Here is a 57671-nt window from a genome sequence, read left to right on the forward strand (position 1 = left end):
TAACACTGGGTCAACCTGCAACAACTCTTTCTGGTGGGGAAGCGCAACGAATGAAATTAGCTAGTGAATTGCATAAAAAATCAAATGGTAAAAGTTTTTATATTTTAGATGAACCAACAACAGGATTGCATACAGATGATATCGCGCGTCTTTTAGTCGTCTTGAACCGCTTAGTTGAATCAGGTAATACGGTGCTTGTAATCGAACACAACTTAGATGTTATTAAAACAGCAGATTACTTGATTGATTTAGGCCCAGAAGGCGGTGCGGGTGGCGGCACACTAGTAGCCAAGGGAACTCCTGAAGAGGTCATTAAAGTAAAAGAAAGTTATACTGGAAAATATTTGGCAGCAATTCTAGAGCGAGACAAGGCTCGTATGAAAAATTAATCAAGAGACTTCTTTAAAGCTTTTGTAGCTTTAAGGAAGTTTTTTCGTTGTATTAAGAGTATTCGCAAATACACAGCCCTTTCATTTATAAACCGATTTTTTTATTTTTCATCGTTAAAATGGTAAACTAATTAGTGTAGAAAAGGTTAATTAATAGAAGTTCAGACTATATGTTGAATGATAAATCGTTCTTAAGTCCTATGACAATTTACCAAAAGAAAGGCATAATATGAGTATAGCAAGACAAATGAATCTTGCATCAGTATTTCAATCGTCCGCAAATGATAAATAGATAGGAAAGAATGAAGGAGGAAATCAACATGAAAGAAAGAGAAAGAATTTTAGAATTAGTGAAACAAGGAATCATTTCAACTGAAGAAGCATTAGTCTTATTGGAAAGTGCAGCTAAAAAAGAAGGCAAAGAAGCGGTGAAAAAAGATCAGTCAAATGTTCAAAAACCAATTCCACCAACTGAACCAGAAGCAGAAATAGAAAACCCTGAACCAGTTTTATCGGATGCAGCTGAATCAGTAGAAGAAGGGCGTGCACGTTTAGAAAAAGAACAAAAGGAAGATCACGACCGCTTAGAAGCAATTCTCGAAGAGTTGGCAAATGAAGCCTCTGGATATTCAGTAGAGTTAGATCAAACCAATCAATCAATTAAAGAATTAACCGATCAAATTAAATTGAAAAAAGAAGAAATGATGGTTATAGAAACAAAAGAAGAACTTGAAACATTAACTGAAGAGGATCAAGCAAGAACAACGATTCTTGAAGATGAAATTACAGCATTAGAAGAAGAAGTAACTTCATTAGAAGAAGAAAAAACGATTCTTGAAGATAAACTTAAAAATATTAAAAGAAAACAGTGGGGAACACATAAAAAAACAATTACTGACAAATTTGAATTGCCAGATGATTGGAAAGAATCCGCTACTGAAACAATGAATCAAGTAGGTGAAAAAGTAACCGAAGCGAGCACACAATTTGGTAAATTTATGAAAGACACCTTTAATACCGTGATGGAAAATATTGACTGGAAAGACGTGAATATTCGCGTACCAGGAATCGCAGCTACGAAGTTCGATCATGAATTTAACTATCCAGAAAGTGCTGCTTCTATCATTGATGTGAAAGTAGCCAATGGCGATGTAGTCTTTAAAAATTGGGACAGTCAAGACATCAAGGTTGAAGCGTCTATTAAAATTTATGGAAAAATGGATGTTGAAAATCCCTTTGAAGCTTTCTTAGAAAGAAGCACAATTGAAGTCAATGATGAAAGTTTGCTCTTCCATGTACCTAACAAACGCATTCGTTGTGATTTAGTTTTCTATCTACCAGAAAGAACCTACGATCATACAGCATTGAAATTATTAAATGGAAATGTGAAGTTTGAAGAATTTGAAGGAAAAGATATCTACGTAAAATGCACAAATGGAAATATAACTTTTGATCGTTTAACTGCAACTATGCTTGAAACAGATGGTGTGAATGGCAATGTTTCAGTAATTGAGAGCACTGTGCGAGATCTTTTGGTTCACAGTATCAATGGAGAAATTGTTGCTCGCGGAGATGTGAAAAGTGGTAATTTATCAACGGTCAATGGTGCTATTAAGGTAACCTTATCTGGAGATGACTTGAAACGTCTTGAAGCAAGTTCTGTAAATGGAACAGTCAAAGTTGCGTTACCACGAGCAATCAGTATTGAAGGAAATGCAAAGAGTAATTTAGGCTCAATTCAAAGCCGTTTAGAAAATATTGAAGTAGTTAAAGAGAAAAAAGATCGTACAAATCAATTATTAGAGTTTAGACGTGTGGCAAATGAAGATACATTGGTTGTAAAATTATCAACAACAACGGGAAGTATCTTAATTAAAGACACGGATCAGTAAGAAAATTGGGGGAGCTTTTTCCCCCAGTCTTTATATCAAAATTTAAAGAGGGTGGCACAAATGAAAAAATTAACAAAATCAAGAAAAGATAGAGTTTTAAGTGGGGTATTAGGTGGGATTGCTGAGTACTTTGGAATTGACGCAACAATCTTAAGAATTATTTTTGTTGTTGCTGCATTCTTTAGCTTTGGTTCACCAGTTATTCTATACATCATTTTAGCAATCTGTATCCCTGAACCAAAACGCGATACAACAGATTCTAATTATGGAAATCGTTACTATTCAACGAATTATGAAGACTATCATGGCAAAAAAAAAGTGAAACAAGAAAAACGCAAAGAAGCAGAGAAAGTTGAAGATGATGACTGGAGTGATTTCTAATGAAATTTTGGCAGGGTGTTTTGGTTAATGCTTTGTTGTTCTTAGCATTATCAGGTTTTTTCAGAGCAACATTTTATGTTGAGAGTATTTGGATAGCGTTAGCAGCTAGTTTAGTTTTAGCTGTTTTAAATATGTCGATCAAACCGATCTTAAGCATTTTATCCTTGCCAATTACTTTTTTAACATTAGGATTCTTTAGTATTGTGATCAATGCGTTTATGTTGAAGTTAACAGCTGCAATTGTAGGTAGCGGATTTCATTTTGCTACATTTGGCACAGCAATGTGGGTGGCGATTTTATTATCACTTGCAAATTTATTTATCTCAAGTCGAGTTTCAACCGAATAGGGGTATCAATTTAAAGCATCGATGGATTTCGATGCTTTTTTTGTTTGTATAATAAGAAAATTTTAAGTGTTCATTAAATCAGTATTGATAAACCTTTAAAGAAATTCAATATAATGTTAAAATGGAAGATAGACAGAAACAAGCTTATTTGCGAAGAGGAGAAAAAACGATGACTAGTAGTGTAACGGTAAGAGAATTAGTGGATACGCTTCGTTTAGATGTACATAACGGAGAAGAACATCTAGATCGTTTGATTACGACTAGCGATGTTTCACGACCAGGATTAGAGTTAACAGGTTATTTTAATTATTATCCACAAGAACGAGTTCAGTTATTTGGAAAAACTGAAACGTCTTTTTCAGAAAGAATGACCAGTGAAGAGCGTCTTATTGTCATGAGAAGAATGTGTCAGCCCAATACGCCTGCGTTTATTTTATCAAGAGACTTAGTTCCGCCAAAGGAATTGGTTCAAGCGACTACAGAAGCTGGAATTCCTTTGATTTTGTCACGATTAACGACCACAAGGTTATCAAGTAATGTAACAAATTTCTTAGAAGGTAAACTAGCAGAACGGATTTCCATGCATGGAGTTTTAATTGATGTTTATGGACTAGGAGTCTTAATTACAGGGGATAGCGGTGTTGGGAAAAGTGAAACTGCTCTTGAATTAATTCAACGTGGACATCGTCTGGTAGCAGATGATCGTGTTGAAATTCATCAACAAGATGAACAGACAGTTGTTGGAGAATCACCTGATATTCTACGCCATCTTATTGAAATTCGAGGCATCGGTATTATTGATGTGATGAATTTATTTGGGGCGGGAGCTGTTCGTAGTAGTAAAACGATTCAAGTAATCGTGAATTTAGAAACGTGGACAAAAGAGAAGAAATTTGATCGTCTTGGTGGCGGAGAAGAAATCACACGTATTTTTGACGTAGACGTTCCTAAAATATCGATTCCAGTTAAAACCGGTCGTAACTTAGCGATTATTATTGAAGTAGCAGCAATGAATTTTAGAGCGAAGAGTATGGGCTATGATGCTACGAAAACCTTTGAAAAAAATCTAGAAATTTTGATTGAGAAAAACTCTCAGGACAAATAAGAATGGAGAATATAGCATGAATCTATTATTAGGTGCAATCAATCCAATCGCCTTTTCACTAGGCGGGTTAGAAGTTCATTGGTATGGTGTTATTATTGCATCGGCTGTCTTATTGGCTATTTTTATGAGCACTCATGAGTCGGAAAAATTAGGGATTAAGGGCGACGACTTGATTGATATGATGTTGTGGGCATTGCCAATTTCGATTATAGGGGCTAGAATCTATTATGTTGCGTTTGAATGGCGTTACTACGTTGCACATCCTTCAGAAATTATTGCGATTTGGAATGGTGGCATTGCCATTTATGGAGGTTTGATTGCTGGAGGGTTGACGGTTTACTGGTTTACTAAAAAAAGAGGCTTGCCATTTTGGCTAGTATTAGATATTGCAGCACCTAGTGTTTTAATTGCACAAGCAATTGGACGTTGGGGAAACTTTATTAATCAAGAAGCCCATGGAGAAGAAACATCAAGAGCTTTTTTAGAAAATTTACATTTGCCTTCGTTTATTATCAACAATATGAAAATTGACGGAATCTATTATCAACCGACCTTTTTTTATGAATCTTTATGGAATGTGATTGGATTTGTGCTATTAGTGATTCTTAGAAAGAAATTCCATTTATTAAAACGTGGAGAAGTTGCTTTAAGCTATGTCATATGGTACTCATTCGGTCGTTTCTTTATTGAAGGTTTGAGGACAGATAGTTTGATGTTGCTACAGACGATTCGTGTCTCACAATTATTGTCAGTTGTTTTATTTGTAGGTGCAATTGTGTTATGGTATTACCGCAGAAAAAAATATCCAGAAAACCCTTATTATTTAGATGGCGTTACTTCTATTTAAGTTAAGGCAAGAAAGTAGGGTTACAAGTGTCAATTGAAACAGTGTTATTTGATTTTGATGGTACGTTAGCAGATACGAATGCATTGATTAGTCAGTCACACTTAGCCGTTTTGGAAGAGTATTTTCCAGGAGAGTATGATTTAGAAAGTGTTCGAGCCTTTAATGGACCTACTTTAGAGATGGTCTACGGTAAGTTGAATCCGTTGGAAAAAGAAACGATGATTGCTAAATATAGACACTTTAATGAAACACATCATGATGAGATGGTAACGATTTTTGAAGGTGTTGCTGAAAATTTAGATCGGTTAAAGTCTGCAGGTATTCGATTAGCAGTTGTTTCAAGCAAACGAAATGACGTGTTGCTAAGGGGGTTGGATCTTTTAAATTTAAAAGAGTACTTTGAAGTGATTGTAGGTGGCTTAGACTATAAAAAAGCAAAACCAGATCCTGAGCCTATCTATGTGGCTCTTGAGCAGTTAAAGGTCGATTTCGAAACAGCAATTATGGTGGGGGACAATTCTCATGATATTGAATCTGCCAACAATGCTGGGATTGTATCAGTTTTTGTAGAATGGTCAGAAAAAACACTAGCAGAAATTAAACCGTACCACCCAGATGTAACCGTCACGTCTATGACGGATTTAGCTGATTATGTAATTAGAAATAAAGCAAGAATTAAAGGAGATTGAATATGTCGAAGAAAATCGCTGTACTTGGTGCAGGATCATGGGGTACGGCCCTTGCAATGGTACTAGATGAAAATGGTCATGACGTTCGTTTGTGGGGAAATAATGTCGAACAAATGAGTGCAATTAATAACGATCATTGTAATGCCCGTTATTTACCGGAAATTCAATTATCAAAAAGCATCAAAGGGTTTACAGATTTACAATTAGCCGTTGAAGGTGTTGATGTTGTGCTTTTGGTTGTTCCAACAAAAGCTATGCGTTCAGTTGCAAGTCAGCTAGCAGATGTATTAACTTCGCCTGTTATAATTGCTCATGCTAGTAAAGGTCTAGAACAAGAAACACATAAACGAATTTCGGAAGTACTAGAAGAGGAAATTCCATCTGAATTGAGAACGGCCGTTGTTGTTTTGTCTGGTCCTAGTCACGCGGAAGAAGTAGCAGTTAAGGACATTACGACGATAACGTCAGCTTCTACTAATCCGGCAGGAGCAGCATTCATTCAGTCCTTATTTATGAATCGCTATTTCCGTGTATACACCAATGAAGATATTATTGGTGTTGAAATGGGAGCAGCTTTGAAAAATATTATCGCTGTTGGAGCTGGAGCGCTTCATGGATTAGGGTACGGAGATAATGCAAAAGCAGCTTTAATGACTCGAGGACTTGCTGAAATTAGTCGCTTAGGTGTTGCTTTTGGAGCGCAACCTCTGACCTTTATTGGATTAAGTGGTGTGGGGGATTTGATTGTGACTTGTACGAGCGTACACTCAAGAAACTGGCGGGCAGGCGATTTACTTGGAAAAGGTCATAACCTACAAGAAGTATTAGATAACATGGGGATGATTGTTGAGGGAGTTTCCACAACGAAAGCAGCATATGAGTTAGCAAAACAAAAAAATATTGAAATGCCAATTACAGAAGCAATCTATGATGTTTTATACAATAAGACAGATGTCAAAGAAGTTGTTTCTAATTTAATGACAAGAGATGGAAAAGCAGAAGGCTAAATTGATACAAAACTATTATTAGGAGGAAATAAAATGCAAAAAGTAAGAAAAGCAGTTATTCCAGCTGCTGGATTAGGAACACGATTTTTACCCGCAACAAAAGCAATGGCAAAGGAAATGTTGCCAATTGTAGATAAACCAACCATTCAATTTATTGTAGAAGAAGCGATTAATTCAGGAATTGAAGATATTCTAATTGTGACAGGGAAAAGCAAGCGTCCAATTGAAGATCATTTTGACTCAAATCCAGAATTAGAAGCAAATTTAAAAGAAAAAGATAAACTTGAACTATTAAAATTAGTTGAAGAAACAACAGGATTGAATCTTTACTTTGTTCGTCAATCTTATCCCAAAGGATTAGGTCATGCTGTTTTACAAGCGAAGGCATTTGTTGGCAATGAGCCTTTTGTCGTAATGCTAGGTGATGACTTGATGGAGGATACTGTCCCATTAACGAAACAATTAATGGATGGTTACGAAAAAACACATGCTTCAAATATTGCTGTGATGAAAGTTCCTCATGAGGATACTTCAAAATACGGCATTATTGATCCTGAAATGGAAGTAGAAAAAGGATTATTCCATGTACGTAAATTTGTTGAAAAACCAGATCCAAAAGATGCACCAAGTGATTTAGCTATTATTGGTCGTTATTTATTAACACCAGAAATTTTTGAAATCTTAGAAAATCAAGCTCCTGGAGCAGGAAATGAAATTCAATTGACGGATGCCATTGACACATTAAATAAAACACAACGCGTTTTTGCACATGAATTTAAAGGCACAAGATATGACGTTGGCGATAAATTTGGTTTCTTAAAAACAAGCATCCAATATGGTCTGAAACATCCTGAAGTGAAAAATTCATTACGTGAATACATTATTCAATTAGGCAGCGAATTAGCTAATGAAGACGCTAAAGAAGCTGAAAAAGTAGATAAAGCTCCGAAGAAAAAATAATAAACGAAGTTAACTAAAAAAGGACTGGCTAATTTAATCAATTAGCCAGTCCTTTTTTTAATCAGATAATTTAAACTTACTTTTCCAAACATCTGATTTCCAACGATAAAGCATCAATAAACTTCGCAAAATTTCATCGATTGCATAGGCTAACCAAACGCCAACTAAACCAAGTCCAAATTTGATGGCTAGTAAATAAGAGAAGGGTAAACTAATAATCCAGAGGACAATAATACTACAAATCAACGGATATTTCACGTCGCCACTCGCATTTAAAGCGCCAACCAAAATCATATTGACAGCTCGCCCGGCTTCTAAAAAGATATCGACTAAGAAAACCTGTTTCGCAATCACTAGAACGGTCAGACTGGAAGTGAAAACGCCCATAATCGGTGTAATAAATAACCAAATTAAAAAGGTAATAACAACAGATAGAACAACGCCTATTTTCACACTACGAATGCCTCGGCGGTAGGCACGATCAATTTCGCCAGCACCAACATGCCGACCAATCATAATTTGTGTTCCTTGACTTAGCGAAGCTGCAGCAAGTGAGACGAATTGAGTAATTGCGTTAACGTAAGATTTGGCTACTAATGCATCTTGTCCTAAGGTTGCAACAATCGTTGTGACAACAACTTGCGCTGCTTGATAGGAAAGAGCTTCTCCTGAAGAAGGGAGCCCGTAACTTAAAACCGATTTTAAATTTTTAAAAGAAAAATCTTTAAAATTTGTAAATGAAATGCGATAACGAACATGGCGGTGGAGCAAATAAATTGCGATAACTAAACCTACAGAATTCCCAACAATACTTGAAACAGCCATGCCTGGAACACCGAAAATAGGTAAGCCAAAGGGGCCATACAAAGCAAAGAAATTTCCAATAACTGCAATAATACTTGCAAATAGAGGAACAAGTAAAGCAGGTTTTGTAAAACCATGACTACGCATAATCGCAATCATAGTAGTTGTCAGAGAAGTTAAAAACATTCCGCCACCAAATATTTTCAAATAGCCAGCCCCTATTTCAACTAATTCAGGACTTAGTTGCATCCATTGGAGGAAATAAGTTGAAAAGAAGATAAAAATGGTACTGATTAAAAAACCAAGAACTAAAGCCGCAGTTAAAGACGTAGTAATCACCGATTGGATTCGTTCTCTTCTTTTTGCACCAATTAATTGGGCAATGATAATTTGAGTTCCGACACTTACAAATCCAAAAATAAATACGGTTAGATTCAAGATTTGATTGGATGCACCAATAGCAGCCACAGCACTTTCTGAATATTTTGAAATCATTAGTACATTAATATTTCCAATAATAACCCTTAAAAAAAGTTCCACAAAAATTGGCCAACTTAAACTAATGAGCTCATTATCTGAATGAAGACGCTTCTTTTTGACCATAGGGACCTCCTTTATGATTTTAATTGACTTGCAGATATAATAGCTGAATTTAAGTAAAATTACGAGTAGAATTACTTTAAAAACAATATTTTTTAAGTGTATGTTAAATGCGAAAAAGAAACAATGGACATTTTTCTTTTTTTCGCAAAATAATTTTCTCCATCATGAATACAGGAATCCAAAATAGGTGCTATCCCACCTGAAATGTCTGTGTTATACTTAAAGACAAAGTTCAAAAAAGGAGGCGAAAAGATGTCTGATTCTGAAAATAAGCGAGCACCGATTATTGAGTTTTTCCCATCAAGTGAATATTACTTTAGTTTAGGGATTGCGGCGTTTCAAAAAAACGATATCCTCAAGGCTAAAAAATATTTAAATCGTGCAGCGACACTTTGTAAAACAGAGGAAGAAAAAATTTTTGCTCTTTGCCAACTAGCCATTTGCCATCAGCACGCCGGTGAATTTAATGAATCCATTGCTATTTTAGATACATTGATTGAAGAAAGTGGCGACATTTTTAGTGAAGCTTATTATTTTCAAGCAAACAATTATGCTTTTTTAGAGGACTTAGAGGAAGCATTGGAATTAGTAAAAATGTATTTAAAAGAAGATCCTGCCGGTGATTTTATTGAAGAAGCAACTGAATTAAAGCAAACTTTAGAAATGGAATTGAAAGGGTACTAATTTTTTGTAAGCAAATTAGTAGACGAATGCTTCCATTCATATTAAAGTAGATGAATAGCAGTAAGAATCGAGAAGTAAAGGGAGCGAAAACATGGAATCAAATGAAAAAATTTATGATGTGGTCATTATTGGATCAGGTCCAGCAGGAATGACAGCAGCGCTATATGCATCAAGATCAAACTTATCAACCTTGATGCTTGAAAGAGGCGTTCCAGGTGGTCAAATGATTAATACAGCTGAGATTGAAAATTATCCAGGGTTTTTAAGTATTTTAGGACCTGAATTATCGGATAAAATGTTTGAAGGATCAAAACAATTTGGTGCTGAATACGCCTATGGAGACGTTCAAGAAATACAAGATGGAAAAGAATATAAAACCATTACAGCAGGCGGAAAAGAATATAAAACACGTGCAATTATTATCGCTACTGGAGCAGAACATCGTAAACTAGGAGTTGCTGGCGAAAATGAATACAACGGACGCGGTGTGTCTTATTGTGCAGTATGTGATGGTGCCTTCTTTAGAAATAAAGAATTGATTGTAATTGGTGGCGGAGATTCGGCGGTTGAAGAAGGAACGTATTTAACTCAATTTGCTAGTAAAGTAACGATTGTTCATCGTCGCGGTGAGTTACGTGCTCAAAAAATATTACAAGACCGTGCATTTAAAAATGAAAAAGTTGACTTTATATGGAACGCAACAGTATCCGAAATTCATGGAGATGACATGAAAGTAACGGGAGCGACTTTAGTTGATACAAAAGATGGTTCAACGAAAGAAATTACCGCTGATGGAGCGTTTATCTATGTAGGTATTTTACCTCAAACAAATTCTTTTAAAAACTTAGGAATTACAGATGAAGAAGGCTGGATTATTACGAATGATGAGATGGAAACAGCAATTCCAGGTATTTTTGCTGTTGGCGATGTTCGTCAAAAAACATTACGTCAAGTTACTACCGCTGTTGGCGATGGCGGTCAAGCAGGACAAGCTGTCTTTAAATACGTAGAAGAATTAAAAGAAAGTTTAGAAAAATAAAAATGCGGACACAAAGAATCTTTAGTTCTCTAAAGGTTCTTTTTTTGTAACTAAAACATAAGATTTTTGAAATTTCTCCAAAATGAGTGAAAGCCTATGCAAGAAGTGATATAATCTAAATGATTAACTGTTATTGAAGGAAGTAACTAGAAAATACTAAAAAAGGATGATTTCAGAAATGACTTGGAAGAATACTTATAAAACTTGGAAAAACTATGAAGCATTAGAAGATAAGTTAAAAGCAGAATTAATAGAATTAGAGAACAATGATACAGTTTTGGAAGATGCTTTTTACGCACCATTAGAATTTGGAACAGCAGGCATGCGAGGTGTTTTAGGAGTAGGAATTAATCGGATGAACATCTACACCATTCGTCAAGCAACGGAAGGTTTGGCTTCATTTATGGACAGCTTAGGTGAGGAGACGAAAAAAAGAGGAGTAGCTATTGCTTATGACTCACGTCATCAATCACCTGAATTTGCAATGGAGGCAGCTAAAACATTAGGCAAACATGGCATTCCAGCGTTTGTATTTGAAAGCTTACGTCCAACGCCAGAACTTTCTTTTGCCGTTCGTGAATTGAAAACCTATGCAGGAATCATGATTACAGCAAGTCACAATCCTGCTGAATACAATGGGTACAAAGTTTACGGTGAAGACGGGGGGCAAATGCCACCTAAAGAAGCGGATGCTTTAACAACATTTGTTCGTGAAATTGACAATAGCTTAGAAATTGAGGTGTTAAGTGAAACAGAGTTGAAAAATTCTGGTTTATTAACCATACTTGGTGAAGACATTGATGCACCTTATCTTGAATTAGTGAAAACAGTGACAGTGAATCCTGAATTAGTAAAAGAAATGAGCAAAGAAATGAAGCTTGTCTTTACTCCTCTTCATGGAACGGGTCAAATGCTAGGAGAACGTGCACTAAAAAATGCTGGATTTGAAGGCATTACGGTAGTTCCAGAACAAGCGATTCCTGATCCTAGTTTTCCGACCATCAAATCACCAAATCCAGAGGAGCATAGTGCCTTTGAATATGCGATTCGCTTAGGTGAAAAAGAAGGAGCAGATGTTTTAGTTGCAACAGATCCAGACGCAGACCGTCTAGGGATTGCAGTGAAAATGCCTGCTGGAAATTATGAAGTGTTATCAGGAAATCAAATTGCGTCATTAATGTTGCACTATTTATTAACAGCTCAAAAAGAAGCCGGAACATTGCCTGCTAATGGTGCTGTATTAAAGTCAATCGTTTCAAGCGAGTTAGCAACGAAAATTGCAGAAAGCTTTGAAATTAAAATGATCGATGTTTTAACAGGGTTTAAATTTATTGCAGAAAAAATCAAACAATATGAAGAAGATCATAGTCAAACCTTTTTATTTGGATTTGAAGAAAGCTATGGTTATCTAGTAAAACCATTTGTTCGCGATAAAGATGCCATTCAAGCTTTAGTATTGGTAGCAGAAGTTGCTGCGTTCTATAAAAAACAAGGAAAAACAATGTATGATGGCTTACAAGAAATTTATCAAACATACGGCTATTTTGAAGAAAAAACAATCTCAGTTACAATGGCAGGAATTGAAGGAACAGCTAAAATTCAAGCTTTGATGGCAAAATGTCGTGCAGAAGCACCAAAAGAATTTGCAGGTATTGCTGTTGTAAGTTCTGAGGACTTTGGCAATCAAACGAGAACATTCCAAGACGGAAAAGTAGAGCCGATTGACATGCCGACATCTAACGTTTTAAAATATCAATTAGAAGATGGCAGTTGGATTGCGATTCGTCCATCTGGAACAGAACCGAAAATTAAGTTTTATATTGGTGCAGTAGCAGATACAGCTGAAAAAGTAGCGAATAAAGTAGCAGATTTTGAAGCAAGCATTCAAGCGATTATTGCGTAATAAAGAAGGGGATTAAGAAGCGTAGTCTTTTAAAGACTACGCTTCTTTTAACGAAATGAAAAAAAACTTCTTAAGTATACGTGATACACCCGGTATGTTATAATAGAAATTAAAGAATAAACGAGTAATCGTTTTGAAAAGGAGTGACTGATGATGGTAGATAGTCTTCAATTAGTAATTATTACAGGAATGAGCGGCGCAGGTAAAACTGTGGCAATGCAGAGTTTTGAAGATATGGGGTATTTTTGTGTTGATAATATGCCACCCAGTTTATTGCCTAAATTTTGGGAATTAGTAAAAGAATCAGGAAAATTAACAAAAATTGCTTTAGTAATTGACCTTCGTTCAAGAGCTTTTTTTGATGAAATTTTAACTGCAATTGGAAGTATGGACAATACGTCCTTTATTACAACGAAAATTTTGTTTTTAGAGGCAGAGGATGCAGTTTTAGTTTCAAGATATAAAGAAACAAGACGTGCTCATCCGTTGGCACGGGATGGTCGAGTGATGGATGGCATTCGTAGTGAACGTGAGTTGCTTAATGAAATTAAAGGAAGAGCGCAGCTAGTGATTGATACTTCACACTTAACGCCACGTCAATTAAGAGAAGAAATTATTTCAAATTTTAAAACAGAAGACACCAACTTATTTAGAGTTGAGGTCATTTCATTTGGTTTTAAATATGGGTTACCGATTGACGCCGATGTTGTAATGGATGTCCGTTTCTTACCAAATCCTCACTATATCGATACGCTACGTCCTTTAACTGGTTTAGATAAACCAGTATATGATTACGTGATGCAGCAACCAGAAACAGAACAATTTTATCGTAAATTTATTGATTTATTGTTATATGTTTTGCCTGGGTATAAAAAAGAAGGTAAAAATAATGTAACGATAGCGATTGGCTGTACAGGAGGGCAACACCGTTCCGTTGCTTTAACTGAACGAGTGGGACGTCAACTGATTGCCGATGACTATAAAGTCAATATTACACACCGAGATAAAGATAAACGTAAGGAAAGTGTCAATCGTTCATGATGGTTCCTAAACGCAATCGAAGACCTAAAATTGTTGTACTAGGAGGCGGGACGGGCCTACCTGTTATTTTAAAAAATTTAAAAGCACAGTCTGCAGATATTACAGCAATCGTAACGGTTGCTGATGATGGAGGCAGCAGTGGGACGATTAGAGATTATGTGAATGTAGTCCCACCAGGGGATATTCGAAATGTTCTCGTTTCATTATCTGATTTACCTAAACTGCAAGAAGAAATTTTCCAATATCGTTTTGATAGTGACGATCACTTTTTAGCGGGACATGCGATTGGAAATTTGATTATTGCAGCAATTACAGAGATGAAAGGGAATGTCTTTGAAGCGATTCAACTATTAGCTGAAATGATGCGTGTTGATGGTCAAGTGTACCCAGCTTCAGAAGAGCCGTTGATTTTACATGCGGAGTTTGAAGATGGAACTAGGGTTTCTGGAGAATCTAAAATTGCCCACGACCGTAAAACCATTAATCGGGTATATGTAACACCAACTGAAACGAACCACGATTCTAAAGCTGCTAGACAAGTAATTGATGCAATTTTAGAAGCGGATATGGTGGTATTAGGTCCAGGTAGTTTATTTACGAGTATTTTACCCAATTTAATGATTCAAGATTTAGGGGAAGCGGTTGTAAATACAAAAGCAGAAGTTGTCTACATCTGTAACATTATGACGCAATTAGGAGAAACAGAAAATTTTTCCGATGCAGATCACATCAAGGTATTGCACAAACATTTAGGCAATCAATTTATTGATACAATTTTAGTGAATACCGAACATGTTCCAGAAGATTACATGGACAAAGAGCGCTATGACGAATACCTCGTTCAAGTCACACATGATTTTGAAGGCTTGCGAAATGAAAATTGTCGCGTAATTTCGGCTGACTTCTTGAAACTCAGAGATCAAGGGGTCTTTCATGATGGAGAAAAAGTTGTAGAAGAATTACTGCGTCTTGTATTTGGTGCGAAAAATTAAAAAGGTCGTTTAAAGAAAGGAGGCTGTCTAATATGTCCTATGCCTCAGATGTCAAAAAAGAACTAACGACATTAGAAGTTCATAAAGAGCATGCAAAAGCTGAATTGGCAGCATTGATTCGCATGAATGGTGCGGTTAGTTTAGTGAATCAAAAGTTTATTTTAAATGTTCAAACTGAAAATGCAGCGATTGCCAGACGAATTTATGTCTTACTAAAAGATCATTTTGAAGTGGAAAGTGAACTGTTGGTTCGTCGTAAAATGAAATTAAAAAAAAATAATGTCTATATTGTACGTTTAAAACAAGGAACAAAAGAAGTTTTATCCGACTTAAATATTATGGATGGTCTACTTTTTCATGCTCATATTGCAGATGAGATTATTACAAACCCTCAAAAAATTCGTTCTTATTTAAGGGGGGCATTTCTGGCAGGTGGTTCGGTTAATAACCCTGAAACAAGCCGTTATCATTTAGAAATCTATTCCATCTATGAAGAACACAACAATGATATTTGCCAAATGATGAACTATTTTGAGTTAAATGCACGAACGTTAGAACGCCGAAATGGGTATATCACGTATTTAAAAGAAGCTGAAAAAATAGCAGATTTTCTTGCGTTGATTGGTGCAACTACAGGTATGTTGAAGTTTGAAGACGTACGAATCGTTCGAGATATGCGGAATTCTGTCAATCGTTTAGTGAATTGCGAAAATGCAAATTTAAATAAAACAATTGATGCAGCAGGAAAGCAGATTGAAAGTATACGGTTTATTGATGAGATGATGGGATTAGATAAACTTCCAGAAAAATTAAGAGAAATTGCTTTGGTTCGTTTAGAGTATCCAGAAGTAACCTTAAAGGAATTGGGAGAAATGATTCCAAGTGGTGCCATCAGCAAATCGGGTATCAACCATCGATTGCGTAAGTTAAATGAAGTAGCAGAAAATTTAAAAGCAAAAAGCACAGTTAGCAAAGGATAAAAGAAAGGTGGAAATCAAGTATGAAGTCACAATTATTAGCGCCCTATACAATAAAATCAGTAGAATTTAAAAACCGAGTAATGATGTCACCGATGTGTATGTATTCTGTTTTTGAACAAGATGGAAAAGTGACTGATTTTCACTTAACTCACTATGGAACAAGAGCTCTTGGTCAAGTAGGATTAATTATGGTTGAATCTACAGCAGTATTGCCAAATGGTCGAATTTCACAGGAGGATTTAGGCATTTGGTCAGATGATCATATTGCAGGTTTAACAAAATTAGTTGATCATGTTCATGAAATGGGTGCAAAAATAGGGATTCAATTAAATCATGCAGGACGAAAAGCAGATGTGCCTGATTCAATTGTAGCACCATCAAGTATTGCCTATAGTGAAGCCTATCAAGAACCAGAATCATTATCTGAAAATGAAATTACGGAGATTGTAAAAGCTTTTAAAGATGCCGTTATCCGGTGTCAAAAAGCAGGATTTGACGTGATTGAACTTCATGGAGCACATGGTTATTTGATTAATCAATTTTTATCCCCGTTGACGAACAAGCGAACAGATCAGTATGGTGGACCGATTGGCAACCGTTATCGTTTTTTAAGTCAAATCATTGCTGAAGTTCGAGAGTTATGGGAGAAACCTTTATTTGTTCGAATTTCTGCAGAAGATTACCAAGCAGATGGCGCTCACCTTGAAGATTATTTAATGATTGGAAAATGGATGAGAGATGCAGGTATTGATTTGATTGATGTCTCTACAGGAGGCTTAGTAAATGTTCAACCGACAAAAATATTTCCTGGCTATCAAGTGCATTATGCCGAAGAAATTCGTAAAGTAGTTGGCATTGCGACAGGAGCAGTAGGATTAATTACAAATGGAGCACAAGCAGAAGAAGTAATTGGAAATGGTCGAGCAGATTTGGTGGTTATTGGGCGAGAATTGTTACGTAATCCTTTTTGGGTTCGAGAGGTTGCCATTGAATTGAATGCAAAAGATCAACTGAAAACACCCGTTCAATATTTACGTGGTTGGAGATAAAAAAGAAACAAGCGATTGAGTAATCGCTTGTTTCTTTTTATTTTGTAAGTTCTTTTTCAATTAAAGTGGTTAACTCATCTGGTGTGATATGTTCATCAAAAATATGATCCCCCACAATAACCGTTGGAACAAAGAAGATATTTGCTGCTTCAGCTTCAGCAATAATTCCGTTGATTTGAGCTTCATTAGGTTGATTTTTAAGACCTAATTTCTCTTCAACATAAGTTGCGACTTCTTCATTGGTTAGGTCACCCCATTGGTGTTGATGTTCAAAAAGGAAGTCAATATCTTTTAGCGCTTTTTCAGGATTTTGATAGTCTAAATGATGATGACAAACATTTCCTTTTTGTAAAGAGGGTTTTTCTTTATCAAAATGTTTAATAATTCGTTGAACTTTTCCTTCTTCAACAAATTTTGTTAACACAGCTTTTGATTCTTCATGCCATTTCTTGCAATAAGGACAACGAATATTGATAAATTCGATTACTTTAACAGGAGCGTCTTTTGCACCAATTTTAAACCCAAATTCGGTTCCAACTTCGCTTGCTTTAATTTTACTGATATCCATAAATCAATTCCTCCTTCAATAGTTCCATAATTTAATTATACCGCGGATAGACATACAAGGGTAGCAAAAAAGCCTGTAAAACAAAATCGTTTTACAAGCTTTACTAAAAAATTATTTTAATGAAGAGCTGTTAACCATAATTTCATCGATTAAACCATAAGCTTTTGCTTCTTCAGCACTCATAAAGTTATCACGGTCTGTATCGCGTTCGATAACTTCAATTGGTTGACCAGTTTGATCTGCCAAGATTTTATTTAAACGTTCACGAGTTTTTAATATGTGACGCGCAGCAATTTCAATTTCAGTTGCTTGACCTTGAGCACCACCTAATGGCTGATGAATCATAATTTCTGCATTTGGCAATGCATAACGTTTGCCTTTTGCACCAGCTGTTAACAAGAAGCTTCCCATTGAAGCCGCCATTCCCATTGCGATTGTTTGAACATCAGCTTTGATGAAGTTCATAGTATCGTAAATTGCTAGCCCAGCAGTAACGCTACCACCTGGTGAGTTGACGTAAATGTAAATATCTTTTTCAGAATCTTGTGCATCTAAGAATAACAATTGTGCGATAACTGCATTTGCTACGTTATCATCAATTTGTCCGCTTAACATAATGATTCGGTCTTTTAATAGACGAGAATAAATATCATATGCGCGTTCTCCTCTAGATGATTGTTCAATGACTGTAGGTACTAAATTCATATTGTATTTCCTCCTTTAAAGGTTTAAATTCATGGTAATTGTAACATAAAAAGCAAAACCGTTACTAATTGTATTTTACTCTAATGGTCAACTAAGGTCAAATGTTTTGTTTGATTAACCATTAGTTGCAAAAATGAGGTAGAAATCAATTCATTAAAGAAGCTAGGTAGTGTTTTAATTCGGTTGGATGATGAAAGGTTAAAATTTTTTCTTTAGGAATATGGGCTAATTGTTTTAGTGTTTCTTTTCGTCTTGTAGGATAATTCCATGCAAATCTTAAAAAGTCTAAATTAAAACGTTCAGGACAACCATCTGCCATATCTGGTCTTACTTTTCCGTGATAGATAAAAGAGCGCTTTAAAATTCGGCGAATGTAAACAAATCTTGAGAAATCTAGAAAAATAATAGTATCACTATTGTTGAAACGGATAGGCCAAGTGATTGAATAGTTGCCTTCAATAATCCAATGTTGAGTTGAATGAATAAGAGGGGTTACCTTTTCTAGAAGAGCAGTTTTGCCAATTTCTTGCCAGTTTGGATTAAAATAAAGTGAATCTAAATGAATGACAGGAACCTCATAAAAATCCCCTAGTTGTTTAGCTAAGGTTGATTTCCCCGACCCTGAAGGACCAATAATCGTAATTTTTGTCATAAAACTAGCCTCCTTTACTAAGTAAAATAGCTTATTTAAAGAAAATCCTTTAAATAAGCTATTTATAAAACCTTTAAATTATTGAATAAAAATATTTCCATTTGCATCTTCTGGTTTGAAAGCGGCAAAGATACCTTCAAAAAAAGCAATTATAGCAGGGATACCAGTCCAACAGAAAATTAAAAATGTCATTCCAGCACCAGATTTTCCAGCATAAAACTTATGAACACCAAATCCACCAAGGAAGATAGCTAAAAGCACATAAATCCATTTATTGCCCCATTTCCCAACTTGGCTATATTGTGGAGTTTGTTGAACTTGACCCTGTTCTTGAGCTTGCGCTTGAGAAGTTTCATTCACACTGTTGATATTAATACGGTCTTGAAGGGTTTCTTTTTTTGGTTCAGGCCTATGTAGAATGACATTTGGACCATCATAATAAATTTCAACTAAGTCCCCAACATCTGCGTCAAAATCGATTGTTTCTAATGGAACACGAATGGTAGTGCCATCTTCTTTTGCAACGACTAAATAATCAGCTTCTAACTTGATAATTTTATTCATTTTAAAATTTCTTTTTGTTAAATAGTGACTGACACAAAAAAGAACAGGAATCTGTTCTCTGTTTTGTATGTCTCCTGGGGGAATCGAACCCTCATTTCAAGAACCGGAATCTTACGTGATATCCATTACACTAAGGAGACTAAATCAACTACTATAGTTTAGCTGAATTTAGTTGAAAAGACAAGATTTAATTATAAGCTGCACATAAAAAGATGAATTCCTTTTCAATTTCAAAATATGGTATGATAGCAGTGAAGATTTTGAAAGGACATGAAGGAGGAATGATTGTGAATTTTGAACAAAAGTTTAGCCAACAACAAAGACAAGTCCAAAAAATGGCGATGACACAACAATTACAGCAATCCATTCAAATGCTACAATACAATACAGAAGAACTAGCCAGCTTTTTAGAGCAAAAGGCGCTAGAAAATCCTTTAATCGAAGTAACCGTTGAAAGGGATTATGATGCTGAGGCAGCTATTCAACCCGTAAAAAGTACAATGAACTATCAACATAACGAAGAGTTTAATTATTTGAATCAAGTACCAGATACTAGCATTTCCTTATTTGAATTTTTATTGGAACAAATCCATTTAACAATGAGAGACACTTATTTAAGAGAATTGGTTTTCTTTTTAACTGAAAATATCGATGATAATGGCTATTTAAAAATAGAATTATCAGAGGCTGCAAAAACAACAGGGGCGCAAGAAATCCAAATATTAGATGCCTTAACCTTGCTGCAACAATTAGATCCTGCAGGAGTAGGCGCGAGAAACTTACAAGAATGTTTGATGTTACAAATTGAACGAGACGACTTTGCCCCCAATATGGCCTATGTGATAGTAGAGGAAGAATTTGAAAATTTTGCAAATCGTAAATGGAAAGAAATTACGAAAAAGTTCGATATTAGTTTGGCTGAAATTCAAGAAATTTCAGATTATATTCAGACCTTGAATCCACGCCCAGGCGCTTTATATGACGGTACAAAAGAACAATACATCCGTCCTGACTTAGTTATTCGTGTCACAAAAGAGAATGAAATCAAAGTATTATCAGCTAAAACAGGCTTACCAGTCGTTCATTTTCAAAAAGACTATTATCAAGAAATGTCTCGATTTGAAGACAAAGATGTCCGACGATTTATGAAGGATAAATTTAATGAGTATGAATGGATTCAAAAAAGCTTGCAACAAAGAGGGGAAACCATTGTTCGAGTAGGGACAGCGATTGTTGAGCGTCAAAAAGAATTCTTCTTGAACCCTGAACATCCAATCAAATCGTTAACTTTAAAAGAGATATCCGAAAAACTTGATATTCATGAGTCAACAGTAAGTCGCTCTGTTAATGGCAAATATTTAGAGACTAGTTTTGGCATTTTCGAATTAAAAAGTTTCTTCACAAATTCATTGAAAGCGCAACAATCAAAAACACAAAATTCTACAGACGAATCAGAAATTTCAGGAGATTCCGTTCGAAAAAGAGTCGCCTCATGTGTAGAAAATGAAGATAAACGCAAACCCTTATCCGATCAAAAAATAGTAGAACAATTAAAAGAGGAAGGGATTGAGGTCTCTAGAAGAACGATTGCGAAATATCGGGATATCCTAGGCATTCCATCTTCCTCTAAGCGAAAACGATTTGACTAATAAAAAAACCTGTTGATTTCTTATTCTATTTATAAGAAAGAACAGGTTTTAATTTTAAGTTTAGTTACAAAATAAGAAATAGTTTACAAAGAAACAAAATAATTTAGTCACAAGCTAGACACAAATATTAATTTTTTTTTTAGGAATAAAAAAATAAGCACTTTATAGTTGAAAGATAGCGTGTAAGCTGTTAAAATGATTAGTGTAAGAGATGGAAGCGGTAGGCGAAATACTGCGACAAATGACAACAAACCTACAGACAGTCAAATGAATGTTTTTGTTTCATTAAGGATCTCTTCATTTTTTTAAGCACTCAGGGTCGCAAAACGACTTACATGGTCGCTAAACGACCAAGGAAGAAAGAGGCACTCTTATGCAGCAAGATGTATTATCTATTATTGAAAAAGTAGCACCTGATATCATGGAGACTCTTCGAGAACGTTATCAGATTCTGCGCAATATCTATTTATTGGGACCAGTCGGTAGACGTGTTTTAGCTGGGAAAATGAATGTAACAGAACGTGTTCTACGTACTGAAACAGATTTTTTAAAAAAGCAAAACATTATAAAAACTTCAAAAGTAGGAATGGAATTAACAACTACTGGTGAAGAAATCTACCACGAATTAGATCAAATGATGGGACAATTGTTAGGGATGCGAGAAAAAGAAAAAGAATTAGCGACTTATTTTCAGATAGAACATTGTATAATTGTCTCAGGCGATAGTGAAGAACAAAGGAAAGTCATGGAAGAATTAGGGCATGCAACCTCAGAATCATTGGATTTCTTACTGCCAAGTGGCGACAATATTATTGCCGTTATGGGTGGAACAACAATGGCGAAAGTTGCAGACCAAATGACAAAAGCTTTATCTAACGATCGACATCTGATCTTTGTCCCTGCAAGAGGAGGCATTGGAGAAGCGGTGAATATTCAAGCGAATACCATCAGCTCCCAAATGGCTGAAAACACAGGTGGCGAAAATCGAGTTTTATACGTTCCAGAACAAGTCAGTGAAGAAACGTATAAACCACTACTCCAAGAACCAGCTGTCTTTAACACTTTGAAGATGGTCACTAAGGCTAAATGTGTGTTACACAGTATTGGAGATGCCAAATTAATGGCAGAACGCAGAGGAATGAGTGAAGAAGCTCTCACTCTGATTAAAGAACAAGCAGCAGTTGGTGAAGCTTTCGGGTATTTCTTTAATCAATCAGGTGAAGTGGTCTATAAAATCCCACGCATCGGGTTACAATTAAAAGATTTAGCCAAAATTCCTTGTGTACTAGCAATCGCTGGTGGGAAATCAAAAGCAACAGCAATTGAAGCTTATATGAAAAATGCACCCAGTCAAACATGGTTGATTACAGATGAAGGTGCAGCTAATCAGATTTTAAAAGGGGTAACCCTTTAAAATAAATAATAAATCAAGAATTCCTAAAGGAGGAAATCTAGTTATGACAGTAAAAGTAGGTATTAATGGTTTTGGACGTATTGGACGTTTAGCTTTCCGTCGCATCCAAGCAGTAGAAGGTATTGAAGTTGTTGCAATCAATGACTTAACAGACGCAAAAATGTTGGCTCATTTATTAAAATATGATACAACTCAAGGACGTTTCGACGGTGACGTTGAAGTTCATGATGGTTATTTCAATGTTAACGGTAAAGAAGTAAAAGTTCTTGCTAACCGTAACCCTGAAGAACTTCCATGGGGCGAACTTGGTGTTGAGATCGTTCTTGAATGTACTGGTTTCTTTACAACTCAAGAAAAAGCTGAATTACACTTAAAAGCTGGCGCTAAACGTGTTGTTATTTCTGCTCCTGCATCAGGCGACATGAAAACAATCGTTTACAACGTAAACCACGAAATCTTAGATGGTTCTGAAACAGTTATTTCAGGTGCTTCATGTACTACTAACTGTCTAGCTCCAATGGCACAAGTATTAGAAGAAAAATTTGGTGTTATTGAAGGTCTTATGACTACAATCCACGCTTACACAGGTGACCAAATGACTCTTGATGGCCCTCACCCAGGTGGAGACTTCCGTCGTGCACGTGCTGCTGCAGAAAACATCGTTCCTAATACAACTGGCGCTGCTAAAGCAATCGGTTTAGTATTACCTTCATTACAAGGTAAATTAGACGGAGCTGCTCAACGTGTTCCTGTTGCTACTGGTTCATTAACTGAATTAGTAACTGTATTAGACAAAAAAGTTACAGTTGAAGAAGTAAATGCTGCAATGAAAGCTGCTGCAAACGAATCATTCGGTTACAACACTGATGCAATCGTTTCTTCTGATATCGTTGGTATGACTTTCGGTTCATTATTTGACGAAACTCAAACTAAAGTTATGACTGTTGGAGATCACCAATTAGTTAAAACTGTTGCTTGGTATGACAACGAAATGTCATACACTGCACAACTTATCCGTACTTTAGAATACTTTGCAAAATTAGGTTAATTATTTCTTAATTTTAAAATGTGCATATTCTGACATTTTTGAAAAGCGGGGAGCTTCGCGCTTCCCGCTTTTCTTTATGTCTTTAATAAACAATAGGAGGCTTCTCTCATGGCTAAAAAAGTTGTTACTGATTTAGATTTAAAAGATAAAAAAGTGCTAGTTCGTGCTGATTTTAACGTACCGATGAAAGATGGCGTTATTACTAACGACAACCGCATCGTTGCTGCACTTCCAACACTTGAATACATTCTTGAACAAGATGGTAAAGTCATTGTTTTCTCTCATTTAGGTAAAGTTAAAACAGAAGAAGACAAAGCAGACAAAACATTGCGTCCAGTTGCAGAACGTTTAAGCGAATTATTAGGCAAACCTGTGACATTCGTTCCTGAAACTCGTGGAGCTGAATTAGAAAAAGCTATTGCTGATATGAAAGATGGCGAAGTGGTTATGTTTGAAAACACTCGCTTTGAAGACATTGATGGCAAGAAAGAAAGTAAAAATGATCCAGAATTAGGAAAATATTGGGCTTCACTAGGCGACGTTTTTGTAAATGACGCCTTTGGTACAGCTCACCGCGCTCATGCTTCTAACGTTGGAATTGCTTCTAACTTAGAATCAGCAGCTGGTTTCCTAATGGAAAAAGAAATCAAATTTATCGGTGGCGTTGTTGAAAACCCAGATCGTCCTTTAGTGGCAATTCTTGGTGGTGCAAAAGTTTCTGATAAAATTGGCGTTATCGAAAATCTATTAAAGGTTGCTGACAAAGTTCTTGTTGGTGGAGGAATGACTTATACATTCTACGCTGCTCAAGGAAAAGAAATTGGTAAATCATTAGTAGAAACAGATAAAATCGACTTAGCAAAATCATTATTAGAATCTGCTAACGGCAAATTGATTTTACCAGTTGACTCTGTATGTGCGACAGAATTCAGTAATGACGTTCCAACTGAAATCCACGAAGCAATTCCTGCTAACATGATGGGACTTGACGTAGGACCAAAAACAGTTGAATTATTTACAAAAGAATTACAAGGCGCTAAAACAGTTGTATGGAACGGACCAATGGGCGTATTTGAAATGAGCAACTTTGCTAAAGGTACCATCGGCGTATGTGAAGCAATTGCAAAATTAAAAGACGCAACAACAATCATTGGTGGTGGAGATTCAGCAGCAGCAGCTATGCAATTAGGCTTTGCGGATGACTTTACACACATTTCAACAGGTGGCGGAGCTTCTCTAGAATACCTAGAAGGCAAAGTATTACCTGGCGTTGATTCTATTTCTGATAAATAATCATGATTCTTGGCGCTTTAGCGCCTTAGAAGCATGATTCACATTCGTTCCGAAAGAACGAACTGTGGCTTCCGAAAAGAAGTTTTGATTCTTGGCGCCTCAGCGCTTTAGAAGCATGATTCACATTCGGTCAGAAAGAAAACCTATTGTTGATTTTAAATTAAAATTAAAGGGGCAAACACATTATGCGTAAACCAATTATCGCTGGTAACTGGAAAATGAACAAAACAGCATCAGAAGCGTTAGCTTTTGCAGAAGCTGTTAAAACTAAAATCCCTGCAAATTCAGCTGTTGATTCAGTAATTGGATCACCAACATTGTTTTTACAAGAATTAGTAACTGCAGCAAAAGGAACAGATTTAAAAATTTCAGCACAAAACTGTTATTTTGAAGAATCAGGTGCCTTTACTGGCGAAACAAGTCCAGCTGCATTAAATGACTTAGGTGTTGACTATGTAATCATTGGTCACTCTGAACGTCGTGAGTATTTCCACGAAACAGATGAAGACATCAACAAAAAAGCTCATGCTATTTTCAAAAACGGTATGACACCAATTATTTGTTGTGGCGAAACGTTAGAACAACGTGAAGCTGGCGAAACAAATGCATGGGTTGCTGGACAAATTGAAGGAGCTTTAAAAGGCTTATCGGCTGAACAAGTTTCAGTTTCTGTACTTGCTTACGAACCAATCTGGGCAATCGGAACGGGTAAATCTTCAACTTCAACAGATGCTAACGACACATGTGCAGTGGTTCGTCAAACAGTTGAAAAATTATACTCAAAAGAAGTAGCTGAAGCTGTTCGTATTCAATACGGTGGTTCTGTTAAACCAGAAAACATTGCAGAATACATGGCACAGTCTGATATTGATGGTGCTTTAGTAGGAGGAGCAAGCTTAGAAGCAGAATCTTTCTTAGCATTATTGGAGGCCGTTAAATAATGAGTAAATCACCTGTTGCAATCATTATCCTTGATGGATTTGGATTGCGTAACGAAACTGTGGGAAATGCCGTTGCTTTAGCGAATAAACCGAACTTTGATCGTTATTGGGAAACGTATCCTCATGGTCAACTTAAGGCTGCTGGTCTTGATGTTGGATTACCAGAAGGACAAATGGGAAACTCAGAAGTTGGGCATACCAATATTGGTGCTGGACGTATCGTATATCAAAGTTTAACACGTATTGATAAAGCGATTGTTGACGGTGAATTCCAAGAAAATAAAGCCATTAACAGTGCCTTTGATCATACAAAAGAACATAACTCTAGCTTACACTTATTCGGTCTTTTATCTGACGGTGGGGTTCATAGCCACATCAATCATTTAATTTCTTTAATCGAAACAGCTAAAGAAAAAGGTGTTAAAAATGTGTACGTTCATGCTTTCTTAGATGGTCGTGACGTCGCACCAGATTCAGCAAAAGGTTATATTCAAACATTACAACATGCAATGAATGACTTAAACTATGGCGAAATCGCTACAGTATCTGGTCGTTTTTATGCAATGGATCGTGACAAACGTTGGGAACGTGTGGAGCAAGCGTATAATGCAATTGCACACGGAACTGGTAAAATGTTCGATTCAGCAGAAGCAGTCATTGAAGACTCTTATGCAGCAGGCAAAATGGATGAATTCGTTGTTCCAGCAATTATTGGAAATGACGGACAACCGGTTGGGAAAATTGAAGACAACGATGCTGTTGTATTCTTTAACTTCCGTCCAGACCGTGCCATTCAATTGTCAAATGCGTTTACCGATCAAGAATGGACATTCTTTGAACGTGGCGCTCGTGCGGAAAACGTTAAATTTGTAACGATGACTTTATACAATCCAAGTATTGTTGCAGACGTAGCATTTCCTCCAATCGAAATGAAAAATGTGATTGGCGAAGTCCTTTCAAACGAAGGTCTTTCTCAATTACGTATCGCTGAAACTGAAAAATATCCACATGTAACGTTCTTTATGAACGGTGGACGTAATGAAGAGTTTCCAGGAGAAAATCGTATTTTAATCAACTCACCTAAAGTTGAAACCTACGATTTACAACCTGAAATGAGTGCTTATGAAGTAACCGATGCTTTAGTAGCTGATATTGAAGCAGATAAGCATGATGCGATTATTTTAAACTTTGCTAACCCAGACATGGTAGGACATTCTGGTATGGTAGAGCCAACGATTAAAGCGATTGAAGCCGTTGATGAAAACTTAGGACGCGTAGTGGATGCAATTACTGCTAAAGGCGGTTATGCAATCATTTTTGCCGATCATGGAAATTCAGAAACAATGACAACGCCAGAAGGCAAACCACATACAGCTCACACAACTGTACCGGTTCCTGTAATCGTTACTAAAAAAGGAGCTACTTTACGTGAAGGCGGCCGCTTAGCAGACGTAGCACCAACAATGTTAGACTTATTAGGCGTTAAAAAACCAGCAGAAATGACTGGCGAAAGCTTAATTCAAAAATAATTGATAAGATTGCCTTGAATTTGACGAAATTCATTGCAACTATTGATAAAATTGACTAAAATGTAGCTAAGGACGAATGCGCCTTGGCACTAAAAAATTATTGAAACTCAAAGGAGAGAAATAAAATGCCATTTATTACAGATATTTTAGCTCGTGAAGTCTTAGACTCACGCGGAAACCCAACAATCGAAGTTGAAGTTTACACAGAAAGCGGTGCTTTTGGACGCGGTATGGTTCCATCAGGTGCTTCTACTGGTGAACACGAAGCGGTTGAATTACGTGACGGAGACAAATCTCGTTACCTAGGCAAAGGTGTTCTTAAAGCAGTTGAAAATGTAAACACAGTTATCTCTGAAGCAATCTTAGGCTTTGACGTTCGCGACCAAATGGCGATTGACAAAACTATGATCGAATTAGATGGTACTCCTAACAAAGGGAAATTAGGCGCAAACGCTATTCTTGGTGTTTCAATCGCTGTAGCTCGTGCTGCTGCTGATTACCTAGATGTTCCTTTATATCAATATTTAGGCGGATTCAATACTAAAGTATTGCCAACTCCAATGATGAACATCATCAACGGTGGATCACATGCTGACAACAAAGTGGATTTCCAAGAATTCATGATTATGCCAGTTGGAGCTCCATCATTTAAAGAAGCTATCCGTATGGGTGCAGAAGTATTCCACAGCTTAGCAGCAGTATTAAAATCAAAAGGTTTAAACACAGCTGTAGGTGACGAAGGTGGTTTCGCTCCTGATTTATCATCAAACGAAGAAGCAATCGTTGTTATCATCGAAGCTATCGAAAAAGCTGGCTACAAAGCTGGTTCTGACGTTAAAATCGCAATGGACGTTGCATCATCAGAATTCTACGACAAAGAAACGGGTCTTTATGACTTAGCTTCTGAAGGACGTAAATTAGATGCTGAAGGTATGGTTAAACTTTATGAAGATTTAGTTTCTAAATACCCAATCATCTCAATCGAAGATGGACTTGACGAAAACGACTGGGAAGGTTTCAAACACTTAACAGAAGTCTTAGGCGAAAAAGTTCAATTAGTTGGTGACGATCTATTCGTTACAAACACTGAAAAACTTGCTCGTGGTATCGAAAACGGTATTGCAAACTCAATCTTAATCAAAGTTAACCAAATTGGTACATTAACAGAAACATTTGATGCTATCGAAATGGCTAAACGTGCTGGTTATACAGCAGTAGTTTCTCACCGTTCTGGTGAAACTGAAGATGCAACAATTGCAGATATCGCTGTTGCAACAAATGCTGGACAAATCAAAACTGGTTCAATGAGCCGTACAGACCGTATTGCTAAATACAACCAATTATTAAGAATTGAAGACCAATTAGGCGACTTAGCTGTTTATCAAGGTTTAGATTCTTTCTACAACTTAAAAAATAAATAATTTTTATTCATTGTAATGAAGATTCATTGCAATTTGAAAACATCCACTTTGTTTAAGCAAAGTGGATGTTTTTTTTTGTTAGATAATGAGGTATTCAAGGATTATATTTGATAAGTTAAAAATATTTTTTTTTGATATGTGAGGAAGACAAAATAAATTGAAGATTAACTATTTATACCAATACGGTATTTGCAAATAGATTTTATTGATAAGATATTTAAGAGGCTAACAGTCTATCAGAATTTAACGAATGTTGCTAAATACAGAGTAAAATAGTTAGGTGATTACAGAATTGCATGCCTATTATTAAAAAAATTATTTTATACGTTTTAATTGTAGCTGATGTTTGCGACGCAATTGGGATGACATTAGTGAATGAAGATAAAGTTCAAATTATATCTGTAATTAAAGAAAAAGTAAAAAATAAAAATTAAATTCAATGTGTTATAATTTTCTTTACGAAATGAATTTGTAGATAATAAATGTCTGTAAAAATCAATTAAATAAAGGAGAATATAATTTTATGAAAAAACAATATTTGGGTAGTATCGTTTTATTTAGTGGCTTGTTGATAGGATTAAATATACCTAACCAAGTAGATGCTGAAGGAGAAATTAATTCAAGTGAGAACTCATACGCACCATTTTGGGGTAGTGGACAAGATACTTATGGTGAATGGATTTTTACTACTACAGATGGGCACTATATAGGTTACAAAAATATGTTTATAGCTGATTTAAGTAATTCAATTCAATTTGATTATATTGGTGAAAACACTGGTAAAATGGAGTATAGAATTTTGGCTGAAGATGAAGTTACAGTATTGGCTTCTGGAGCGTACACAAATAATGCTGTGATTGATTTATCTAGCTATAAAGATGGTGTTTATTATGTTGAAGTGAATAAATATAAAGCACCAGGATCAATTATTGGACCAAATACCAATTTTGTTCAAGTCAACAAAGAATCTATCGACATTAATTTAACTATTAATGGGAATTATGGAAAGTACAACCCAACCTCAGTTAATCATTCCTCAGCGAAAGAGGGAGCCACTATTGGATGGGTGATTAAAGGTGAGAATGGCTTTATTCTAGAAGGAACGGGTAACGTAACGCCTGAACAGATGCAAACTTTAGGGGATGGCAAGTATACGATTGAAACAACGGTTACAGGTAAAACCATGCATGGCAATCCTTTAACAAATAAAACCAATGACAATTTTGAGATTCGTCATCCCGAATCAACGACGCTTGTGGATCGACCAATTAATCCAGAATCATTAACCGGAACAAAAAAAATAGAAGATTCAGAGTTAACTTGGACGATTTACGACAAAAACAACCAGCCGATAGCGACAGGTTCAGGTAATGAAGTGCCATTAGCTGAAATTAATGCTTTGGCAGATGGGGAGTATACAGTTAAATTCACTGAAATGAGCCCAGAAGCAATAGCAGATACCTCTTCTGGTGAATTTAAAATTCGTCGTCCAGAATCAACTACAACGGTTGATAAGCCAATTAATCCAGAATCCCTAACCGGAACTCAAAAGCTACCAGATTCAAGTTTAGGTTGGGTCATTTATGATAAGGACGGTAAGCCGGTAGCTTCAGGATTAGGAAGCGAAGTCCCATCATCAGAAGTGAAAGATTTAGAAAATGGTGAGTATAAAATTGAGTTTACCGAAACAAGTACAGAAGGTAGTACTCATAGTTCAGATGGTACCTTTAAAATTCGTCGACCAGAAACAACAACAACAGTTGACAAACCAGTAAACCCATCATCCGTAACGGGAACACAAAAATTACCAGAATCAAGTCTTGAGTGGGTCATTTATGATAGTGCCGGTAAGAAAGTAGCCTCTGGAGTGGGAAATGAAGTTCCATTATCAGAAATGGAAGGGTTAAAAGATGGCGATTATAAAGTTGAATTTACTGAAACAAGCCCAGAAGGCTTAACACATTCCTCATCAGATAAATTTAAACTCCGTCATCCAGAAACAACAACGACTGTTGATAAACCGGTGAATCCAGAGTCCATAACAGGAACTCAAAAACATCCAGAATCAAATTTAGGTTGGGTGATTTATGACAAAGAAGGCAAACCAGTAGTTTCAGGAACAGGGAACAAAGTCCCATTATCAGAAATGGAAGGGTTAAAAGATGGCGACTATAAAGTTGAATTTACTGAAACAAGCCCAGAAGGCTTAACACATTCTTCATCAGATGAATTTAAACTGCGCCATCCAGAAACAACAACGACTGTTGATAAACCAGTGAATCCAGAATCTGTAACGGGAACACAAAAACATCCAGAATCAAGCTTAGGTTGGGTGATTTACGATAAAGAAGGCAAACCAGTAGCGTCAGGAAAAGGTGGGAAAGTTCCCCAATCAGAAATGGATGCCTTAGCCGATGGTGACTATACGGTTGCGTTTACAGAGACTACTCCAGAAGGCTTAACGGATACTTCCAAAGGTAAATTTTCAATAAATAAAAAAGCAGAGCCTAAACCAGAAGAGCCAACGCAACCAGTGGCACCGATTAATCCAACAAAACCAGCGGATCAAGGAACGCCGATAGCAAATCAAAAACCAAATGTTCTTCCAGAGGCAACAACTTCTAAAACAGAAACGTTCCCTCAAACAGGAGAAACTAAGAGTAAGTCTAGTTTTTGGTTGGCAATTAGTTCATTCATTGGGATGATTGGACTAGTAGGAGTGAAAAAGCGTTCATAATAAAAAGAAATAGAAAGACATTGGTGCAAAAGCTGTTTTTCTATTTTTATTCATTATGAATACTAACTTATAATTAAATGTTATAATCGAGATTCCATTTAAATAAAAAAATCCACTATTTTTTTTATTATTTTACAAAAAGTAGTTAAAATCGCTTGTATTATAAATAAATCCATGCTATACTTACTTTAGTGTTTTTGTTAGGTAAAGAAAAGAATTGTTTCAGAACATTCCGATTCATACCGTTAAGCAAGAATAAATTAAGTGCCTATACGGCGCATGAGGAGGAATTTTATTATGGAACAAGGTACAGTAAAATGGTTTAACGCAGAAAAAGGTTTTGGTTTTATCGAACGCGAAAATGGTGACGATGTATTCGTACATTTCTCAGCTATCGGTGGAGACGGATTCAAAACTTTAGAAGAAGGACAAGCAGTTTCTTTCGAAGTTGAAGAAGGTAACCGTGGACCTCAAGCAGCTAACGTTGAAAAAGCGTAAGCTTTAAAACTTAATTGTTCAAAGAGCTTAGTAATTTATTACTAAGCTCTTTTTTTGTACAATTTTTTAAATAACATTAAAAGCTTGCTCATTTATTAAAATTCATCTAAAATAATAACTAGAACAATTGAATGTAGGGGCTGGTGATGAAATGAAACGTAAGGATCGTATTTATCAGTATGTAAAAGATAACACTGAACACCTCAGTCAAGAAGAGCTTGAATTTGGGGGTGGCTTAACAACTAGTGAGATATCAGAAGCATTAGAAATTGTTCGGACGAATGTTAGTAAAGAGCTTAATTTACTTGTTCGTGAAGGACACATTATCAAGCTAGAGGGGCGACCGGTTCGCTATGTTGATAAAGGAACACAACAATGGAAGCCCTTAACTAAGAAAGTGGTATCCTATAAAGAAACCAATTTGCTTTCTAAAAACAAAGAAAAACAAATTTCAACATCAAAATCGTCTAATGATAAAGATCTATTTGACTATATGATTGGCTCTAAGGGTAGTTTAAAAAATCAAGTGGAGCAAGCAAAAGCGGCATTATTTTATCCTCCTAAAGGATTAAATAGTCTAATCATTGGACCAACGGGGTCTGGGAAAACTTTTTTTGCCAATGCTATGTATCAATACTCACAAAATAAGAAAATTATTGAAGAAAATCAAGCTATGATTGTCTTTAACTGTGCAGACTATTCACAAAATCCACAATTGCTCATGTCGCATTTATTTGGTCATGTCAAAGGTGCATTTACAGGTGCAAGTGAAGCTAAAGACGGTCTATTGATGAAAGCCAATAACAACATGCTCTTTCTTGATGAAATCCATCGCTTACCACCAGAAGGTCAAGAAATGCTGTTTTATTTTATGGATAATGGCACTTTTCAAAAAATGGGAGATACTGGGGAAAAAGTATCTTCAAATGTGCGAATCGTTTGCGCAACCACAGAAAATCCTGAATCAGCATTGTTAGCCACCTTTGTTAGACGAATTCCAATTACGATTCAATTGCCTGCTTTTAGTGAACGTCCGGCTAAAGAAAAAATCCAGCTATTAAAGCTCTTGCTTTCAATTGAAGCAAAACGGATTAATAAAGAAATTATTATTGATGAAGATGCAGTAAAATCCCTTTTAGGTAGTGTCACTTATGGAAATATTGGGCAATTAAAATCAAATATTCAACTGGCTTGCGCGAAAGGTTTTTTAAATAGCATGGATAATAGTAATGAGATTCATATTACTATGGAAGCTTTGACGGCTAGTATAAAAGAAGGCCTTGTTCATTTAGCTAAAAATCGTACCGAATTAAATGAAATTTCAAAATACCTTGAACCACGTATTAAAATTTTGCCAAAGGATTCGATCTTTGTGAATCATGAAGATGCTTATGAATTGCCTTATAACCTCTATGAAATTATTGGCGATAAAGCGGCCCTGTTGAAGGCTGAAGGCTTAGACAAAGAGCATATTAATAATTTTATTACGACAGATATCAATTTACATTTAAAATCATTCTATAAACAAAATCAAATGTCTTATAATAAAGAAAGCAATTTGACGGATATTGTGGATGATGAAGTGATTACCTTAACAAAAGAAATTCGAAAATTAGCCGAAAAAAAATTAAATTACCAATTTCAAGATAATTTTCTTTATGCTATGAGTCTTCACTTAAGTTCGTTTATTAAACGTGCAAAAGAAGGGGATCTACCTATTAGCAAAAACGATAATTTGGAAGAGCTAATTGTCGAGTATCAAGATGAATATCAAGTGGCATTGATGATTAAAGAACACATTTATCAAAAATATCAAATGGACGTACCCGAGGTAGAGTGTTGGTATTTGACAATGTTATTGGCCTCTTTAAAACAAGAGAATACAGCTGGTCGAGTTGGAATTGTCGTTGCTGCTCATGGAAAAAGCACCGCTTTAAGTATGGTACAGGTCGTCTCAAAATTATTAAGTGCAAATAATATCCATTCGGTAGATATGCCCCTTGAAATGAATCCTCATACAGCTTTTGATTTAGTGAAGGATCAAGTAATAGCCGTTGATGAAGGAAATGGCGTGATGTTATTAGTCGATATGGGCTCACTTAGCACATTTGGTCCAAGGATTACAGAAGAAACGGGCATTCAAGTGCGAACGATTGATATGGTGACTACTCCTGTTGTACTAGAGGCGGCTAGAAAAACATCGTTAATTGATAACGATTTGATCAGTATTTTTGACTCATTGAAACAATTTAGAGGATATAGTACGTTTTTAGATTTTGATCCAGAAGAGCTTCCAGAAAAAGACTTATTGGAATTTAACAAGCCTAAAGCCATTATTACGATTTGTTCAACAGGCGAGGGAACGGCTAAGCAAATTAAAGAAATTATCGAAGCGGCGCTAGAGAGTTTGATGGATGATTCGATTACAGTGATTCCGCTATCGCTAATTGATGTCGATCAGACAATTCAAAACTTAGCCCAAGAATATCAAATTATCGCTACTACTGGCGTGGTGAAACCAGCTCTGGACGTTCCCTTTATCCCGTTGGATGAATTGATTCAAGGAAGCGGTGCAGATCGAATTCAGGATTTGGTGGGAGCTAACCTAGCTTTAGAATCTACACAGGTGGTACCGATATTAACGAAAGAGCTTTGCGAAGATTATATGAAAGGCTACTTCACTTTTATTAATCCCCATAAAGTGATTGATGTACTATGGGATTATTGCCAAATTGTAGCAGAGGAAAAAAATCAGACTTTTAGTAATAGCTTTATTATTGGATTGGTCATGCACATTGCGGGTGCAATTGAGCGAACACTTTTAAATGATACAATGGCGGTGGTTGACGAGATGGACAATCAAGCTTCTGATTATTATGATGCTGTCATAAAAGCCAATCAATCGATTAAAACCAAGTTGAATATTGACATTCCAGAAGCCGAAAATTATTATATTTTACAAATATTTGAAACTGAAAAACAAAAATAAGCAGACTGCTAAATCAAAGGAACCATTTTTTGATTTAGTAGTTTTTTTGATTAAATGAGAAAAAGCATCGTTTTATCATTCGTGTATTTCGTGTTATAGACACCTTTTTTGTTTTTTAAAACCGTATAAGTTATTAAAATGTGGAATTAATTATCATTTTATTGTTTTTTATTCGTCTTTTTCTGATATAATGAGAAATACATTCTTTTTGATTAGAGAATAATGAGGATGTAAAAAGGGATAAAGGGGAAGATAAGATGAAGAAAGTGTACAATTTTTCTGCAGGACCGGCTGTTTTACCAAGTTCTGTGTTAAAAAAAGTTCAAGACGAAATGTTGGATTATGCAGGTAGTGGCATGTCCGTGATGGAATTGAGTCATAGATCCTCCCTTTTTCAAGCAATTATTGATGATGCTGAATGTCTTTTACGTGAATTAATGTCAATACCTGATCAATACAGTGTGCTCTTTTTACAAGGTGGAGCCAGCTTGCAGTTTTCAATGATACCAATGAATCTTGCGCAAAATAAAAAAGTAGCGTACGTAAATAGCGGTTCTTGGTCTGAAAAAGCGATCGAAGAAGCACTTAAAATTCCTGATTTAACAGTAGATGTGATTGCAAGCTCACAACAAGATCAATTTAAAAAAGTTCCAACTATTCCAGCAGTAACAGCTGATTATGATTATTTACACATTACAACAAACAATACAATAGAAGGAACGACTTATTTTAAAGTTCCAACAGGGATAGAAATTCCCGTTATTGCGGATATGTCATCCAATATTCTTTCAAGTGAATATGAGGTTTCTGATTTTGGCCTTATTTATGCAGGAGCTCAAAAAAATATTGGACCTGCTGGTTTAACAGTGGTAATTATTCGAAAGGATTTGATTCGTTTCGTTGACAATCTGCCGGCGATGTTAGATTATTCTGTTCAAGAAAAAAATAATTCAATGTACAATACCCCTCCAACTTTTGCGATCTATGTGGCAAAATTAGTGTTCGAATGGCTAAAAGAACTGGGTGGAGTAAAAGCAATTGAAGCTATCAACCGAAAAAAAGCGCAGCTTCTTTATGATTACTTAGACCAATCGTCTTTGTTTTCATCACCAGTAGAGCAGGGATCTCGGTCGTTGACAAATATTCCCTTTGTAACAGGAGATGCTGCCATTGATAAGCAATTTGTTGAAGAAGCAGAAAAAGCAGGTTTTGTGAACTTAAAAGGTCATCGCTCAGTCGGTGGAATGCGAGCAAGTTTATACAATGCCTTCCCAATTGAAGGCGTCGAGGCGTTAATTGAATTTATGGATACATTTACTAAAAAAACAGAGGAGGCGCCGCTACATGTTTCAAATTAAAACCTATAATGCGATTGCTAAAGCCGGTTTAAAAAAATTTAATGAGGAGCATTACCAATTAAATCAAAGTGAAACACCAGATGCCTTATTAATTCGTAGTCATAAAATTACGGAAGAAGAGTTGCCAAATAGCGTTCTTGCAATAGGTAGAGCAGGAGCGGGAGTCAATAATGTTCCCGTTGAGGCATGTACTGAAAAAGGAATAGTGGTCTTTAATACGCCAGGAGCGAATGCAAATGCCGTGAAAGAACTGGTTTTAGCTAATTTATTATTAGCTGCTAGACCGATTTTAGAAGGGGCCAATTGGGTGAAAACCGTAACGGGCAGCAATATTGAGGAAATTGTTGAAGGCGAGAAAAAACGATTTGCTGGAACTGAATTGCAAGATAAAAAATTAGGGGTCATTGGTTTAGGTGCGATTGGAGCAATGGTTGCCAATGATGCTTACCGAATTGGAATGAATGTGGTAGGATATGATCCTTATGTTTCAGTGGATACAGCATGGACAATTTCAAGTCGAGTGAAGCGTGCTCTAACCATTGAGGAAGTATTAAGAACCTGTGATTATATTACCATTCATGTTCCATTGTTGCCTCAAACAAAACAGTTGATTAATCATGAGAAGTTAGCTTTAATGAAAAAAGAGGCTGTTTTGTTGAATTTTTCTCGGGGTGAATTAGTAGACAATAAAGCAGTAGCGACGGCATTAGTTGATGGTCATTTGAAGCAATATATTACAGATTTTGCTGACGAGCAGTTTATCGGCAATGAGAAGGTTCTAGTCTTGCCTCATTTGGGAGCATCTACCATTGAAGCTGAAGTGAATTGTGCGAAAATGGCTGCTAGAACGTTGAAGTACTTCTTAGAAACTGGAAATATTAAACGTTCAGTCAATTTCCCAACAGTTGAGATGGATTTTCAAGCACCGATTCGGTTAGCCTTGATTCATTTAAATGTACCCAGTATGGTAGGAACGATGACGATTGAACTGGCTAATCATGGAATTAATATTGTAAATATGATTAATCGAAGCAAGGGAGATCATGCATACACTTTGATTGATTTAGAAGGTACATCAGCGGATCAATTAGAAAAAATTGTCGCTAAACTGAAAACCGTTGAAAATATTATTAAAATTAGAGTATTAGAAAATCAGCAACCCACTTTTTGAAAGTAGGAGGAAATTATGGTTAAAATTAAACCGTTTAAAGGGATTCGTCCGAATCCTGATTACGCCAAACAAATCGCTTCGTTGCCTTATGATGTGTTAAACACAGAAGAGGCAAGAGCACTGGCTAGCGAAAATCCCTATTCTTTTTTACACATAGATAAAGCCGAAGTAGATTTGGCAAAAGAAAGCTCTCCCTATGTCGAAGTCGTCTATCAAAAAGCAGCAGCAAATTTAAAAGAATTTATTTTAAAGCAGTGGCTGACACAAGACTCGCAGGAACACTATTACTTGTACCGCCTAACCATGAACGGGCGTAGTCAAACTGGATTAGTGGTGTGTACGTCTATCGATGACTATATTGCTGGGAAAATAAAAAAACATGAATTTACTAGAGAAGAAAAGGAATTAGATCGTATTCGACACGTTGATGCGTGTGATGCCAATACCAGTCCTATTTTTTTAACGTATCGTGAAAATGAAACGGTAAATGATTTGATTGCTGATTGGCAGCAAAAACAGAATCCCATCTATAAATTTGAAAGCTTTCATCAGGTAACTCATGAGGTCTGGGTTATCAACGAAGAACCCATGATTACTCGTTTGACAACACTATTTGCTACTGACATCGATGCTTTGTATATTGCTGATGGTCATCATCGTACGGAATCTGCAGTGAAAGTAGGAATCAACCGTCGTGAAGCCTTTCCAAATGCAAAAGACGATGCAGAATTTAATTCTTTTTTATCTGTTTTATTTCCGAAGGAGCAATTAGCAATTTTAGATTATAATCGAGTGATAAATGTTCCAATAAAAACTGATTTTATAGAGGAATTGAAAAAATCATTTATCGTGAGTCGAGTTGGTACGGAAGTTTTTAAACCAGCTAAAGAAAAAACAATAGGCATGTATTTGGCAGGGGCTTGGTATCAACTCACTGTGAAGCCTGAAGCAATTCCAACGGATGAGGTGGATCGTCTTGATGTGTCGATTTTACAAAACGAAGTGTTGACGCCGTTATTTGGAATTGAAGATATCCGAACAGATAAGCGGATTGATTTTGTTGGTGGAATCCGGGGCTTAGAGGAGTTAGAACGCTTAGTTGACGCTGGTACTTTTACAGTTGCCTTTGCTATGTTTCCAACGACAATGGAGCAATTGCTTCAAGTTGCAGATAGTGGGAAAATTATGCCACCTAAATCAACTTGGTTTGAACCCAAATTGTTAAGTGGATTATTCATCCATGATTTAGCTAGTCATTAAAAAGATAGGACTTAGATTTTCCCATCTAAGTCCTATTTTTTTTCGAGTAAAAAAAGTTGTTCAAAAAAATAAAGTGGCGTACACTGAGTAATGAAGAATTTTATTGAAAGAAAAGAGGCGTTGTCAGATGAAAAAAGCGTTGATTATTGGTGGAACAGGAACAATCGGTACCGCAGTAGCTAAGAAATTAGAAAAACATTATGAAGTGTTAATTGCTAGCCGTCATTCGAAAGAATACCCAGTAGATATCAGTTCAGTAGACAGTATTCAGTCGTTGTTTGAAAAAACTGGCCAGATAGATGCTGTGATTGTGACTGCAGGAGCTGCTCATTTTGGACCCTTAAAAGAAATGACAGTTGAAGACAATTTAATAAGTGTGACAAATAAACTGTTAGGACAAGTGAATATTGTTTTATTAGGAACGGATTTTGTTAAGGATAAAGGCAGTTTTACATTAGTTACTGGAATTATGATGGATGATCCTATTTATCAAGGGGCATCCGCTGCATTAGCCAATGGGGGTGTCAGAGCCTTTGCCAAATCAGCAGCCCTTGAATTGCCAAGAGGCATTCGCATCAATACGGTTAGCCCAAATGTTTTGAAAGAATCCTGGGATAAATACCAAGATTTCTTTGTAGGATTCAATCCAGTGAGTGCTGAAAAGGTAGCCAATGCATTTGTTAAAAGTGTACGAGGTTTGCAAACTGGTGAAAGCTACGAAGTTTATTAAGGAAAATTAAAAGAAACTGGCATTCATTTGATGACGTGTTAGTTTCTTTTTTTAAGAATAAAAAAATAGTTGTAATTAAATAGCGGTTTTGTTAAAATTAGAATTAGATTAAAATAAGATTAAAAAAGAGGTGCTTGGATGAACGTTAAAAAACTGGGAATGGTGTCAAGTACAGTGTTAGTAATGACGATTTTAGTAGCTTGTGGTGGGAACCAAAAAGAAGAGGTCAGCAATCAGTCAACAAAACAAGTGAAAAAGGAAACACTAGCAAAAAAACAGGAGTTAACCATTATTGAAACAGCAGAAATTCCTTCGATGGATACCGCTCTAAATGTTGATGGAGTGAGCTCCATTGTAATGAACAATGTTTTTGAAGGGCTTTATCGAGCAACTAAAGATGGAGAAGTCGAATTAGGAATGGCTTCAGAAGAGCCAACAATTAGCAAGGACGGGTTAACCTATACATTCAAACTAAAAAAAGAGGCAACATGGTCTAATGGCGATCCAGTTACGGCCAATGATTTTGTTTATGCTTGGAAAAAAACAGTTGATCCAGCTTCAGGAGCGGCATTTGCTTACTTATTTGAGGGCGTTTTAGCAAATGCAACCGAAATTCAAAAAGGCGAAAAATCGATTGAGGAACTCGGTGTTAAAGCGTTAGATGATCAAACATTAGAAATCCAGTTAGTTGCAAATGTTCCTTATTTTAAAGGATTATTAACAACACCAACTTTTTTTCCACAAAATCAAAAATACGTCGTTGAAAAAGGAGCTCAGTATTCAACAACAAGTGAATCTATGATTTATAATGGTCCTTTTACTTTGACAAAATGGGACGGAACGGGTTTAACGTGGGTCTATCAAAAAAATCAAATGTATTGGGATAAGGAGACTGTTAAATTAGATACAATTAATGTCGATGTTGTCAAAGAAAATTCAGCTCGGATTAATTTATTTGATAGTGATGCTACAGATATCACTACGATTGATGGAGACTATTTAGCTAATTATCAGGAAGATCCTAATCTAAAATCTATTCCAGAATCTTCTGTTTTTTATTTTCAATTCAATCAAGAAAAAGCCGGAATTAAAACACCATTAGCCAATCAAAATATCCGAAAAGCCTTGGCTTTGTCATACGATAAAAAAGCCTATGTGGATACCGTTTTACAAAATGGTTCTATTGTAGCGAATGGATTAATACCAGCCGGTTTAGTAAAGTCCCCAGATGGGAAAATTGATTTTAGAAAAGCCAGTGGCGATCTTCAAACATTTAATAAAAAAGAAGCACAAGCGGCTTGGAAAAAAGGCTTAAAAGAACTAGGAGTAGAGACGTTAACAATAGAGTTGCTTTCTGGTGATACAGACAGCGCTAAAAAATCTTCTGAATTTATGCAAGGTCAATGGCAAACAAATTTAACTGGACTTAAAGTGAACTTGAAAAATGTTCCATTTAAAGTTCGATTAGAACTAGATTCAAAACAAGACTACGACATTCAATTATCTGGTTGGAGTGCGGATTATAGTGATCCAATGGCGTATTTAGATATTTTCCAAACAGGTAAAAGTTATAATACAACAAGTTATTCTAACAAGGAGTATGATGCGTTAGTTGATGCAATTGGATCAACTGATTTAGCTCAGCTAGACAAAAGATGGAGTGATATGAAAGAAGCAGAAAAAATTCTGTTAGCTGACTATAATATTGCGCCAATTTACCAACGTTCTCGAGCTGTTTTAGAAAAACCATACGTGAAAGGAATCGCCAGTCACCTTGTGGGAGCGAACTATTCCTATAAATGGGCCTATGTGACGGAGAAATAATAACAGGGTGTAAAAAAATAGCGAACTTTACTAGTAATATTCCAAAAACTATGCTAAAGTTAGGGTATATGAAATGTTTAGAACAGACGGGAGGGCAATAAATTTGTATAATGCACTTTTAATTGCTATGTTAGTAGTTTCAGTTTTGTTAATTATTGTCGTTACAATGCAACCAACTAAAACAAACAGCGCGTCCAGTGCTTTAACTGGTGGAGCTGAACAATTATTTGGAAAACAAAAAGCACGCGGATTTGAAGCCGTATTACAACGTGTGACAGTTGTGTTAGGAATTGTATTTTTCGTTCTTACCATCGCACTTGCCTTTTTAACAGCAAAATAAACAAATTAATGAGCCACCTGTATTTTAAACAGGTGGTTTTCTTTTTAGTGAAAATAAGAATTTTATCGATTTTAAAACAATAATTTTATACAATTAAAGCAAAATACAGTAAAATAGAAGATAGAATGAGTGGAGTAGGAGGAAGTTTCATGCCAAAGATGGTCTTGCCAAAACCTTTTTTCTTTGAAAATGGCCCAAGAGCGGTGCTCTTATTACACGCCTATACAGGCAGTTCAGCAGATATGCGTATGCTAGGTAGAGCGTTAGAAAAAGAGAATTATACGGTGTACGCACCGCACTTTACAGGTCACGGAACGCTTAATCCTGAAGATATTTTAGTAGCAACACCGCTGGATTGGTGGGAAGATACTAAGAAAGCCCTCGCTTTTTTACGCGAAAAAGGCTATCAAGAAATTGCCGTTATGGGGTTGTCGCTAGGTGGTATTTTTGCAACGAAAGCCCTAGAAGAAGAACGGGTTCTTGGTGGTGGAACTCTTTGCTCGCCAATATTTATGGGAGACTACACAAATGTGTTAAAATCATTTTTAAATTATGTTAAAACGGTAAAAAAAATTGCTGGAGATTCAGCTGATGAAATCAATGTAAAATTGCCTACGATTCAAAAAGAAGTCGAACAGCAGCTACAAGAGATTCAAGCATTCACGCGAAGCATCCAACAAAAGCTTTCAACGATTACAGAAGCCTTCTTCATTGCTCAAGCAGGTAAAGATGAATTGATTGATGCAAACGCCGCTTATCAACTAAAAGAAGCTTTAACCAATGCAGCTGTAACATTTCATTGGTATGAAAATAGTAGTCATGTGATAACGGTTGGAAAGGCTCACCACGAACTTGAAAAAGATGTGCTAGCCTTTTTAAACCAGTTATCTTGGAATGAGGGATAAATTAAATGGAAAATAAAAAAACAATCAAGGACACGATTTTAGTCTACCTTGAAAATAGTAAGAAAAAATCTTTTTCAGTCAAAGATATTAGTGAAAGTTTAGGCCTAACGAGTGCGGCTGATTTTAAATTGTTAGTAGGAGCCTTAGCTAAAATGGAGCAAGAAGGGGCCGTTGAGTTGAATAAAAAAGGTCATTTTAAATTGCCAAAAGAAAAACCAGGATTAGAAGGGATTTTTCGTGCAAATGATCGAGGCTTTGGTTTTGTTTCAATTGAAGATGAGGATGACGATGTTTACATTCCACAAGGCCATACCAACTTTGCGTTAGATGGCGATATTGTAAAAATCGACATTAGTCGCGTAGCAGAGCCTTGGCGTGATCGTGGAGCAGAAGGATCCGTTGAAACGATTATCGAGCGTAAATTTCATCAATTTGTAGGCGAATTTTATGCCTATAGTGAAGAGGGAATTGAAGAAACGGATTTATATGGCTACGTAGTACCTCAAGATAAAAAGTTAAGCAACTATAAAGTGTTTATTGAAGCAAAAGGGATCAAACCTGTTGATGGTGCGATGGTCTTAGTTGAAATTACCTATTATCCAGACGTTGCTTTTCCAACAAGCATGCAAGGAATTGTAACAAAAACAATCGGGCACAAAAATGACCCAGGTGTGGATATTTTAACGGTTGTTTATAAACATGGCATTCCAACTGAATTTCCAGAAGAAGTATTGAAACAAGCCGATGCAGTTCCTGAGAAGATTTCAGACGAAGACCGCAAAGGTCGTACGGATTTAACCGAGGAATTGATTGTAACGATTGATGGCGAGGATGCAAAAGATTTAGATGATGCTGTTACAGTCCGCAAGTTAGCCAACGGAAACTATCATTTAGGCGTGCATATTGCAGATGTGTCTTATTACGTAACTGAAAATAGCCCATTAGATGCGGAAGCTTTTGAACGAGCAACAAGTGTGTATTTAACCGATCGTGTGATTCCTATGTTGCCACACCGTTTATCAAATGGCTTATGTTCACTGAATCCTTTTGAGGATCGTTTGACTATGAGTTGTGAAATGGAAATCAATTCGGCAGGAGAAGTAGTGAATCACAACATTTTCCCAAGTGTGATTCATTCAAAACGTCGTATGACGTATACTGCAGTTAATCAAATTTTAATGGAGAAAGATCCTGAGATTCGTAAAGAATACGAAGAATTAGTACCAATGTTTGAATTAATGGGAGAACTTCATCAAATCTTAGTTGCAAAACGTAAAGCACGTGGCGCGATTGATTTTGAAGCGCCAGAAGCTCAAATTGTTGTGGATGAGAACGGTCATCCAAAAGAAATTTTGATGCGTGAACGTGGTGTTGGAGAGCGTTTGATCGAATCCTTTATGCTTTCTGCAAATGAAACGGTAGCAGAGCACTATTTCAAATTAAATGTACCTTTTATCTACCGTATCCATGAACAGCCAGATTCAGACCGGATGCAACGTTTTATGGAATTTGTGACGGCTTTTGGAATCGTGGTTAAAGGAACGAGTCAAGATGTATCACCAAAGCAATTGCAAAAAGTATTAGCAGGCGTGAGTGGTGAACCAGAAGAAGCCGTTGTTTCAACGATGTTGTTACGTAGTATGAAACAGGCAAAATACGATATGGATCCACTGGGCCATTTCGGTTTAGGAGCAGAGTTTTATACGCACTTTACTTCCCCAATTCGTCGTTATCCTGATTTAATCGTTCATCGCCTGATTCGTTCTTATGCAGACAATGGCATTGGGGACGAGCAGCAGGCTAAATGGGAAAATCTATTGCCAGACATTGCAGAGCAAAGTTCGAAAATGGAACGTCGCGCAGTGGATGCAGAACGTGAAACCGATTCGCTTAAGAAAACAGAATACATGGCGGATAAAGTCGGTGAAATTTATGAAGGTGTGATTAGTTCAGTAACAAAATTTGGAATGTTTATTGAATTGCCAAATACAATTGAAGGCTTAATTCATATGTCGAATATGAAAGAAGATTATTTCAATTTTGTTGAAAGTCATTTAATGCTAGTTGGTGAGCGAACTGGAGTTACGTACAAAATTGGACAACCAATCAAAATAAAAGTTGAAAAAGCTGATGTTGAAACAAGAGAAATTGATTTCTCAATTGTTCCAGATCCCAATACCCCTAAAACAGCTCTTAAAGAGCGCCCTGCCAACGGACGAGGTCGAGGTGATAGCAAACGCAGAGGAAGAAGCGAAGAGCGTCAATCGACAAATAATAGCTATAAAGGGAAGGCGACTGGCAAGAAAAAGAAAATGAAAGTTTCCTTCAATGAAACTTCTTCAACCAAAAGTGAATCTAAGACTAAAAATGGTAAAAAACCATTTTATACAGCTGTGGCCAAAAAGAAAAAGAAAAAATAAAGTTGTTTTAAGGAACCAAAGGAGGCGAAATGCATATGCCAAAAGGCGATGGCAAATTAGTTGCCCAAAATAGAAAAGCGCGTCATGACTATTCAATTATAGATACTGTTGAAGCAGGAATGGTACTACAAGGAACAGAAATTAAATCTGTTCGAGGAGCTCGCATCAATTTGAAAGATGGCTATGCCAAAATTCAAAATGGCGAGATCTACTTGCACAATGTGCATATCAGTCCTTACGAGCAAGGAAATCAATTTAATCACGATCCCTTGCGTGTTCGTAAATTATTGATGCATAAAAAACAAATTTTGCGTCTATTAAATGAAACTAAAGCAACCGGAAATACATTGATTCCATTAAAAGTCTATATTAAAGACGGATACGCAAAAGTATTGATTGGTTTAGCTAAAGGTAAGAAAAATTATGATAAGCGTGAAGATTTAAAACGCAAAGACATGAAACGTGAAACGGATCGCATGATGCGAATCAAATAAAAAAACGTTATTCATACATTCCTTATTTGGAGGAATGCTGTGAATAACGTTTTTTTTATTGGGTAAATTTAAACTACTAGTGCGTCATATTTTGTTATCTCTTGACTGACAGTAACTGTAATACGCTATAATTTTAGAGTATAAAAGGGGGGAAGATAGTATCTGAAATAGTTCCAAAAAGAAAGCCTAATGGAAATCTAGAGATAGGGAATAGATTTTATAGACTCTTATCAAAGAGCGTCATTTTATAAACCTAAAAAATAGAATTGTGGAATTCCAGTATAAAGATTATGAAGATTGAGTGCTTGATTAGATAAAGCAGTAAAGTCCTAATTGTTTATCAAGCTTAGGTTTTGATACAACAAAATAAACGTTTTTGTATGAACAGTTCCCTTCTATTTTTTAGTATTAATTTTAGCTGGATGTGAACTTAATAATAAGTAATATCAAATTTTTAAGAGTGTGGAGCCTTGAGAGAAATCTACAAAATTATTGAAAGTTGGTTAAACGGTGAAAAGATGGCAGAAGGTATTGATGATCCTATTATCTATACTAGAAATGATAGTTGCATTTTATGTTATAACACAGTTTAAGTATATAGTGAAAACTCCTTTTCATTTTTTAAAATCAATCAATAGTAATACAAATCTTTATTATATACCTACTGTATTATTCTGGATTTCTACTATTGTATTTATTTTTTCATCTCTTAAACTTGTTTTCATTGTTTTTTATCCTAAAAAAGAAAAACAGTTAAAACTATCAAGTACAGATGCTAGCTCATTACTCATTCAAAAAAAAGCTGTAGAATCAATTATTTTAATTAAAGCTGATGAGAAGGATTTTTTTGAAAATACGTCAACAAAAGTAATTGTGAAAAGCAAAAAAAACAAAATTTCAGGAAAAATAATTGGATCAGTGAATGCAACTCCAGAGTTAACTGAAAAAAGTAAGATTTTTTTGAATGAATTACAGGAAGATTTAGAGAAGATTTTAAGTTTAAAATCGGAAAATATTCAATTAAAGTTAGTCTTGAAATTAGATAAAAAGAAAAGCATAAAAAAAACCACTAAAAAAAGAGTGATGTAAGTAGTAAAGGAGTCATATGAATCAGCATAAATATATTCTAATTGGTGCTTTAAACGGATTTACTATTGCTATATTATTTTTGACACTAGGTTTTTTTAAAACTATTTTACTACTACTTTTCACTTTTGCAGGGTGTGTCATAGGTTGGTATGTAAAAAAAATGTCATTAATGGACTATTTTAAATAATAATTAAAGGGAGCTGGATGACAATGACAGAATTAACAAAACAAGATAATAAAAAAGGAAATGCACAAACGATTACGAAAGAATTAACGTATGAAGATAAAGTATTGCAAAAAATTATTGGAATTTCTTTAGAAGAAGTTGAAGGATTATTAACTTTAGATGGTGGATTTTTCTCTAATCTAGCTGAAAAATTTGTCAACACTGATTCAACAACAAGTGGAGTAAATGTAGAAGTTGGTAAAAAACAAATCGCAGTGGATTTAGATATCGTAGTAGAATATGGACGAAATATTCCTGAACTATTTGATGAAATCGTTACAACTATTCAAGCCAATGTTCAATCGATGACAGGGTTAAATTTAGTTGAAGTAAATGTTAAAGTAGTTGATGTAAAGTCTAAAGAACAGCACGAGCAAGAGTCCGTGACGGTTCAGGATCGTGTGAGTGATTTTACTGAAAAAGCAGGAAATTCAATTGGTGAACAGACAGAAAAAGTGAAAAAAATAGCTTCAAAAACTACCGTAAACGCAAAAGAAAAAATGGATAGTTCGAGAGTCGAATAATAAGCCATTACTAGATGTCTAAATTTAATTGAAATTTCTCTATAAAATTACATGCAAAAGATCTTATGGATTTTAGTGAGCTCCAAAAGTTAGTTTTTAAATCTAACTTTGGAGTTTTTTTATGGCAAAATCTAGTATACTCGTTTACACGAAAATGTTGAACATACAATTCATACAGTGTATAAAAAAACAGAGTAGAAAATCCATTCTGAAAAAAAGGTTAACTTTTTTATTCTGATAGTTGGAGAAATGCAGTGTATAACGTTTTATTAATGAGTTTTAATCCGTTTAGGAATGTTTTCTCTTTTTAAATAATTGTATACAGTAGGTCTTGAGATTTGATTTAACTTCGCAATTTTTGTAATGGATAAGTCTGTATTAAGGTATTGATCAATGACCGTTTTTAAGTTTTTATTTTCCACCGGTCTGCCTAGTGTGACGCCTTTTTCCTTAGCCGCTTCTAAACCTGAGAGAACACGTTCTCGGATGAGTTCGGCTTCCATTTCTGCAAAGGCACTCATAATAGTAAAAAAGAATTTTCCCATTGAAGTGCTGGTATCAATATTATTTTGGATACTCACAAAATTAATCTCTGCTTCATTAAAGAATTCCATTAAAGAAAGTAAGTGCTTTGTTCCTCGTGACAAGCGGTCTAACTTAAAAATGACAAAAGTATCTCCTTTTTCAAGCGAAGCAATCGCCATGTCCAACTGACGTCGCTTTATTTTTCGTCCACTTTCTTGTTCTGTATAAATTTTGTCACATCCATATCTTGTTAACGCAATTATTTGTGCATCTAATTGTTGATGGCTTGTGCTGATTCTAGCGTAACCAATTGTTTTCATTTTTTTCCTCCGAGGTCTCTTCAACAAAGAGTTCTTCTAATAATAATTGTTGAATGATCTGAATAAGTTCGTACCACTGATGTTGATTTTTCAGAGAGCTTAAGAAAAAAATAGATTTGCAATTCGTAGATAGCTCAAGAGTATCTGAAATAATTAGATGGGCTTTACGCACATCTTCAGTAATGACGACCGTTTCAGCGTTAAAAATAGTAGATAATTGTTCTGTAATAAAAAATTTCCCAGTAAAATCTTTGGTTATTTGTAAGTAAATAAAAATTCGAGGAGTCTTAACGATTTGCAATAATGTATAAATTAAACTACAAAAATAATCTCTTAAAAGAGTGTGCTTTAATAATTCGTAATGCTGATTGTGAAGTACCTTTTTTGAAAAATGATCATAGAACTTTTTGATTTCAATCATTTTTGAATCGTTAACAGAAAGATTATAAACAGGCTTTGGAAAATGAAGTTCTAAAAAATAAGGAATTTTAGCTCCCATGAGTTGAAAAAAAACATAAAGCAACGTGAAATAATAGATGAAAAGAAATGTTGTCTCTTCTGTAAAGTTGCCTTTAAAATGCTGCTTAAGCGCGTTGGTTAATTGAAAGGCGAAGGCTGTTGCATCCTCCTCTTTTTTTGAAAAAACTTTTCCAAGGGCAATTTTTTTTTCATGTAAAATAATATCTGAAAGAAAAATTCTGGTAAAAAAATTAAAATAAAGAATCTCATTTTTATTATCTTTAAATGGAAGATCATTAAAAGAATGAGAACTAAAAAGTCGTGCAATATCATGATTTTTTTGAATAAGTTCTAAGATAGCGAGCTCTTCTGGAGTCGGTTTTTTTGGAAATGCTTGGTGTTGAATTCGAATTGTAAGAACGGCGAATAAAAAATAGAGCAAGTTTTTCTTTGTATCAGATCGTTTAGCTGAATCGTTTAAAATATCTTTAGGAAGCTCGTGGCGTAACTCGTCTTTTGTGAATTGCTTGAAGGGCCATTCTAAGCTTTGAAAAGCATCCCCCAACAAAAGGAAGCTGAAAATACGAATGGATAGCTCATTGCCAGTTAATCTGACATAAGACTCTTCTTTAATGATTTGAAAATCAAAGACTGATAATTTTTCGTTAAGAGATTTTATAATTCGGCTTAAATAGGAAGAGGTAACAAACAACTCATCCGCCAATTCGGTAACTGAGAGTTGATAATTGGTCGTTAGAAGAACGATTAAACTAAAATAAGGCGATTTTTTTAGATAATGTAGTTTTAGTTGATGGTAGACGACCAACTTTTTTTCAGAAAATAACGGATTGATGGTATATTCTCCTTTTGAATTGGCATGAATAAAGTTGCTTAAATCAACTAATTCTTCAATTTCGATGTTTAGCTTTTGCAAATAACTCTTTATTGTCCGACTGGGAATGGCTAATTGAGTTGATAAAGAGTGCAGTGTTTGTTTTTTTTGAATGATAGCATAGAGTACCAATAGCTCGTTTTGCCTTGATTCAGAGAGGATTTTTGAATACATAGAACGCTCCTTTTTCTTTATTGTGTCTACTGCTAGACATAAATCTGTCAACATCTACTGTGTTATCCATGTTAGAATATCAAAGTATCATATAATTGTAAACTAATCTAATGATTAATTTACGGTTATATAACCTTGTTTTAATCCGAGCAGAAACCTATTATATATAGGTTTCTTTTTTTTTATTTTCATTTTTTAAGTTATAAATAATTCCGTAACAAATCATTAGATTAATTTACAAAAGATGAGTATTTGTTTAGTTATGAAAAGATAAAGAACCATTGCTTTTTAGCGGATAAAAAAATATAAAACTAAAGGATGAAGAGCAATTGATGAATAAAAAGTACTTGATTTATATTCCTTTTCTAACGTTGTTATGCAGTGGAGCAACGATTAAAGCTGAAGAAAATGAAGAAACACCTAAAAAACCACTAAGCTCTTTTTCAATAGAAGAGAAAAGCTTTATTTCACCTTATTTGTCAACGCAGTGGGCGGACGTTCCACAATGGGCAAGAATAGATATAAGTCTTATGTTTGCTAATAAAGGCGATATTATTATAAAACAATTGCAAAAAAGAATCGAAGACTCTATAGAACATTTAGGTTGGAAAAAAGGTTCCCAAATTATTATTGATATACCCCAGTGGGAAGGTGAAGAATACGGTCCAGATAAAAATACCTGGATGAAAGGAATCATCCAAGTCCAAGCTGGTGGGTTGTCTTTTGAAACGGATGGAACGATTTCGATTGGAATTACAGATGGCGGAGAAAAATTAGTCATTCAGAGGCTGAAAAATAAACTCACAACACCAAATGTAAAAATAAAACGTACGGAAGTTTATATGAAAGATAGTTCTTCAAATCAAGCAGCGTATTACAACCCTTGGATTCTTTATATTGATGGAACGATTTCAAATATAGATGAATCAGAAAAAAATGTTAACCTTGCACCTATATTAGACTCACCTTCTTTTATTTTTACAACAAGCGAGCCAAGTTCAGTAGAATTGAATTCGCCAATTCCAGCGGCAACTAGTTACATTACATTGACACAATCATTGACAGACAGCCCTACTTATACGTACATTCAAAAACCAGATTTTAGTAAAGTGGGCCAAACTGAAGCTATCGTTCGAATAACCGATAGGCTGGATGATTATTCTATTGAATCAGATGTTCATTTGAATTACAACGTGGTGGACAATCGAAACTTGACTGCAGAAGCAATTCCACAAGCGGTTGATCTAGGCACGAATATCGCAAATAGCAATCTAAAGGAACTAGTAAAAAATGTTCATTTAGGCGAAGAAGTAGTAGGAACTAACGATTACTCAGTGGCAATTAAAACGAATGCAGATACAACACTTGTAGGGGATCAAAAACTTAGGGTCACAGTTACTGGGAAGGGAAAGACAGTGGATATTGATGTTCCGGTAACTGTGAAATGGGGCAAGAGTTTGTCTTTACAAGGAGCTTATGATGATTCCGTAGGTGTGTTCACACTACATGAATCAGGTTTGAAAACCTATACCTTAACAGATCAAGTAGGAGTCAAACGAAAAAATGCAGATTCTATGGTTCATAGCGAATTTGGTGGAAAAATTTATTATCAAGTGGGTATAAAAAAGTTAAACCAAGAAACTCAAATATTAGAAGATGAATCAAATCCTTCGCTGACAGTAGCAAGTGCATATGGTCAAGACGATGCATTAAACAAAATAAATGAATTTCAGACAGTTGAGTTAAAAGAAGGCGATTTAATTGATCTGTGGCATGCAGAACCAAAACGAAATCATTTAATTGTAAATGAAAATAAAATTCAAGAAAATGCTGAACTAAAGAACAGTTATTATGAGGTAACAGAGTCAGGATTTCAGCCATTAAGAATCAATCAATTGCAAACAAAAGAAGCGTCAACGCCCTTACGAACAACGACCAAAGAACTAGATGATGATTTTAGAGAGAACATGGCAAAATATATTGATTCTAAAGAGTATAACCAGATTAAACCAGTAAAGTTTGTTGTTTTTCCAGACACGACAAAACCTGGCAAACAACTGGCAAAAGTTCGAGTCGAAGAAACTCTTCATTCTGGGAAAAAAGTTCAGTTTGATTACGATGTCCAAGTCAATGTAAAAAACGAGTGGGTACATGTGACAATTCCAACCAAAATGCTGTTCTTTTCGGATTCAAATCATAAAGAAAAAGTAACATCAAAAAAATACAAAATTAAGAATAATTCTGATAATACGACACTCATGGTTTCGATGAATTCTTTTGTAGTTAAACAAAATTCAGAGGTTACTTACTTATCAGAAAAAGAATCCGATCCAACTTACGGAAGCAACTCGTTGAGATTGAATCTTAACGTAGATGGTAAAGAAGTTGCACGAAGTTTAAATGTCACGTCTAAAGCAACGGACCTTGTGGAGCTAAATCCAAAAACAGGAAGTGCGCTTTCTTTTGAAGGGAACTATTTTAACCCTGAATCAAAAAATTCTTTATATGCAGAAAGCAGTCTGGTTTTAAAATTTGCAATTAAGGAATAGAAAGGAGCAGTCAATGAAACTAAAAAAAAATAAACGAAAAAAAAGAATTTTTCTCTGGGTGTTTCTTTTCTTACTACTAGCGATCCTGTTAGGAGGAGGCTATTACTGGTATAAAGTCAATCAAAATCCTCGGAATTTAGTTGCCGGTGAAGCTTTTCCAGCTACAAAAGATGCACATAAAATGACAGCTAAGGAAATGAAGGCTTTCAAACAAAAGGAAGTAGATGAAACACAATTTACGTTAACTATTTTCCCAGAAGCGACATTCAACCAAGAAACACTAGCAGGAAATCTATACATCAAAAATGAACCAGTCAATGCCTATCCAATCAATGTCAAAGTAAATTTAGACAGTGATAAAAGCTTAGTATATGAATCGGGTATGATTCAGCCTGGTTATGAAATAACAAAAGCTAAGTTAGCAAAAAAATTAACAGCAGGAACGTATAAAGCAACGGCAAATGTTGAGATATACGATAATAAAACGAAACAAAAAAGAGGGACTACTCAAGCAGTAGTAACGATTCAAGTAAATGAATAAATTTAATAGTAGAAGCTATTGAATATAAATAAAAATTTTAAGGAGAGAAAAAAATGAAAAAAAATGTAGTAGCACCAATCGTATTAGCAGGAATGGTTTTAGGAACAGGGCAAGCAGTTTTTGCAGAAGAACAAGCACCAACAGGTTACGAAACAATCAATAATGCAGAGGGTGATCAATACGACCCAGCAACAGGAGTTGAGATTCCAGTGAAAGGAACGCTTGGAAAACTTGACAATACAGACCCAGAAGAAAACATTCCAGAAGGAGACGACAGATGGTTAAAAGTAACGATACCAACGAGCGTTGCCTTTAACACAAACCCAGAAAAAGAAAACAAAGAAATTATGGCTTACAATTATACTGTGAAAAATTTATCAGGACGTCCAATTAATGTGAATTTATCAAAATTTTCAGGATCTGAAGAAGCGGCTATTACAAAATTAAGTCTTACTCCAAAAACAGGAGATGCAATTGATGTTGTAACTAATGGTGTTGTAAAAGAAAATGTTAATCAGTTGCTAGGCAAGCTAGAGGCTAACGTAGGTGCGTATGAATTTACTTACAAAGGAACCGTTGACCCAGAAAAATTAACAGGTGAAAGTACAAAAGTTTCTTACAACATGAATTTGAAATTTGAAGTATTAGATAAAAATGGCGAGTCAGTAACGAAATAATAATGAAGAAAAAAAGTTTTTTCTATTTGTTCCTTTGTTGTACAGTGTTTTTTCTATTGTTGATGACTCAATCAGCTTTTGGAGAAACGATTGAAGCCACTAGCGAAACCAGTATTCCAGTAATTGGAATACTAAATACGAATACCGAAAAGGATGCAACTAATCCTCCAGAAAAAAACGAAGAAGAACATGCATTAGTGGATAAAGAAACCAATATTAAGGATCAAGAAATTCACCTGCTGCCGCAAACAAGTGAATGGCAACAACTGCTTTGGATACTGGTAGGGATTGCTCTTATGAGTGTGGCTGTCTATCTATTTAATAAAAATAAAAAATAAGAAAATTGGAACATAACTAGGTAAAAGCTAGCTTATGTTTCAATTTTTACGCCTTATTATATAATGTGTGTTATAATAAGTGGATAAGGAGTGATTTTTTGATAGAAGCGTATAAAAATTTATGGAAAAATGGCTTTAATTCCAAGGGAAGTACCTCCAGGTTAGAATTTTGGTTGACTCTTTTATGTGATGGGCTTATTAATGGGAGTTGTTTTTTGCTTTACATAGTTTTAAATGAAACAACCATCATGTTGGGAATATTTTTAATTTATAAAATAGTATCTGTGATCCCTATTCTTAATTTATCTGTTCGACGTTTTCATGACGCAGGGTATTCAACTAGAAGGTTTATTGTGCTAGGGATAATCTGTCAATTTATTCCGATACTTGATGTTGTTGGGATGATTTTCTGTTTGGTTGTTTATTTACAACCATCAAAAAAACAAAAAGAAATGAAATCATGGATGGATTAACTAAGAAGATTTCCAATGTTTTTGGAAGTCTTTTTTTAGTTTTTTAAAAGACTAGACATTTAAAGTATAAGTGTGTATAATTCAAGGTGTAAAGAAAATGTAAGCACTTTAAAAATAATGATAAATAGAAATGAGTGAGTCAATTGACAGAATATCAATTTCCAAAAGGCTTTTGGTGGGGATCAGCAGCCAGTGGACCACAAACAGAAGGCCGTATCGAAAACGATGGCAAAGGCGACAGCATGTGGGATTACTGGTATAAAGAAGCACCAGAAAAATTTTTCAACCAAGTTGGACCTGAAAAAACATCACAAGTTTATCAAAAATACCAAGAAGATATTCAATTAATGAAAGCAACTGGACACACGACTTTTCGAACATCCATTCAATGGAGTCGTTTAATTCCAGATGGTGTGGGAGCGGTAAATCCAAAAGCTGTTGCTTTTTATAATGACTATATTGATGATATGATTGCGAATGGTATTGAACCATTTATGAACCTATATCATTTTGATATGCCGATGGCTTTACAAGAAAAAGGCGGTTGGTTAAATCGTGAAACGGTAGATGCTTATGTAGCTTTTGCTAAAACGTGTTTTGAACTGTTTGGCGATCGAGTGAAAAAATGGTTTACGCATAATGAACCGATTGTACCGGTTGAAGCAGGGTACTTGTATCAATTTCATTATCCTTTAGAGATTAATTTAAAGCACGCTGTTCAAGTGGGGTACCATGAAATGCTAGCTAGCGCTAAGGCGATTGCTGCTTATCATGGGATGAAACTGGATGGAGAAATTGGGATTATTCTAAACTTGACACCAAGTTATCCGCGGGATGAAACGAATCCAGCTGACGTGAAGGCGGCAGTCATTGCAGACGCGTTCTTTAACCGTTCCTTTTTAGACCCCTCTGTTAAAGGAGAATTCCCAGTCGAATTGGTTGAATTGTTAAAAGAAATTGATCATTTACCTGTATATGAGGAAGAAGACTTAGTTATTATTAAAGAAAATACAGTTGATTTATTAGGGATTAACTATTATCAACCAAGACGCGTCAAAGCCAAAGAAATGCCAATTGATCATACGAATGGACCGATGCCAGAGGATTACTTTGATACCTATGAAATGCCAGGTCGAAAAATGAATCCGTACCGTGGTTGGGAAATTTATGAAAAAGGAATTTACGATATTTTAACCAATGTGCGTGAAAACTATGGCAATATTCGTTGCTATATTTCTGAAAATGGAATGGGCGTTGAAGGCGAAGAACGGTTCATTAATGAAAAAGGTGAAATCGAAGATGATTACCGAATTGATTTTGTGAAAGACCATTTAAAATACGTGCACCAAGCTATTACCGAAGGTGCAAACTGTCAAGGTTACCATATGTGGACGTGTATGGATAACTGGTCATGGAACAATGCTTACAAAAATCGTTACGGATTTATTTCCGTAAATCTTGCAGAAGATGGGAAACGTACGATTAAAAAAAGTGGACATTGGTTTAAACAAATCAGTAGCCAAAATGGCTTTAACGATTAAAAAAGAAAAGGTTGCTCTGTTCATTTGACAGGGCAATCTTTTTTTTAAATCGAATTCGTACCCACATGACACAATGTTTGATACAATAAAAGAAACTATTTGTAAAAGAGGGATTGCAATGTCAGTATATCAATTCAATGTGACTCAAATGAACGGCGAAGAAGTTTCTTTAAGTAACTACAAAGGCAAAGTCCTATTAATTGTTAACACAGCAAGTAAATGTGGCTTAACACCTCAATTAGAAGGCTTAGAGGCGATGTATGAGCAATTTAAAGAAAAGGATTTTGTAATCTTAGGATTTCCTTGCAACCAATTTATGATGCAAGACCCTAAAAGCAATGATGAGATTATGGAATTTTGTCAATTAAATTATGGTGTGACATTTCCAATGCATCAAAAAATCAAGGTTAAGGGAAAAGATGCGGATCCGTTGTACAAGTATTTAGTTGAACAAACGGATGGGAAAAAAATTGAATGGAATTTTGCCAAATTTTTAATTGGCAGAGACGGTGAGTTAATTGAACGTTTTCCTTCAAAAATGCCTCCTTCAGAATTTATCGACCAAGTTGAAAAAGTAGTCATTAATTAAGGCTGTCTAAAAAAATTGTAAAAGCAATGAAGTTCATTCGTGTTCTTGATTGCTTTTTTTTATCAATCTTAACGAAAGGGGAAGAGGCGGATGGGAGAGAAATTTTTGCTAAAAGGCGAAGCTAATCCGGAAAATGTCATTCAAGGTCGTTATTATCGATTTACGGTTTTAACAGAGCGTTTGATCCGAATGGAATATTCTGCAAATGGCACCTTTGAAGATCAAAGTACCCAAGTTGTCACCAGACGTGATTTTCCAGCCGTTACATTTTTAGCAACAGAAGAAAAAGGAATTCTAGAAATTTCTACGAACTATTTCCATTTATATTATAAGAAAGGTCCTTTTACGCCACAAAATTTAAGCATTGATTTAAAGTTTGACTATGCAAGTTACCACGATCAATGGACTTTTGGTGATGAAATAACCACTTTAAAAGGAACGGCAAGAACTCTTGATAAAGTTAACGGCACCACAAAACTGTCGGAAGGTTTGATGGCAAAAAATGGCTACAGTTTATTGGATGATTCCGCGTCTTTTTTGATTGATGAGAACTACAATTTTAAAAAGCGGGAGGACAATGGGCAAGATTTTTATTTTTTTGCTTATGGACGAGATTATTTAGCCTCTTTAAAGGATTTTTTCTATCTATCAGGAAGCCCACCTTTATTACCAAGGTTCGCATTGGGCAATTGGTGGAGTCGTTATTGGCAGTATTCAAGTAAGGAATATCAAGAATTAATCGAACGTTTTGCTGTGGAAAAAATTCCATTTTCAGTTGCAGTAATTGATATGGATTGGCATCTAACGACCATTCCTGATCGTTTTGGAAGTGGCTGGACGGGCTATACTTGGAATCTTGAATTATTTCCACAACCAAAAGAATTTTTATCGTGGTTGCATCAAGAAGGATTGAAAACAACCTTGAATGTTCATCCAGCAGATGGCATTCGCGCGTATGAGGAACCTTACTTGAGGGTTGCAAAACGCTTAGGTTTAAATTCTGCAGATGAAGAACCGGCTCCGTTTGATTTGACAGATTCATTGTTTAGGGAAGCTTACTTTGAAGATGTGCATCATCCGCTGGAAGCTACTGGTGTTGATTTTTGGTGGATTGATTGGCAACAGGGAGTGAATAGTCGAATTTTGGGCTTAGATCCTATGTGGTTGTTGAATCATTATCATTATTTAGACAATCAGAAAAATCACTCAGAAGGTTTAATTCTATCGCGTTTTATCGGTCCTGGCAGTCAGCGTTATCCAATTGGATTTTCTGGTGACACGGTGATTTCTTGGGAGTCATTAGATTTTCAACCTTATTTCACAGCAACGGCAGCAAATATCGGGTATACATGGTGGAGTCACGATATTGGCGGTCATTATCACGGGGTTCATGATGAGGAGCTGACTTTACGTTGGATGCAATTAGGGACGTTTAGTCCAATCAATCGGCTGCATAGTTCGGATAATCCTTTTAACAGTAAAGAGCCTTGGCGTTTTAATGATATGATTTTTAACTCAATGCGCTACTTTTT

General features: G+C 35.6%; 54 protein-coding genes and 1 tRNA gene (2 of these 55 only partly in view). 47 read left to right on the forward strand and 8 right to left on the reverse strand.

Annotation, left to right across the window (positions count from 1 at the left end; all coding sequences use genetic code 11):
- From uvrA to galU, 9 genes are all read left to right on the forward strand, one after another.
- On the forward strand, positions 1–389 hold the 3' end of the coding sequence (gene uvrA, locus CDIMF43_RS04575; protein ID WP_074401380.1) for an excinuclease ABC subunit UvrA. The gene continues 2455 nt to the left of window position 1, outside the view; 389 of the gene's 2844 nt are visible here — the last part of the coding sequence; the start codon falls outside the window, past its left edge; the stop codon is at positions 387–389.
- Between the two features lie 320 nt (positions 390–709).
- A complete protein-coding gene (liaX, locus tag CDIMF43_RS04580) occupies positions 710–2281 on the forward strand; it encodes a daptomycin-sensing surface protein LiaX (RefSeq protein ID WP_109841303.1) in 1572 nt (523 codons plus the stop codon).
- 60 nt (positions 2282–2341) lie between these two features.
- The gene (locus CDIMF43_RS04585; RefSeq protein ID WP_074401382.1) at positions 2342–2662 is read left to right on the forward strand and encodes a PspC domain-containing protein; all 321 of its coding nucleotides are present in this window, start codon (positions 2342–2344) and stop codon (positions 2660–2662) included.
- Positions 2662–3009: a phage holin family protein gene (locus CDIMF43_RS04590; protein WP_074401383.1), complete on the forward strand. Its 348-nt coding sequence runs from the start codon at positions 2662–2664 to the stop codon at positions 3007–3009. Before CDIMF43_RS04585 ends, CDIMF43_RS04590 begins: the two co-directional genes overlap by 1 nt.
- 169 nt (positions 3010–3178) lie before the next feature.
- Positions 3179–4114, forward strand: a complete 936-nt coding sequence (gene hprK, locus CDIMF43_RS04595; RefSeq protein WP_074401384.1) for an HPr(Ser) kinase/phosphatase — start codon at positions 3179–3181, stop codon at positions 4112–4114.
- A gap of 16 nt (positions 4115–4130) precedes the next feature.
- Entirely contained in the window at positions 4131–4961 is an 831-nt protein-coding gene (lgt, locus tag CDIMF43_RS04600; RefSeq protein WP_109841304.1) for a prolipoprotein diacylglyceryl transferase, read from the forward strand.
- 26 nt (positions 4962–4987) lie between these two features.
- Complete coding sequence (gene ppaX / locus CDIMF43_RS04605) at positions 4988–5650, forward strand: pyrophosphatase PpaX (protein ID WP_109841305.1); 663 nt, start codon at positions 4988–4990, stop codon at positions 5648–5650.
- A gap of 2 nt (positions 5651–5652) precedes the next feature.
- On the forward strand, positions 5653–6657 hold the full coding sequence (locus CDIMF43_RS04610; RefSeq protein ID WP_109841306.1) for an NAD(P)H-dependent glycerol-3-phosphate dehydrogenase: 1005 nt from the start codon (positions 5653–5655) through the stop codon (positions 6655–6657).
- A gap of 33 nt (positions 6658–6690) precedes the next feature.
- Positions 6691–7617 carry a UTP--glucose-1-phosphate uridylyltransferase GalU gene (gene galU, locus CDIMF43_RS04615; protein ID WP_074401388.1) on the forward strand — a complete coding sequence of 309 codons (927 nt, stop codon included), beginning with the start codon at positions 6691–6693 and terminating at the stop codon, positions 7615–7617.
- A 57-nt stretch (positions 7618–7674) separates the two neighbouring features.
- Here the strand turns inward: galU and CDIMF43_RS04620 are convergent, their stop codons facing one another.
- Positions 7675–9024: an MATE family efflux transporter gene (locus CDIMF43_RS04620; protein WP_109841307.1), complete on the reverse strand. Its 1350-nt coding sequence runs from the start codon at positions 9022–9024 to the stop codon at positions 7675–7677.
- Between the two features lie 252 nt (positions 9025–9276).
- On the opposite strand from CDIMF43_RS04620, the gene CDIMF43_RS04625 reads away from it, so the two are divergent.
- From CDIMF43_RS04625 to namA, 7 genes are all read left to right on the forward strand, one after another.
- A complete protein-coding gene (locus CDIMF43_RS04625) occupies positions 9277–9708 on the forward strand; it encodes a tetratricopeptide repeat protein (protein WP_074401390.1) in 432 nt (143 codons plus the stop codon).
- Between the two features lie 91 nt (positions 9709–9799).
- The gene (trxB, locus tag CDIMF43_RS04630) at positions 9800–10747 is read left to right on the forward strand and encodes a thioredoxin-disulfide reductase (protein WP_074401391.1); all 948 of its coding nucleotides are present in this window, start codon (positions 9800–9802) and stop codon (positions 10745–10747) included.
- A 178-nt stretch (positions 10748–10925) separates the two neighbouring features.
- Positions 10926–12650: a phospho-sugar mutase gene (locus CDIMF43_RS04635; protein WP_109841308.1), complete on the forward strand. Its 1725-nt coding sequence runs from the start codon at positions 10926–10928 to the stop codon at positions 12648–12650.
- Positions 12651–12803: 153 nt separating this feature from the next.
- Positions 12804–13691: an RNase adapter RapZ gene (gene rapZ, locus CDIMF43_RS04640; protein WP_074401393.1), complete on the forward strand. Its 888-nt coding sequence runs from the start codon at positions 12804–12806 to the stop codon at positions 13689–13691.
- A complete protein-coding gene (locus CDIMF43_RS04645; RefSeq protein WP_109841309.1) occupies positions 13688–14683 on the forward strand; it encodes a gluconeogenesis factor YvcK family protein in 996 nt (331 codons plus the stop codon). The genes rapZ and CDIMF43_RS04645 overlap by 4 nt, the downstream gene beginning before the upstream one ends.
- A 32-nt stretch (positions 14684–14715) precedes the next feature.
- A complete protein-coding gene (gene whiA / locus CDIMF43_RS04650; protein WP_074401395.1) occupies positions 14716–15663 on the forward strand; it encodes a DNA-binding protein WhiA in 948 nt (315 codons plus the stop codon).
- Between the two features lie 20 nt (positions 15664–15683).
- Positions 15684–16712 carry an NADPH dehydrogenase NamA gene (gene namA, locus CDIMF43_RS04655; RefSeq protein WP_109841310.1) on the forward strand — a complete coding sequence of 343 codons (1029 nt, stop codon included), beginning with the start codon at positions 15684–15686 and terminating at the stop codon, positions 16710–16712.
- Positions 16713–16749: 37 nt separating this feature from the next.
- On the opposite strand, the gene CDIMF43_RS04660 is transcribed toward namA, so the two are convergent.
- From CDIMF43_RS04660 to CDIMF43_RS04680, 5 genes are all read right to left on the reverse strand, one after another.
- The gene (locus tag CDIMF43_RS04660; RefSeq protein WP_074401397.1) at positions 16750–17280 is read right to left on the reverse strand and encodes a DsbA family protein; all 531 of its coding nucleotides are present in this window, start codon (positions 17278–17280) and stop codon (positions 16750–16752) included.
- A gap of 111 nt (positions 17281–17391) precedes the next feature.
- Positions 17392–17985 carry an ATP-dependent Clp endopeptidase proteolytic subunit ClpP gene (clpP, locus tag CDIMF43_RS04665; protein ID WP_034571350.1) on the reverse strand — a complete coding sequence of 198 codons (594 nt, stop codon included), beginning with the start codon at positions 17983–17985 and terminating at the stop codon, positions 17392–17394.
- A 145-nt stretch (positions 17986–18130) separates the two neighbouring features.
- A complete protein-coding gene (locus CDIMF43_RS04670; RefSeq protein WP_109841311.1) occupies positions 18131–18637 on the reverse strand; it encodes a P-loop NTPase family protein in 507 nt (168 codons plus the stop codon).
- 78 nt (positions 18638–18715) lie between these two features.
- A complete protein-coding gene (locus CDIMF43_RS04675) occupies positions 18716–19201 on the reverse strand; it encodes an NINE protein (protein WP_109841312.1) in 486 nt (161 codons plus the stop codon).
- 68 nt (positions 19202–19269) lie between these two features.
- A tRNA-Arg gene (locus CDIMF43_RS04680) sits at positions 19270–19341 on the reverse strand.
- A 147-nt stretch (positions 19342–19488) separates the two neighbouring features.
- Between CDIMF43_RS04680 and rpoN the strand changes: the two genes are divergently transcribed.
- The 23 genes from rpoN to CDIMF43_RS04790 all read left to right on the forward strand — a co-directional run bounded on the left by rpoN (position 19489) and on the right by CDIMF43_RS04790 (position 47061).
- Positions 19489–20850, forward strand: coding sequence for an RNA polymerase factor sigma-54 (gene rpoN, locus CDIMF43_RS04685; protein ID WP_109841313.1), 1362 nt, complete (start codon positions 19489–19491; stop codon positions 20848–20850).
- 373 nt (positions 20851–21223) lie between these two features.
- Complete coding sequence (locus CDIMF43_RS04690; protein ID WP_074401401.1) at positions 21224–22264, forward strand: sugar-binding transcriptional regulator; 1041 nt, start codon at positions 21224–21226, stop codon at positions 22262–22264.
- Positions 22265–22307: 43 nt separating this feature from the next.
- Positions 22308–23312, forward strand: a complete 1005-nt coding sequence (gap, locus tag CDIMF43_RS04695; protein ID WP_109841314.1) for a type I glyceraldehyde-3-phosphate dehydrogenase — start codon at positions 22308–22310, stop codon at positions 23310–23312.
- Between the two features lie 108 nt (positions 23313–23420).
- The gene (locus CDIMF43_RS04700; RefSeq protein WP_109841315.1) at positions 23421–24605 is read left to right on the forward strand and encodes a phosphoglycerate kinase; all 1185 of its coding nucleotides are present in this window, start codon (positions 23421–23423) and stop codon (positions 24603–24605) included.
- A gap of 185 nt (positions 24606–24790) precedes the next feature.
- On the forward strand, positions 24791–25546 hold the full coding sequence (gene tpiA / locus CDIMF43_RS04705) for a triose-phosphate isomerase (protein WP_034571330.1): 756 nt from the start codon (positions 24791–24793) through the stop codon (positions 25544–25546).
- The gene (gpmI, locus tag CDIMF43_RS04710; RefSeq protein ID WP_109841316.1) at positions 25546–27075 is read left to right on the forward strand and encodes a 2,3-bisphosphoglycerate-independent phosphoglycerate mutase; all 1530 of its coding nucleotides are present in this window, start codon (positions 25546–25548) and stop codon (positions 27073–27075) included. Before tpiA ends, gpmI begins: the two co-directional genes overlap by 1 nt.
- A gap of 125 nt (positions 27076–27200) precedes the next feature.
- Positions 27201–28496, forward strand: a complete 1296-nt coding sequence (gene eno / locus CDIMF43_RS04715; protein WP_034571324.1) for a phosphopyruvate hydratase — start codon at positions 27201–27203, stop codon at positions 28494–28496.
- Positions 28497–28792: 296 nt separating this feature from the next.
- A complete protein-coding gene (locus tag CDIMF43_RS13590; RefSeq protein ID WP_162532911.1) occupies positions 28793–28930 on the forward strand; it encodes a hypothetical protein in 138 nt (45 codons plus the stop codon).
- An 89-nt stretch (positions 28931–29019) separates the two neighbouring features.
- Positions 29020–31233 carry an LPXTG cell wall anchor domain-containing protein gene (locus tag CDIMF43_RS04720; protein WP_109841317.1) on the forward strand — a complete coding sequence of 738 codons (2214 nt, stop codon included), beginning with the start codon at positions 29020–29022 and terminating at the stop codon, positions 31231–31233.
- Positions 31234–31530: 297 nt separating this feature from the next.
- Positions 31531–31731, forward strand: a complete 201-nt coding sequence (locus tag CDIMF43_RS04725) for a cold-shock protein (protein ID WP_034571318.1) — start codon at positions 31531–31533, stop codon at positions 31729–31731.
- A 151-nt stretch (positions 31732–31882) separates the two neighbouring features.
- Positions 31883–34720, forward strand: a complete 2838-nt coding sequence (locus CDIMF43_RS04730; protein WP_109841318.1) for a sigma 54-interacting transcriptional regulator — start codon at positions 31883–31885, stop codon at positions 34718–34720.
- 257 nt (positions 34721–34977) lie between these two features.
- Positions 34978–36078 carry a 3-phosphoserine/phosphohydroxythreonine transaminase gene (gene serC / locus CDIMF43_RS04735; RefSeq protein WP_109841319.1) on the forward strand — a complete coding sequence of 367 codons (1101 nt, stop codon included), beginning with the start codon at positions 34978–34980 and terminating at the stop codon, positions 36076–36078.
- On the forward strand, positions 36065–37249 hold the full coding sequence (locus tag CDIMF43_RS04740; protein WP_109841320.1) for a 3-phosphoglycerate dehydrogenase family protein: 1185 nt from the start codon (positions 36065–36067) through the stop codon (positions 37247–37249). Before serC ends, CDIMF43_RS04740 begins: the two co-directional genes overlap by 14 nt.
- 15 nt (positions 37250–37264) lie before the next feature.
- Positions 37265–38509 carry a DUF1015 domain-containing protein gene (locus CDIMF43_RS04745; RefSeq protein ID WP_109841321.1) on the forward strand — a complete coding sequence of 415 codons (1245 nt, stop codon included), beginning with the start codon at positions 37265–37267 and terminating at the stop codon, positions 38507–38509.
- A gap of 127 nt (positions 38510–38636) precedes the next feature.
- Positions 38637–39239: a short chain dehydrogenase gene (locus tag CDIMF43_RS04750; protein WP_109841322.1), complete on the forward strand. Its 603-nt coding sequence runs from the start codon at positions 38637–38639 to the stop codon at positions 39237–39239.
- A 138-nt stretch (positions 39240–39377) separates the two neighbouring features.
- Complete coding sequence (locus CDIMF43_RS04755; protein WP_109841323.1) at positions 39378–41063, forward strand: peptide ABC transporter substrate-binding protein; 1686 nt, start codon at positions 39378–39380, stop codon at positions 41061–41063.
- Between the two features lie 103 nt (positions 41064–41166).
- Positions 41167–41403, forward strand: coding sequence for a preprotein translocase subunit SecG (secG, locus tag CDIMF43_RS04760; protein WP_034571298.1), 237 nt, complete (start codon positions 41167–41169; stop codon positions 41401–41403).
- Positions 41404–41552: 149 nt separating this feature from the next.
- The gene (locus CDIMF43_RS04765; RefSeq protein WP_109841324.1) at positions 41553–42308 is read left to right on the forward strand and encodes an alpha/beta hydrolase; all 756 of its coding nucleotides are present in this window, start codon (positions 41553–41555) and stop codon (positions 42306–42308) included.
- A gap of 5 nt (positions 42309–42313) precedes the next feature.
- On the forward strand, positions 42314–44728 hold the full coding sequence (gene rnr / locus CDIMF43_RS04770; protein WP_109841325.1) for a ribonuclease R: 2415 nt from the start codon (positions 42314–42316) through the stop codon (positions 44726–44728).
- 35 nt (positions 44729–44763) lie between these two features.
- Positions 44764–45222 carry an SsrA-binding protein SmpB gene (gene smpB / locus CDIMF43_RS04775; RefSeq protein ID WP_034571289.1) on the forward strand — a complete coding sequence of 153 codons (459 nt, stop codon included), beginning with the start codon at positions 44764–44766 and terminating at the stop codon, positions 45220–45222.
- Between the two features lie 510 nt (positions 45223–45732).
- Positions 45733–46311, forward strand: coding sequence for an alkaline shock response membrane anchor protein AmaP (gene amaP, locus CDIMF43_RS04780; RefSeq protein ID WP_135017042.1), 579 nt, complete (start codon positions 45733–45735; stop codon positions 46309–46311).
- Between the two features lie 16 nt (positions 46312–46327).
- The gene (locus tag CDIMF43_RS04785; protein ID WP_109841327.1) at positions 46328–46498 is read left to right on the forward strand and encodes a DUF2273 domain-containing protein; all 171 of its coding nucleotides are present in this window, start codon (positions 46328–46330) and stop codon (positions 46496–46498) included.
- Positions 46499–46521: 23 nt separating this feature from the next.
- Positions 46522–47061 (forward strand): Asp23/Gls24 family envelope stress response protein, encoded by a 540-nt coding sequence (locus CDIMF43_RS04790; protein ID WP_074401416.1) that lies wholly within the window; start codon positions 46522–46524, stop codon positions 47059–47061.
- 269 nt (positions 47062–47330) lie between these two features.
- Here CDIMF43_RS04790 and CDIMF43_RS04795 read toward each other — a convergent pair whose 3' ends face one another.
- Entirely contained in the window at positions 47331–47906 is a 576-nt protein-coding gene (locus CDIMF43_RS04795; RefSeq protein WP_074401417.1) for a recombinase family protein, read from the reverse strand.
- Positions 47884–49431 (reverse strand): helix-turn-helix domain-containing protein, encoded by a 1548-nt coding sequence (locus CDIMF43_RS04800; protein WP_162532912.1) that lies wholly within the window; start codon positions 49429–49431, stop codon positions 47884–47886. Before CDIMF43_RS04800 ends, CDIMF43_RS04795 begins: the two co-directional genes overlap by 23 nt.
- Before the next feature lie 332 nt (positions 49432–49763).
- Between CDIMF43_RS04800 and CDIMF43_RS04805 the strand changes: the two genes are divergently transcribed.
- From CDIMF43_RS04805 to CDIMF43_RS04840, 8 genes are all read left to right on the forward strand, one after another.
- Entirely contained in the window at positions 49764–51980 is a 2217-nt protein-coding gene (locus CDIMF43_RS04805) for a hypothetical protein (protein WP_109841330.1), read from the forward strand.
- A 13-nt stretch (positions 51981–51993) separates the two neighbouring features.
- Positions 51994–52521 (forward strand): hypothetical protein, encoded by a 528-nt coding sequence (locus CDIMF43_RS04810; RefSeq protein ID WP_109841331.1) that lies wholly within the window; start codon positions 51994–51996, stop codon positions 52519–52521.
- Between the two features lie 53 nt (positions 52522–52574).
- Entirely contained in the window at positions 52575–53198 is a 624-nt protein-coding gene (locus CDIMF43_RS04815; RefSeq protein WP_109841332.1) for a hypothetical protein, read from the forward strand.
- A 56-nt stretch (positions 53199–53254) separates the two neighbouring features.
- Positions 53255–53536: an LPXTG cell wall anchor domain-containing protein gene (locus CDIMF43_RS04820; protein ID WP_135017043.1), complete on the forward strand. Its 282-nt coding sequence runs from the start codon at positions 53255–53257 to the stop codon at positions 53534–53536.
- 98 nt (positions 53537–53634) lie between these two features.
- Complete coding sequence (locus CDIMF43_RS04825; protein ID WP_162532913.1) at positions 53635–54009, forward strand: DUF805 domain-containing protein; 375 nt, start codon at positions 53635–53637, stop codon at positions 54007–54009.
- Between the two features lie 143 nt (positions 54010–54152).
- On the forward strand, positions 54153–55550 hold the full coding sequence (locus CDIMF43_RS04830) for a glycoside hydrolase family 1 protein (RefSeq protein WP_109841335.1): 1398 nt from the start codon (positions 54153–54155) through the stop codon (positions 55548–55550).
- 118 nt (positions 55551–55668) lie between these two features.
- Complete coding sequence (locus CDIMF43_RS04835) at positions 55669–56139, forward strand: glutathione peroxidase (protein WP_074401425.1); 471 nt, start codon at positions 55669–55671, stop codon at positions 56137–56139.
- A 90-nt stretch (positions 56140–56229) separates the two neighbouring features.
- A protein-coding gene (locus CDIMF43_RS04840; RefSeq protein ID WP_109841336.1) for a glycoside hydrolase family 31 protein crosses the window boundary here: on the forward strand, positions 56230–57671 show its 5' portion. The gene runs 895 nt beyond the window's last position; only the first 1442 of its 2337 coding nucleotides appear in the window; its start codon is at positions 56230–56232; its stop codon lies beyond the right edge, outside the window.

The organism is Carnobacterium divergens, assembly GCF_900258435.1.
GTDB lineage: Bacteria > Bacillota > Bacilli > Lactobacillales > Carnobacteriaceae > Carnobacterium > Carnobacterium divergens_A.

Excerpts from the sequence above, each read along its gene's own strand:
- liaX (WP_109841303.1), top strand. The coding sequence starts at position 710 with ATGAAAGAAAGAGAAAGAATTTTAGAATTAGTGAAACAAGGAATCATT.
- CDIMF43_RS04585 (WP_074401382.1), top strand. The coding sequence starts at position 2,342 with ATGAAAAAATTAACAAAATCAAGAAAAGATAGAGTTTTAAGTGGGGTA.
- CDIMF43_RS04590 (WP_074401383.1), top strand. The coding sequence starts at position 2,662 with ATGAAATTTTGGCAGGGTGTTTTGGTTAATGCTTTGTTGTTCTTAGCA.
- hprK (WP_074401384.1), top strand. The coding sequence starts at position 3,179 with ATGACTAGTAGTGTAACGGTAAGAGAATTAGTGGATACGCTTCGTTTA.
- lgt (WP_109841304.1), top strand. The coding sequence starts at position 4,131 with ATGAATCTATTATTAGGTGCAATCAATCCAATCGCCTTTTCACTAGGC.
- CDIMF43_RS04610 (WP_109841306.1), top strand. The coding sequence starts at position 5,653 with ATGTCGAAGAAAATCGCTGTACTTGGTGCAGGATCATGGGGTACGGCC.
- galU (WP_074401388.1), top strand. The coding sequence starts at position 6,691 with ATGCAAAAAGTAAGAAAAGCAGTTATTCCAGCTGCTGGATTAGGAACA.
- CDIMF43_RS04620 (WP_109841307.1), bottom strand. The coding sequence starts at position 9,024 with ATGGTCAAAAAGAAGCGTCTTCATTCAGATAATGAGCTCATTAGTTTA.
- CDIMF43_RS04625 (WP_074401390.1), top strand. The coding sequence starts at position 9,277 with ATGTCTGATTCTGAAAATAAGCGAGCACCGATTATTGAGTTTTTCCCA.
- trxB (WP_074401391.1), top strand. The coding sequence starts at position 9,800 with ATGGAATCAAATGAAAAAATTTATGATGTGGTCATTATTGGATCAGGT.
- CDIMF43_RS04635 (WP_109841308.1), top strand. The coding sequence starts at position 10,926 with ATGACTTGGAAGAATACTTATAAAACTTGGAAAAACTATGAAGCATTA.
- rapZ (WP_074401393.1), top strand. The coding sequence starts at position 12,804 with ATGGTAGATAGTCTTCAATTAGTAATTATTACAGGAATGAGCGGCGCA.
- CDIMF43_RS04645 (WP_109841309.1), top strand. The coding sequence starts at position 13,688 with ATGATGGTTCCTAAACGCAATCGAAGACCTAAAATTGTTGTACTAGGA.
- whiA (WP_074401395.1), top strand. The coding sequence starts at position 14,716 with ATGTCCTATGCCTCAGATGTCAAAAAAGAACTAACGACATTAGAAGTT.
- namA (WP_109841310.1), top strand. The coding sequence starts at position 15,684 with ATGAAGTCACAATTATTAGCGCCCTATACAATAAAATCAGTAGAATTT.
- CDIMF43_RS04660 (WP_074401397.1), bottom strand. The coding sequence starts at position 17,280 with ATGGATATCAGTAAAATTAAAGCAAGCGAAGTTGGAACCGAATTTGGG.
- clpP (WP_034571350.1), bottom strand. The coding sequence starts at position 17,985 with ATGAATTTAGTACCTACAGTCATTGAACAATCATCTAGAGGAGAACGC.
- CDIMF43_RS04670 (WP_109841311.1), bottom strand. The coding sequence starts at position 18,637 with ATGACAAAAATTACGATTATTGGTCCTTCAGGGTCGGGGAAATCAACC.
- CDIMF43_RS04675 (WP_109841312.1), bottom strand. The coding sequence starts at position 19,201 with ATGAATAAAATTATCAAGTTAGAAGCTGATTATTTAGTCGTTGCAAAA.
- CDIMF43_RS04690 (WP_074401401.1), top strand. The coding sequence starts at position 21,224 with ATGCAGCAAGATGTATTATCTATTATTGAAAAAGTAGCACCTGATATC.
- gap (WP_109841314.1), top strand. The coding sequence starts at position 22,308 with ATGACAGTAAAAGTAGGTATTAATGGTTTTGGACGTATTGGACGTTTA.
- CDIMF43_RS04700 (WP_109841315.1), top strand. The coding sequence starts at position 23,421 with ATGGCTAAAAAAGTTGTTACTGATTTAGATTTAAAAGATAAAAAAGTG.
- tpiA (WP_034571330.1), top strand. The coding sequence starts at position 24,791 with ATGCGTAAACCAATTATCGCTGGTAACTGGAAAATGAACAAAACAGCA.
- gpmI (WP_109841316.1), top strand. The coding sequence starts at position 25,546 with ATGAGTAAATCACCTGTTGCAATCATTATCCTTGATGGATTTGGATTG.
- eno (WP_034571324.1), top strand. The coding sequence starts at position 27,201 with ATGCCATTTATTACAGATATTTTAGCTCGTGAAGTCTTAGACTCACGC.
- CDIMF43_RS13590 (WP_162532911.1), top strand. The coding sequence starts at position 28,793 with ATGCCTATTATTAAAAAAATTATTTTATACGTTTTAATTGTAGCTGAT.
- CDIMF43_RS04720 (WP_109841317.1), top strand. The coding sequence starts at position 29,020 with ATGAAAAAACAATATTTGGGTAGTATCGTTTTATTTAGTGGCTTGTTG.
- CDIMF43_RS04725 (WP_034571318.1), top strand. The coding sequence starts at position 31,531 with ATGGAACAAGGTACAGTAAAATGGTTTAACGCAGAAAAAGGTTTTGGT.
- CDIMF43_RS04730 (WP_109841318.1), top strand. The coding sequence starts at position 31,883 with ATGAAACGTAAGGATCGTATTTATCAGTATGTAAAAGATAACACTGAA.
- serC (WP_109841319.1), top strand. The coding sequence starts at position 34,978 with ATGAAGAAAGTGTACAATTTTTCTGCAGGACCGGCTGTTTTACCAAGT.
- CDIMF43_RS04740 (WP_109841320.1), top strand. The coding sequence starts at position 36,065 with ATGTTTCAAATTAAAACCTATAATGCGATTGCTAAAGCCGGTTTAAAA.
- CDIMF43_RS04745 (WP_109841321.1), top strand. The coding sequence starts at position 37,265 with ATGGTTAAAATTAAACCGTTTAAAGGGATTCGTCCGAATCCTGATTAC.
- CDIMF43_RS04750 (WP_109841322.1), top strand. The coding sequence starts at position 38,637 with ATGAAAAAAGCGTTGATTATTGGTGGAACAGGAACAATCGGTACCGCA.
- CDIMF43_RS04755 (WP_109841323.1), top strand. The coding sequence starts at position 39,378 with ATGAACGTTAAAAAACTGGGAATGGTGTCAAGTACAGTGTTAGTAATG.
- CDIMF43_RS04765 (WP_109841324.1), top strand. The coding sequence starts at position 41,553 with ATGCCAAAGATGGTCTTGCCAAAACCTTTTTTCTTTGAAAATGGCCCA.
- rnr (WP_109841325.1), top strand. The coding sequence starts at position 42,314 with ATGGAAAATAAAAAAACAATCAAGGACACGATTTTAGTCTACCTTGAA.
- smpB (WP_034571289.1), top strand. The coding sequence starts at position 44,764 with ATGCCAAAAGGCGATGGCAAATTAGTTGCCCAAAATAGAAAAGCGCGT.
- CDIMF43_RS04785 (WP_109841327.1), top strand. The coding sequence starts at position 46,328 with ATGAATCAGCATAAATATATTCTAATTGGTGCTTTAAACGGATTTACT.
- CDIMF43_RS04790 (WP_074401416.1), top strand. The coding sequence starts at position 46,522 with ATGACAGAATTAACAAAACAAGATAATAAAAAAGGAAATGCACAAACG.
- CDIMF43_RS04795 (WP_074401417.1), bottom strand. The coding sequence starts at position 47,906 with ATGAAAACAATTGGTTACGCTAGAATCAGCACAAGCCATCAACAATTA.
- CDIMF43_RS04800 (WP_162532912.1), bottom strand. The coding sequence starts at position 49,431 with ATGTATTCAAAAATCCTCTCTGAATCAAGGCAAAACGAGCTATTGGTA.
- CDIMF43_RS04805 (WP_109841330.1), top strand. The coding sequence starts at position 49,764 with ATGAATAAAAAGTACTTGATTTATATTCCTTTTCTAACGTTGTTATGC.
- CDIMF43_RS04810 (WP_109841331.1), top strand. The coding sequence starts at position 51,994 with ATGAAACTAAAAAAAAATAAACGAAAAAAAAGAATTTTTCTCTGGGTG.
- CDIMF43_RS04815 (WP_109841332.1), top strand. The coding sequence starts at position 52,575 with ATGAAAAAAAATGTAGTAGCACCAATCGTATTAGCAGGAATGGTTTTA.
- CDIMF43_RS04835 (WP_074401425.1), top strand. The coding sequence starts at position 55,669 with ATGTCAGTATATCAATTCAATGTGACTCAAATGAACGGCGAAGAAGTT.